Consider the following 57671-nt stretch of genomic DNA (forward strand, 5'->3'; position numbering starts at 1 on the left):
ATGAAATTTGAGACGTTGAATTATGCTATTCAGGATGTTCGGAAAGAAGCAAGACAAGCTGCTGCTATTGGTCTAGCGGTGTCCAACTTACGTTACTATGATATACCAGGATCTTTAAGTGTTTCATTTGGGAGTGGTTTATGGCGCAGTCAATCTGCACTTGCTCTTGGTGCTGGTTATACATCTGAAGATGGAAATATTCGCTCGAATGTATCTGTGACAAGTGCTGGAGGTCATTGGGGAATAGGCGCTGGAATTACTCTGAGGTTGAGATGATAATAGAAAAAATGGCTGTTATTGTAAAAACGAGAAGTATGTTAGTAAAGGTTCTGCTGTTTGCTCTTGCCTTAATAGGCAAGAGCGAAAGCTTTGCCAACGAGAATAATAATATTTATACAGTGCATCCACCGCACTTATCGATACCTAAGGGAGAACCTGGCGAAACACGTCGAATTATTATGCAATTTTATGATTGGACTTTGATTTGTGACGAAAAACAAAAGCTTAAACATAAGCAAGGTATATGTAATGTGACACAGACGGTTCATGATCAAGAAGGAAATACCATTTTTAGTTGGTCTCTTGTTTCTACGACAAGTGGTCAAGCAGTGATGCTTTTTCGAACATTGCCAAATTCTGATATAAATGTTCCGATTCAAATGTTTGTAAAAGATGTTAAAAAACCTGTTCTTATTAATTATACGCAATGTAATGAAACGGTTTGTTTGGCACAATCACCTGTAGGGCCGGTTTTGACTAAACAAATAGAGCAGAACAATAAGGTACGTATTTCCTATAAAACTAAAGAAGGTAAGGTATTTTCTTTTACTGTACCATTTAAAGGGTTAAATGCGGCACTTAATTCTTTCCGTCCTTAGAATCCATCGAGTATTTTTAACAAGAGTCATTTTTCCATAAATTGTTGTATTATATTTTTGAGTGTAAATTATAAGGTCAGATAAGTAAGAAGTTTTATATAATATGATATCGAGGTGATTTATTGGAAAGAGTGAGAGTTTTATGAATATAAAGTCACAGTAAGTTCTTTATATGTAATAGAAAATCAAGTTAGTGTTTCCTATAATGCTTAAAGAGTGATTTCGTTAGTTATTAAAAGTAAAAAAGATTAGAAATACTCGATTTCTTCCTTACAATAATGAGTAGACTAAATTCTTTTTTTAAGCTTCAAATGGATTTTTAATGCGGTCTGATTAAGCATTAATATTTTTCAGATAAATTTTATAATTCTAGAGTTTTTTTGAACGATAGTTTTTATTGGTATTCACGAAATAACAGCTATTGTAATTGCATTTTGTAGTACTACGGAACTTTTATTCCAGCATAATCAAAGCCATTTCATTGCATATAACAAACGTGGTTTGTGTGTGGATAACGAAAAATTTTTTTTCTTATAAACCGTACTAATGTATAGGTTGTTGTAACCTTAAAAGTCAGCAAATAGTATGATAGTGTAGGTTTGTTACAATAGATGTGTGCTCCGTGTAAATGGTATCAAGAAAAGAGCATAATTTATAAAAATTGATGTGAACGTAAACGATTAATTTATAGTTTTAAGTTCATAAAGAGATGCATGATTTCACGGAAACAACCGAAAGATTATACAAAAATCTGAATGATGTTAGTGTAGAAAATTTTAATGATAGAAAAAGAAAGAATGATTTCTTGTATATATCATTTGATGCTGCATTATTGCTTTATTTAGGAATGAGCAGAAGAGTTTTCGCGTTTATTTATTGGGGGAACGCTCAAGGGATAAGGGACATGACCCCGTTAAATTATGGTTCAAAAGAGTTAAAGCGAGGAGAAATATACGATACCAAAGCAGATCAGTTGTATGATCAGTGCAGTAGTAATACAAATAATCTTTCTGCATTGTCACGAACAGAGGCATACTCTGTCCTTGTTGATATAAAGAGACAACAGAGAAAAAAACATTATGAACAGAAACAGGTTTTTGTTCAATCTGAGGCAGCTTTTGAGTTTCATAATCAGATAATGATAGGTGCTCAAAAAACAAAAAAACTCAAAGCACCTTTTCTTCGACGGTTCCATCCAGTAAAATCTCCACCTCTTTATGCGGCACTTGATCTCGGAACAAATAATTGTCGTCTTCTTATCGCATCTCCCAGTAAACCTGGATATTTTCGTGTTGTTGATGCTTTTTCTCGTATTGTACGATTGGGAGAAGGTTTAATAAATAACGGTTTTCTTAATACACAAGCTATGGATCGTGCGATTGAGGCATTAAAGATTTGTCATTTAAAGCTAAAACAAAGGCATATTAAGCGTTATCGCTTGATTGCAACGGAAGCTTGTCGTTCTGCAGAAAATGGTAGACATTTTATTCAGCGTGTTTTGGAGGAGACAGGACTTGAATTGGAAATTGTTGATCGGCGAACAGAGGCGCGTTTTGCTGTTACAGGGTGTAGTACACTTGTTGAACCAAATACTGACGCAATTGTGCTTTTTGATATTGGAGGAGGGTCATCAGAAATTGTGCTACTTGATGTTTCTCAAAAGCGTTCTTTTCGTTTAGCTAGACAAATTATCGCTTGGACTTCTCTTCCTGTTGGTGTTGTTACGCTTGCTGAACGTTTTGGAGGGAATGATATTAGCTTAGACGATTTTGAAAAAATGAAAAGCTATGTGCGAGGGTTATTAAATAATTTTTCAGATCGTCATAAATTAGGAGAGTTAGCACAAGGTTCGAAGTTTCATCTTTTGGGAACCTCTGGTACAGTTACGACTTTAGCAGGAATGTATCTTAATTTAGAGCGTTATGATAGGAAAAAAGTGGATGGCATTTGGATGAAGGATGCAGACATTACACTTATGACACAACGTCTATTATCATGGGATATAGAAAAACGTGTCATAAGTCCTTTTATTGGGCGCGAGAGAGCAGATTTAGTTTTAGCTGGTTGTGCAATTTTAGATGTTATTCGGGAAGTTTGGCCAAGTCAGCGTTTAAGAGTTGCTGATCGTGGATTAAGGGAAGGAATTTTGATAGAGCTAATGTTACGCGATGGGGTGTGGTGTCGTCGTAGAAAGAGCAGAGATTTCAAGCGTTAGAGAATTAAATATGGAGACAATGAATAACGATGAAAAAAACAACAAAAACACCGAGAGGTGGCTATGGAGGTTCAGGGTCACATGAATTATATCAGCGCGTAAAAAAGAAAGCAGGAACCATTAAAGCTTCATCACGACGATGGTTAGAGAGGCATCTGAATGATCCTTATGTCCATCAATCAAAAGTAGATGGTTATCGTTCACGTGCGGCTTATAAACTCATTGAAATTAATGAGCGCTATAGGTTTTTGAAAAAAGGTCAAAAGGTTATTGATCTAGGAGCAGCACCTGGGGGCTGGTGTCAGGTGGCTGAGCGTATAGTAGGGTCAAGTGATGAGGATCCTAGCGTTGTTGGTATTGATTATTTACATGTTGATCCATTACCTAGAGTTGCCATGTTGGAAATGGATTTTTTGCATACAGATGCACCGCAGAAATTAATTGAAACTTTAGGGACAAAACCGGATGTGGTTCTTTCTGATATGGCAGCGCCAACAACAGGTCATCGTCAGACGGATCATTTAAGAACGATTTATTTATGTGAAGTTGCGGCTGATTTTGCTCTTTCGGTTCTTAAGCCTGGGGGACATTTTTTAGCAAAGGCTTTTCAAGGAGGAGCAGAAAACACTCTTCTTACGATACTAAAACAGCATTTTAAAAAAGTCTATCATGTTAAACCACCCGCAAGCCGATCAGAATCAGTAGAGCTTTATCTTCTAGCACTTGAATTTAAGGGAAAAACAAAAATACAAGAATAGCGCCTTCTTTTAAGAAGACTTAACTTTACTTAACCTATTTAGATGTGATGATTTTTTTCTCAAAGAGTTATCGGCGATAGTGACAGTTTTTCTGTTATCAATGATGAAAAACTGGTAAAACTAATGTATTGCCTATAGAGGTAAAGAGATTGATTCCTCAGTGAGTGTTTCCAATGAAATTTCTTGATCAAGCTAAAGTTTATATTCGTTCTGGTAATGGAGGTTCTGGAGCAGTATCATTTCGTCGTGAAAAATTCATAGAATTTGGGGGACCTGATGGGGGGAATGGAGGACGGGGTGGTGATGTTTGGGCTCTTGTTGTTGATGGGCTTAACACGCTGATTGATTATCGCTACCAACAGCATTTTAAAGCAAAAACAGGGGGGCATGGCAAGGGGCGTAATATGACGGGTGAAAAGGGTAATGATGTCATCCTTAAAGTTCCGGTTGGGACGCAAATTTTTGAAGAAGATAATACAACGTTAATATGTGATTTAACGGAAGTGGGACAGCGCTATCGCCTTGCAAAAGGAGGGAATGGCGGTTTTGGCAATCTTCACTTTACAACATCGACAAATCGGGCACCGCGTCGTGCAAATCCAGGTTTGGCTGGAGAAGAGCGTGCAATATGGCTTCGTTTGAAGTTAATTGCTGATGCGGGGCTTGTTGGTTTACCAAATGCTGGAAAATCAACTTTTTTAGCTTCTGTAACGGCTGCAAAACCAAAAGTTGCAGATTATCCTTTTACCACTCTACATCCTCATCTTGGTGTTGTACGTATTGATGGTCGTGAATTTGTTTTGGCTGATATTCCAGGATTAATTGAAGGAGCGCATGAAGGTGTGGGAATTGGAGATCGTTTTTTAGGACATGTGGAACGTTGTCGCGTACTGCTTCATCTAATTTCTTCTCAAGAAGAAGATGTAGCAAAAGCATATCAAATTGTGCGTCATGAACTTGAGGCATATGGAAATAATCTAAGTGATAAAACTGAAATTGTTGCTTTAAGCCAGATAGATACTCTGACAATTGAAGAGCGTGAAGCTAAACGGGAAGCTTTGCAAAGAGCAGCGGATCAACCAGTTATGATGTTTTCTGCGGTTAGCCGCGAAGGTTTAGAAAATGTGCTGCGTGCTGGTGCACATATTATTGAAATGTCACGCAAAGAGGAGATCAGTGGGGATAGCAAGGTTGATTGAGATGGCTGTTGGATCGCAAAAACTTACACACTATAAACGTATTGTGGTCAAGATTGGATCTGCCCTTTTGGTTGATCCTCAGGCAGGTTTACGGGTTGAATGGCTTAAAAGCTTGATCAATGATGTTGTTGAATTACACAAAGGAGGCGTAGAGATATTATTGGTGTCTTCAGGTGCTATTGCTTTAGGAAGGACATTGCTACAGCTTCCTAAGGGGGCTTTGAAATTGGAAGAAAGCCAGGCATGTGCTGCTTTGGGGCAAATTGAGTTAGCAAAAACCTATGGTGATGCGCTTGCTCAACATGGGCTCAAAACAGGCCAAATTTTGCTCACTTTATTTGATACGGAGGAGCGAAGGCGTTATCTCAATGCACGTGCAACGATTGAGACGCTTTTATATTTGGGAGCTGTGCCTGTTATTAATGAGAATGATACTGTTGCAACAACTGAAATTCGTTATGGTGATAATGATCGTTTAGCTGCACGTGTGGCAACAATGGTGAGGGCAGATCTTTTAATACTTTTATCCGATATTGATGGTCTTTATACAAAGTCTCCCCATAGTGATCCTACGGCTGAATTTATACCTTTTGTTGCATCCATTACGCATGATATCGAAAAAATGGCAGATGTTGCTGCTTCAGAGTTTTCACGGGGAGGAATGAAGACTAAGCTTGAAGCCGGAAAAATAGCTAATGCTGCTGGAACGGCGATGATTATCACCTCAGGCAAGCGTATGAATCCTCTTGCTGCAATTGACAAAGGTGAACGCAAGAGTTTTTTTGCGGCAAGTAAGAAATCTGTCAATGCTTGGAAAACATGGATTTCTGGTCATTTAGATCCATCTGGTGTTTTGACGATTGATCAAGGAGCCATTAGGGCTCTTGAATCAGGAAAATCATTATTAGCTGCAGGGGTTATTGGCGTTGAGGGAAATTTCCAGCGTGGGGATACGGTTGCAATTGTTGGTACAGATGGAGTTGAGATTGCGCGTGGACTTGTAAGCTATGACAAAGATGAGGCTGTACGCATTATAGGACATAAAAGTGAAGAAATCGAAGCTATTCTTGGGTATGAGGCGCGCTCTGCTATGGTGCATCGTAATGATATGATTGTACGTTGCTTGACCAATACTGTTTAAAAAAGTTACTTTTGTTTTTATTGTTTTGGCAGAGTGGATGTTACGATGACTTTAGAAGAACAAATGAAAGATATGGGACAAAAAGCACGCTATGCCGCTGCAGCGTTAGCTGTTGCTTCTTCTGAGCAAAAGAACAATGCATTAGAAATGATCGCTTTAAGTCTAGAGGCTCAGTCAGATGAAATTTTACGGGCGAATTGTCAAGATTTAGAGAATGCTGCTCAGAATAATTTGAAAGCTGCAATGATTGATCGGCTAAAATTAGATGATTTGCGTTTACGTGCAATGATAGACAGTGTTCGCCAAGTTGCTCGTTTATCTGATCCTGTTGGACAAGTGATGGATGAATGGACGCGTCCAAATGGGCTTCATATAAGTCGTGTACGAACACCTCTTGGTGTGATTGGCATTATTTATGAAAGTCGTCCCAATGTTACAGTTGATGCGAGTTCTTTGTGCTTAAAAGCAGGTAATGCTGCGATTTTGCGCGGTGGTTCGGATAGCTTTCATTCTTCTCATGCTCTTCATTTAGCTTTGGTACAAGGTTTAGAGCGCTCTGGTTTACCCAAAGATGCTATCCAAATGGTTGGAACGACAGATCGTGCTGCCGTTGGGGAAATGCTCAAAGGATTGGATGGAGCGATTGATGTGATCGTACCACGTGGTGGAAAGAGCCTTGTTGCCCGCGTTCAGTCTGATGCACGTGTTCCAATTTTTGCTCATTTGGAGGGACTTTGTCATATTTATATTGATAAATCGGCAGATTTAGATATGGCACGCAATATTGTTTTAAATGCAAAGCTGCGGCGGACAGGGATATGCGGTGCTGTTGAGACAGTTCTCATTGACGGCCAAGCATTAAAAAAATTTCTTCCTGTTTTAACTGCTTTACAGGAAAAGGGGTGTGAAATTCGTGCCACAGAAGATATTGTTTTTCTTATGCCAGATGTCAAATTAGCTTCTGAAGAAGATTGGTCGCATGAATATCTTGATGCTATTCTTTCTGTTAAAACGGTTGAGGGTGTTGAGGGAGCCATTTCTCATATCAAGCGTTATTCATCAGGACATACGGAATCGATTATTGCTGAGGATTTGGAAGTGGTGAAGAATTTTTTTAATCATTTAGATTCAGCTATTTTATTACACAATGCATCTACACAATTTGCTGATGGAGGTGAATTTGGTTTTGGAATGGAAATTGGTATCGCAACAGGAAAAATGCATGCACGTGGTCCCATAGGTGTTGGACAGCTAACATCATTTCAATATCACGTTAAAGGAAATGGTCAGGTTAGAGCTTGAGAACACCATTTTTTCCATGGAAAAATTGTATGCCACATGTTGAAAGATCTAATGTTGTGGGTCTTTTTGGTGGTTCCTTTAATCCACCGCATGCGGGGCATCTTCTTGTTGCAAAAATTGCCATTCGGCGTTTGCATCTTGATCAGTTATGGTGGATGATCACTCCAGGAAATCCTTTAAAGGATTGTACACAGTTGCCCTCTTTAGAGGAGAGAATGCAATTAAGTTTTAAACTTATTGACCATCCAAAAATTCGCTTAACAGGTTTTGAACAGGCTATAGGGAGCAAAGTATCAGTAGATACGATTTTTCATATTCTTACCCATTACAGTGGCGTAAATTTTGTATGGATTATGGGGGCAGATAGTTTTGCGACGATACATCAATGGTATCGATGGCATGATATCGTCTCTATGCTTCCTATTGCGATTATTGATCGTCCTTTAGGCAATCGGTCAGCACTTTCTTCTCCTATGGCACATATTTATCGCCGTTTTCGTTTGGATGAGAGAGAAAGTAAGCGATTACCTTTTATCAAGCCACCAGTTTGGACTTATTTGCATGGACCTTTATCTTTTCAATCTTCAACAAACCTTCGTTTGAAGAAGAATGATTTTTCTTGAACATTTCATAAGATTCTGCTTCTCTTTAGAGAAGTCTCTTTTTTAGATTCCACAACGATAAGAAAGGATATTGATCTGAAAAACGTTGCACACAAACACTCTTACGATATTATGCCTTCAAAAGAAAAAAAAGTTTTTTCTGTTAGTGAGAGTCTTGAAGTTATTCTCAAGAGTTTAGAAGATACAAAAGCAGAAGATATTGTTGCTATTGATATTCGAGGGAAGTCATCTTTGGCTGATTATATGGTCATAGCTTCAGCAAATTCGCAGCGTCATGTATCGTCTGTTGCTGATCATTTATTACATACTTGGAAAGATAGTGGGCAGGGGCTTGCGCGTGTAGAAGGGCTTGCTGGAGGTGACTGGGTATTGATTGATACAGGTGATATTATCACTCATCTTTTTCGTCCAGAAACTCGTCTTTTTTATAATTTAGAAAAAATATGGATGACACCGGATTTAAACGATACGGCTTTGCTTCTCTTCGGAGATCATTAAAATGCAAATTTCTATTTTTGCGGTTGGTCGTATGAAAAGTGGGGCGGAGCAAAAATTAGTTCAGCATTATTTGGATCGTTTTTCTAAAATTTCTGGAGATGTAGGCTTTCATTTAAAAAAGTTACAAGAGATACCAGAAAGTCGTGCTCACACAGTTTGTCAACGTATGGAGGAAGAGGGGAGAAAACTTATTGCATTTTTACCTGAAAAATGTCGATTAATTGTGTTAGATGAGCGTGGAGAATCGATTTCGTCAATTTCTTTTTCTGAAAAATTGAGGTGTTATCGTGATGAGGGCATTCGAGATGTCGTCATTGCTTTGGGAGGACCTGATGGGCATAATGAACAAATAAAGAAGCGTGCTGATTTTCTTTTATCTTTTGGTTTGATGACGTGGCCACATCAAATTGCACGTATTCTTCTTACAGAACAACTTTACCGCGCTGTAACAATTGAAAATAATCATCCGTATCATCGTTTTTAATATTTTTGTGCAATTTTTAGCACTTATTTATATGTTTATTAATATTGTTTTAGCTGACACCATTTAAAGCATCTCTAATGTATACGATGAGGTGTCATGGTTTTTGCAAATGAAAAAGCTTCTTCATAGAAAGATGCTATATTTATATGAGGAGTGCGTCATATTTGTCATTCTGCTCTTGAGTATGTTTTTTTGCTTTTCTGTATCGCGTGCGGAAGATACAATGAGGAGTACGGAAGTACATAAAGAATTGGGAGAAATTCGCCAAAATATTTCACTTTCGCGTGAGCGTGTTGCTTTTCTTATGCATCAAGTTGAGCATTTAAAAAAAGATCAACGTGTTTTGAGTGATGCACTCATAAAAGCGGCTAAAGAAGAACGTATAGTAGCAGATGATATTGCTAAAAGGGAAGAAAAGCTTAAAAAAATGATAGAAAAGCGGGTACAAGTCTATCAAAGTTTAAAAAATCGTCGTGCTGAATTTGCGGAAGTTCTTGCAATTTTGGAGCGTATGGGATTGAATCCGCCTCCTGCTCTTATGATACAGCCAGAGGACGCGTTGGCTTCTATACGTAGTTCTGTTTTATTAGGTACTGTTATTCCTCAGATGCAGGAGAAAACACGAGATTTAACAGAAAAACTCAAGGAGTTGACCAATTTGAGTAATTCCATTACTACGGAATATAAGGCATTAAAGACAAAACTGCAAAATCAAGCAGAGCAGCGAAAACGTCTAGAGCTTTTATTAGACCAAAAAAACAAACTACAAAAAAAATCAGAAAAAGAACTTACAGAACAGCAACAAAAAAATATTGCTCTTGCTAAAAAAGCGCAGTCTTTGGAAGAATTGATTTTAGAGCTCGATCGTCAGTCAAAACTTAACTCTGATGCATCAGTACAGGTACGGAAAAGTTTGCAATTGTTAGAACAGTCCAATTTTGAAAGCCGAAAAGGTTCTTTACTTTTTCCTGTTTCAGGAAAAAGAATACATCACTCTAACAAAAGTTCGCAGATTACGCGCTTTGGTGAAACGATAGAAACAGAGGCAGGAGCTGTTGTTATATCACCTGTGGATGCTTTTGTTGCTTTTGCAGGGCCATTTCGTTCTTATGGACAGTTAATCATTCTCAATGTTGGAAATGGTTATCATATCATTCTTACTGGAATGTCGAGAATTAATGTAAAACAGGGGCAATTTGTTCTTTCAGGTGAGCCTCTGGGTATAATGGAGATGCAATTTATTTCAAACAGTGTTGCATTGGATATAGGAAAAACTTCTCCAATGCTTTACATTGAGTTTAGAAAGCAGGGAAAACCTGTAAATCCAACTCCTTGGTGGCAGACTGAAAAAATAAGAAGGAGCCAAAATGATTCGTAAAGTTATTCTTTTGGTCGCTGGGGTATTGCTCGGCGCCTGTTCAATGATTATGGTGCAGTCTGTTGCTGCGAATAATGAAGATAATGCATATAAAAAGCTAGCTATATTTGGCGATGTTTTTGAGCGTGTGCGTATGCAATACGTTACAGTTCCAGATGATAAAAAGCTTATTGAAAATGCTATCAATGGCATGCTCACATCACTGGACCCTCATTCATCTTATTTGAATGCTGAAGAAGCCAAGGATATGCGGGATTCTACGAAAGGAGAGTTCGGAGGTCTTGGTATTGAGGTCACTATGGAAAAAAACTTAATTAAAGTTGTTTCACCAATGGATGATACTCCCGCTTCAAAAGCAGGTATTCTAGCAGGAGACCTTATTTCAAAAATTGATGATGTACAAACGAATGGTCAAACATTGAATGAAGCTGTTAATAAGATGCGAGGTGCTCCTGGAACGCCAATTACCTTAACAATTATTCGTTCTGGCGTTGATAAGCCATTTGAAGTGAAGATTATTCGTGATATTATCAAAGTAAAAGCGGTGAAATATCGGGTTGAGGGTGATATTGGATATTTAAGAGTTATCCAGTTTTCTGAGCAGACATTGAATAATCTTCTGGCGGCAATTAAAGATATCCAATCTAAAATTCCTGAAGATAAGCTAAAAGGTTACGTCCTTGATTTGCGGCTTAATCCGGGTGGGCTTTTAGATCAAGCTGTTAATGTTTCGAGTGCTTTTCTCAATAAAGGTGAAATTGTGTCGACTCGTGGGCGCAAAAAGAGTGATGTGACAAGATTTGATGCGAAGCCAGGTGATGTCATCAATGGAAAACCGCTCATTGTCCTTATTAATGGTGGTTCGGCAAGTGCTTCTGAAATTGTTGCGGGTGCATTACAAGATCATCGTCGTGCAACAATTTTAGGGACGCAGTCTTTTGGTAAAGGATCTGTTCAAACAATTATTCCTTTGGGTGAAAATGGGGCTTTACGCTTAACAACAGCACTTTATTACACGCCATCTGGCACTTCTATTCAAGGAACAGGGATCACGCCTGATATTATTGTAGAGCAACCACTCCCTGAAAAATATAAGGGTTATGATGTAAAAGTTGGTGAGTCTGCATTAAAAGGACATATCAAAGGAAAACGAGAGAGTAATAAAGGATCTGGTTCAGCTGCTTTTGTTCCCAAAGACCCTAAAGATGATATCCAGTTGAATGAGGCTTATAAATTGTTACGAGGTGAAATGGCAAATGCAGCATTTCCGCCAGATCCCAATAAGGATGTGTTAAAGTGAGAATTGATATCTATAGCTTGCGATTTTGAGGAATATTAAATGGATGCAGGTATTAATTTGAAGGTTCTTCCATATCGCAAATGTGTTGGGATTGTTATCTTTAATCATGACGGTAAAGTGTGGGTTGGGCGTCGTTTAATGATGCCCATTCATGCAGATATTGAAATATCTCATCGTTGGCAGCTTCCTCAAGGAGGGATTGATGAAGATGAAAAACCATTAGATGCAGCATATCGTGAACTTTATGAAGAAACGGGTATTCGATCTGTGAAGTTGATTAAAGAAGCACAAAATTGGTTCCATTATGATTTTCCACAAGAACTTATTGGGTGCACATTAACAAATAAATATCGTGGGCAAATACAAAAATGGTTTGCTTTCCAGTTTACAGGAAAGCTTTCTGAAATTGCGATTAATCCGCCACCAGATGGCAATAAAGCGGAATTCGATCAATGGAAATGGATTGATCTAGAAACCCTTCCGTTGATTGCTGTTTCTTTTAAAAAGCACGTTTATACGAAAGTTGTCAGCGAATTTCGAGGTAGCCTTAGACCATTATAAAAGCTATATGATTACGAGAAAGCTTTTTTTATTAAGATGCTTTATATTATAATAAATAATAAACATGTTTCTCTTTTATGTAAAGAACAGGAATATAAAATGAAAAAGTTATTTAATTTACTTATAGTTTTTACTCTCTTGAGTATTTCATCTGTTGCATTTGCAACAAGTTCAAAACCTCCTGCATCAAAAGATGCGGCAGCGACATTGCCAAATGGAGCTTCTTCTTTGACTGAAACCTACGGTTTGTGGACTATTAACTGTGGTATACAAGAAGGGAAAAGAATTTGTTTTATGCACCGTCAAGAAGTGAATGAGCAGGGGCGTGTTGTTGTGGCTATGGGCCTTACTCTCGATGCTGAGGGTGTTGTATCTGGTAATTTAACAGTTCCTTTTGGCATTTTGGTTTCTAAGCCTGTTCGTTTACAAGTTGATGAGGGAAAAGCTGTTATCGAAACCGGTATCCGGACTTGTGTACCAGCAGGTTGTGTGGTTCCTGTCGTTTTTGACAAAAATCACGTAGCAGCTTTACGTTCTGGAAAACAGTTAAAGTTGGCGATGACAATTGCTGCTGCAGGTGAACCAGCTTTGAATGATTTATTTGTTCAGCTAGATGGTTTTAGCAGTGCTCTTAATCGTTTGACTGCTTTGCAGAAATAATTTTAAAACTAAAAGCGGCCTTTAAAAGGCCGTTTTTAGTTTGTTTGTTTTTTATATATTAATAATTAAGACGATGAGATTTAAGATTAATCCTATAAGGGATATTCAGATTTTTTGCCGTTTCTTCTATTGTATGTTCTATTTTTAATTTTGATATTTGTTTTCTAACTGCATCGTCATTAAATAGAGAGATGAAGAATTTAGATATCTGGTTTTTATTCAAGAAAAAAGAGTATTGAAATATAAAACCATTTTTTGATACACAGACCTGCTTTAATGAAGGTTTTCTATACGCTCTTCTGTTTCCTTGATTGAAAGGGATGACGCATGATTTATGCATTGCTTCGAACGATTGATTTGATTTTTGAGATTTATATTGATATTTTAATCGCTAGTGTCATTTTTTCTTGGCTTTATGTCTTTAATATCATAAATTCACGCAATCGCTTTGTTGTTTTGATAGGAAGCTTTCTAGATCGTCTTACAAATCCCGTTCTAAGCCGTATCCGGAAAATTTTACCAAATTTGGGAACGATTGATATTTCACCTATTGTAGTGTTCATTATTATATATTTTATTCGTACTTTTATGTGGCGCGTTTACGCAAACATGTATGTATAGAAATATTACTTGAGGCGAATACATGTTTTATCAAGTTGATAAAAATAACTTGATTTTGTTTGTATATCTCATTCCAAAATCGTCTGTTGACAAAATAATAGGGATTGAATGTAGGGATGGTGAGAAACAATATCTGGTTATACGCCTTCGTGCTGTTCCTGAAGATGGAAAAGCGAATAAAGCTCTCATTAAATTTCTTGCCAAGCAATGGAGAATACCATCTTCTTCTATTTCTCTAAAAAACGGTGCAATATCTCGCTACAAACAACTTTACTTTTCAACACATTTAGAAGAGCTAAAGCAGATATGGCAATCCTTTAGAGATTGCATCTCGTAGAAAAAATAAAGAATAAAGCCTATTTTTAAATAGGCTTTATTTTATTAAAATCGTTATATTTTTTTATTGCGCTCAACAGCTTGCTTAATTAATTCATGCGCAAAGTTTTTATCACGCCATCCTTCAATTTTAGCCCATTTTCCAGGTTCCAGATCTTTGTAATGCTTGAAGAAATGTTCAATTTGTTTGAGTGTAATCTCGGGTAGATCTGTATAGTCATGAATATTGATATAGCGTTTTGTTAATTTTGTAGTGGGAATGGCAATAATTTTTTCATCTTTACCACCATCATCTTCCATCATTAGAGCTCCGATGGGGCGAACATTGATAACACAACCAGGCATAAGTGGACGGGTATTACAGATAAGGACATCAATAGGATCACCATCATCTGAAAGCGTATGAGGGACAAAACCGTAATTTCCAGGATAAACCATTGATGTATGAAGAAAACGGTCAACAAATAATGCACCAGACTTTTTATCCATCTCATATTTTATTGGTTGCCCACCAAGGGAGACTTCCACAATAACGTTAATATCTTCTGGTGGATTTTTGCCTACGGGTATTTCCTTAATATTCATAGAGACATCCTTTCTGGAATATAGTGAGGCTCAATACAATTAAATATTTTACCAAAGAGATTATGAAATTAACTTGAAATTGATGCACGTGTTTTTTCAAAACGTTTACGTTCATTAGGATCAAGATAGAGTTTGCGGAGACGAATATTTTTAGGGGTTACCTCCACAAGTTCATCATCTTGTATCCACGATAAGGCACGTTCTAATGTCATTTTAATGGGAGGCGTTAACTTTACGGCCTCATCTTTTCCAGAAGCGCGCATATTGGTAAGTTTTTTCCCTTTTAAGACATTGACTTCTAAGTCATTATCTCGTGAGTGGATGCCAATAATCATACCTTGATAGACTTTCACACCCGCATCGATGATCATAGGACCACGATCTTCAAGATTAAAAAGAGCATAAGCGACAGATTCACCGTTGTCATTTGAAATCATAACACCATTAACACGACCAGCAATGTCTCCTTTATAAGGTTCATAAGCATGGAAAAGGCGATTCATAATTGCTGTACCACGTGTGTCCGTTAAAAGTTCAGATTGATAACCAATGAGTCCTCGGGTTGGTGCATAAAAGACAAGGCGGACACGATTACCTCCAGAAGGACGTAATTCCACCATTTCGCCTTTACGTTCAGACATTTTTTGTACAACAGTACCGGAATATTCTTCATCAACATCGATAACAACTTCTTCGATTGGCTCAAGAGTTATTCCATTTTCATCTTTTTGCATAACAACACGTGGGCGTGAAACACTAAGTTCAAATCCTTCACGGCGCATATTTTCAATGAGAACTGCAAGCTGTAATTCTCCTCGTCCTGAAACGTAGAAAGAATCTTTATCGGCTGATTCTTCAATTTTAAGAGCGACATTGCCTTCTGCTTCTTTTAACAATCGGTCACGAATGACACGGCTTGTTACTTTATCGCCTTCAGTTCCAGCAAGGGGACTATCGTTGACGAGAAAACTCATAGTAACAGTAGGAGGATCAATTGGTTGGGCAGTAAGGGGTTCATTGACAGTAGGATCACAGAAAGTATCAGCTACGGTACCTTTTTGTAGACCTGCAATCGCAACAATATCACCAGCACTTCCTTCTTCAATAGGTTGCCGTTCTAAGCCACGAAACGCTAAAATTTTTGAAATACGCCCAGTTTCTAAAAGTTTTCCATCTTGTCCAAGAACTTTGACATTTTGATTGGGTTTTAGACAGCCAGAATGAATCCGCCCTGTAATAATTCGTCCCAAAAACGGATCCGCTTCAAGAATAGTTCCAATCATGCGAAACGGTCCTTCTGCTACACTAGGAGAAGGGACATGCTGCGTCACAAGATCAAATAAAGGACCTAATCCATGATCTTTTGGTCCTTCAGGGGCTTCAGCCATCCATCCATCGCGTCCAGATCCATAAAGAATAGGAAAATCAAGCTGTTCATCGGTTGCATCAAGAGCAGCGAAAAGGTCAAAAACCTCATTAATGACTTCATCAACGCGTGCATCCGGTCGGTCAATTTTATTAATAGCAACAATAGGGCGCAATCCTACTTTCAATGCTTTGCCAACAACAAATTTTGTTTGTGGCATTGGTCCTTCAGCAGCATCAACAAGTACAATGGCTCCATCAACCATATTTAGAATGCGTTCAACTTCTCCACCAAAGTCGGCGTGTCCAGGTGTATCAACAATATTAATTCGAGTATCTTTCCAAACAACAGATGTCACTTTCGCTAGGATTGTAATTCCGCGTTCTTTCTCAATATCGTTTGAATCCATCATACGTTCGCTTGTACGCTGATTATCACGGAAGTTTCCTGATTGCTTGAGAAGTCCGTCTACAAGCGTTGTTTTCCCATGGTCAACGTGGGCAATGATGGCAATGTTACGCAATTGCATAAATTTTCTTCTTTTCGTTTAATGAAATTTCATTTGAGGCAAAGTCTTTACATTCTTTGCCTGACTATTAAAAAACCTTTTACATGTTTTTTTATAGTTTTGGAAGATGGAGGCAATATTTTTATGACAAAACTATTTATCCAAGTCTTTAAGGCTCTATTAAGCTTCAATTGCTGGAGCTTCGTAAAAGGATTTTTATAGTGCGTATGTTCTATTCTCGAGCTAAGAATTATCCAAAAAATCACCGTCAACTTGATTTCTATCAATATGACACAAGGAGTTTATATGAGCTCTTGTAAGAGTAAGTAAGTATAAAGGTAGCCATATTATTGTTGTTGTTTTGCAAAGAGATTAATAAAAATCCGGAATATCTCTCAATCCATAGCCAATTTATTGACAACTGTACAACATTCTTATTCTAAATAAAGCTTTTTCTTATTCTATAACTTGTCAATCAAAATCCAGATCTAATGCAACCGTGTATTTGAGGTAAATATTGAGATGATTAAGAATTTTATAAGAAGTTCTAGCTTTTGTATGCCAGATTGGGGCAAGAGTTATATCTGTTTGATTTATTTATGAACCCGGAATACAGTCTTATTTAGAAAGAATATGAAGGCATCCAAAGAAAATTTCCATCTTTGCCGTTAATCCAATTTATGCTTTCAAAGGCATCTAAAGTAATATCTTTTAAACCATGGAGATAGTGCTTTGCCCCTCACACTTTTGTTAATCGTATTCTCTAATAGGAGCATGCTTTTCATGCCAAACAGAACACTTTAAACAGAATATACTTGTTGTTGCATATTCATGTACTTAAGAGAGATTGCTTAACGTATACTACATCCATTCCATGATAGGCTCATAAATGATATAATATACGCGAATAGTATACTACTAACGCCTTTGTGAAAAAATATAAAACTGTTGAGCATTATCATTATCATTCTTTCTCAGCTGTCAATATTGCGCCAGTTTTTGCTACGAGAAAGAAGATATAAGAAGTATTTTATTTTTTTCTTGAATAGTTTTTAGCCATACACCGATCTCGTTTGTGACTGGCAAGAAGATGACTTTAATCGATTTAATATGAGAAGCTTTATGATGAGGTAAATTTACGTTATTCGGAGCTGTTATTCAAAAAAAATAATAAATTATCTATGGAGCGGTGCGCTAGAAAATAAATAATAAAGCTTATTCTCTTATGGAAAGAATCTTAGGTTACATGACAAGATCTTTCCATAAGTAAGAGTTTTTACTTTACATGTTTAAAGAAGAGTTCCTGACAAAATGAGGGAAGCTACAGAAAAATAGATTATAATGCCCATGACATCTACTAAAGTTGCCACAAAAGGAGCAGAAGCACTTGCTGGATCAAATTTTAAACCTTTAAGAATAAAAGGCAACATAGATCCAGAAAGAGAACCAAAGGTAACGATTCCAACTAAAGCTGTACCCACTGTTGTCGAAATAGCAATCCAATGTTGTCCATAGTCGTAGATACCCAGTTTTTGCCAAAGAGCAATGCGCGTAACACCAATAATTCCTAGTAAGAGACCAAGGGATAGTCCTGTTGGAATTTCACGAATGATCACTTTCCACCAGTCTTTCAACGTGAGTTCACGTAAAGCCAATGCACGGATAATAAGGGATGTAGCTTGTGAGCCGGAATTTCCTCCTGAGCTCATAATGAGAGGTATGAACAGTGTAAGAATAATCGCTTTTTCGAGTTCTGTTTCGAAATGTTGCATAGCGCTTGCTGTCAGCATTTCACCGATAAAGAGTAAAGCGAGCCATCCGCCACGTTTTTTCATCATTTCAGGAAACTTAATTTGCATATAGGGCTTATTAAGCGCTTCCATACCCCCAAATTTATAGGCATCTTCATTCATCTCATCGACCATAGTATCAAGCACGTCATCAACGGTTACAATGCCAATGACATGGTTACTTTCATCAACTACAGGCACAGAGAGAAGATCATGGCGCTGGAAAAGGCGTGCGATATCTTCATGATGTGTGAAGGGCGATATTGTAATGGGCGAGTCATGGGTAGGGACATTAAGAATTAGTTCATCAGGTGAGGCAAGAATAAGGTTACGCAGGGAAACAGCTTTTAGAAGAGTACCTGTTTTAGGGTCAATTACATAGCTGGTATAAACTGTTTCACGTGTTCGCTCGACCTCACGGATGTGATCCAAAGTTTTTTGTATGGTCCAGTTTGAAGGAACGGCTATAAATTCTGTTGTCATCAGTGCCCCTGCTGTATGGTCAGGATAACTGGTGAGTTTTTTAAGTTCAGCGCGCGTTAAGGGGTTAAGCAAGGCATAAAGTCGTGTGCGGGTTTCTTTATCCATTTCTTGAAAGACGTCTGCAGCAGCATCGGCAGACATGCCATCAAGAATTTCAACAGCACGATTTATAGGGAGAAGTTCTAGGATGGCAGCAGGTTGCTCAAGCTCTGGTTTATCAAAAAGTTCGATAACATAATCAAGAGGCAGAAGACTAAGAATAGTTACACGTTCCATGCTATCGAGGTCATTTATGATATCAATAGAGTCTGCAAAATGCTGGTTCTTTAACTTTTCAGCAAGAGCTTCAGGAGAAAAATTTTTGAAGTCGAAGGCCGTTTTGATTTCAGTCATGATAAAGTACCTCCTGAAGAGTTGGAGAGTTATAAATCTAGATAATAGATGAGATAAAAACAAAAGTTTATGGAAGATTTAAAAAAAACTCCCCAGCTATATTCCCAATTGTTAATATTTGAAGTAAAGTCAAGGGTGAATTATAAGTTATAAACAAGTTTCTGAATCACTAAAACGAGAATACAGCTTAATTTGAGGATAATATAAAAGCGTAAATGTAAAAATCAGTTCTGATTTTTACCATCATTTCTTTAATGCAGTTTTGTGATTTTCAAAAGAATCTACAGCAATATTTTGTAAAGAGTGGAGATTATGCCTTTCTCCAAGTGTTTTTGTTAATATGCAATTCTATTGTGATGTGTGAGCGAATAATCTTTATTGCTTCAATATAATATGGTTTAAAATGAAAGAACTTTGCGATTTTCAGGTTTTTTATTCAATAGCGTTTTGAAAGGTAGTTTTGAAACTCACGAGATAGTTTTAGTATGTTATCAATTTGTGTCGTAAAGATAATTGTTACAGTTTAAATTTATAATGGAGACATAAAGTATTATGGCAAAAGAAGCAGTGCTGGAGTGGAAGGGATTTTCATGTCTTCCTGATTTTTCTTCTATAAGTGATGAAGATTTTAAACCCGCTTTTGAACAGGCTCTTCAAGAAGCCGAAGAAGAACTAGAGGCGATTGCGATGGTGCAAGAACCACCAACGCTTGAGAATTTTTTACAGCCTTTTGAGCTTTGCGGCAAAGCGCTTGATCGTGTCTGTTCAATATTTTTCTTACGCACCAGTGCTCATACGAATGTATTAATTCAACAGCTAGAGCAAGAGTTCGTTGTAAAACTTTCTCGTTATTCTTCAAAAATGATGATGGATGCGCGGATATTTGCGAAAATAGATATGCTTTATAAACAGTCGCAGCTGGGCATATTTGAGAGTGAAACAACACGTGTTCTTGAATTATGGTGGAAAAAGTTTGTTTGTCATGGGGCAAAACTCGATGAAAAAGCTAAGAAACGGCTTTTGGAAATTAATGAAAGACTTGCTTTTTTAAATGCTACTTTTGGACAAAATGTCTTAAATGATGAAGCTGAATGGATTCTATTTTTAAAACAAACAGACTTATCTGGTTTACCGCAAGATCTCATTGCTTCAATGAAGGAAATTGCGTGTGAAAGAGGCAATGAAGAAGCGTATGCATTAACACTAGCACGTTCGATTGTTGAACCTTTTTTAAAATTCTCTGATCGTCGTGATTTGCGTGAGGTTGCATTCCAAGCTTGGGCTAAACGTGGTGAAAATAATAACAAGAATGATAATAAAACAATTATTGTAGAGATTGTTGCGCTTCGAGATGAGCAGGCTAAATTATTGGGATATAAATCTTTCGCAGATTTGAAGCTCGATAATACTATGGCTAAAAGTGTTGATTCCGTTATGGATTTGCTTATGCCTGTATGGGAGCGCGCAAGAGCGAAAGCTTCTACTGAGCAAATTGACTTACAAAATTTTGCCAACAATCAGGGCTGCAATGAATCTTTAGCTGCTTGGGATTGGCGTTATTATGCTGAAAAACTTCGTACTGAAAAACTTTCTTTCGATAGCGCGGAGATTAAATATTATTTTCAGCTTGATCGTATGATTAAAGCGGCTTTTAGGGTAGCAGAAAAACTCTTTGGCATTACATTTGAAGAAAAAAACGCTGTTACACTTTGGCATCCTGATGCACGTTTGTGGGAAGTAAAAAAGTCTGATGGAAGTCTACTTGGGCATTTTATTGGTGATTATTTTGCGCGTTCTTCAAAACGCTCCGGTGCGTGGATGAGTAGTTTGCAATCACAACATAAATTGGATGGCGGACAAAAGCCTATTATCTACAATGTTTGTAATTTTGCTAAACCGCCCAAAGGAGAAGTTGCTCTTTTATCACTTGATGATGCACGTACGCTTTTCCACGAATTTGGACATGCATTGCATGGTTTGCTTTCTGATGTCACATGGCCATCTGTGTCGGGAACATCTGTTGCACGTGATTTTGTTGAGCTACCTTCTCAACTTTACGAACATTGGTTAACCGTGCCAGAGATATTAAAATCTTATGCTATACATACAAAAACAGGCCATCCTATGCCACAAGAGTTGATAGATAAAGTTTTAGTAGCACAGACATTTAATGCAGGATTTTCTGCCGTTGAATTTATCTCATCAGCTTTAGTGGATATGGCTTTTCATCAAGGCGAAACAGTCACTGATCCAACAGTGTTTGAACGCCAAGAATTAGAAAAGCTGCAAATGCCTGACACAATTATTATGCGTCATCGTCCCCCACATTTTATGCATGTGTTTGCAGGGGATGGTTATGCATCTGGTTACTATTCTTATATGTGGTCGGAAGTTCTTGATGCAGATGCTTTTCAGGCTTTTGAAGAAACGGGAGATGTTTTTAATTCAGAGCTCGCTGATCTTTTAAAGCGTTGTATTTACTCCGCTGGAGGAAGTCGTGATCCAGAGGAGCTTTATAAAGCTTTTCGGGGACGGATGCCTTTACCAGAGGCAATGATTAACAAACGTGGACTATAAGATATAACGGTATGGTTAACACCATGCCGTTTTCATATTATTCGAAAGGTGCAGTTGCGAGTTATGTAAATTTCCTCTTCATTATAGCTCTGTAAACAGAGTTTTTTATCTTATTCGCTTTTTGTTTATAGAGGAAAACAGATTTTGTATTTTAAATAGACATTATGGGAAAGAAAAATCATCAGCTCGATCTTTTTGATGCCCATTTGGTGGAAACCATGATTTTTTTATAAAACTTGACTTTCTTTTGCCTAAAAGGTGAGTGTTTTGTTGTGCCATATCATCGAGGCTCATTGGAAGCTGACGCATAATTTTACTCCGCTCTTGATTCTCTGATTCTTGTATAAGTTTTTGAATAGCTTGATCGGTTGAGTAAGGATTTCCATGAGAAAAGGCATAAAAATTTAAAATATTTTTCAATGGCTTTTCTAAATAAGAGGCAAGTTTTTTCTTTCCTTCAGGGGTGAAATGCATGCCATTATTGGTGCGTAATTTGGTTATTTTCCCATTAATATCATAGCCTGAAAAAGAAAAATTTCCTGTCTCATCACTAAAGCCGCTCCAGATATCGAGAAAATACCCTCCTGCTGTTTCTGTTTCTTGTTGATAGAGCGCATTAAAATTTTTTATTTTTTGTGTCAAAAGATCATTTTCAAAAGAAGGTTGACCTATCCATATCCATGGTTTTCCAGAGGCATGAAGACTTTCAGCAATTTCGATAATTCTTTGTTTGTAGATGCGCATCCATTCTGACTGATCTGTGTTAATCATGTTATGAGAGTCTGTGATGGGTTGATTATCATTTGCACCGATCATCATGATAATAACATCGGGATTATTTTGATCAATGAGTTTAGAAATATTGCCTTGCCAAGAATAATAATCCGTTCGAACTAAGCCGGAAGCTGGTATTGTGTTGTTCATGATAACGATATCGCTATTATTTATAAAAGACTTCTTAAGTGCATCGGCAACAGCAGAAGCTGCAAAATCCCCTATGACAAGAATGCGCTTTGCATTCTCATTTTTCAGCTTTTGTATGTTTTTTTGTGTTACGATCTTTTTTTGCGGCTTGTCTATTTTTTGTTCTATAATTTGCGGTGGCTGCTGTGTCTGTTTGTTTTGTTGTGACAACCATTTGAAGAAGTTCGTTGCTTTACTTGGGGATGGCTGTAAGATCCCCACAATAGAAAGTGAAAACAGCAATAATGTCAAGTATATCAGGCGAAAAGAAGACAAAAATTTAGTCTCCCTTATTGTTTGCGAAGGAGAAAAAGCACTTGAGATGATGGATATCCATTTGCTTTTAGACCGTGACGCAGTTGAAAAGCTTTAATTGCTTTGCGAGAAGCTGTTCCGATTTTTCCATCAACATTCCCTTTATAATAGCCCAGTGCACTTAAGCGAGATTGTAGTTCTTTACATTCCTGGAAAGTAAGAGGTTGAAAAGGTCTTTGCCAATCATTTACCAATCCAGGATGTCCAGCAATGCGATCAGCAAGAAGGCCAACAGCAAACGCATAACGATCTGCATTATTATAATGTTTCAGAACAAAGAAATTTTTTGTGACTAAAAATATAGGTCCTTTTGCTCCATCTGGATATTTTAATATTGCTTGTTCAGCTGATGTAGGAAGAGGGTGCCCATTTGCGTGTTTTACACCTAATTTTTTCCATTGTTCAAAGGAATACCAGCCTTCAGGAAGGTTTTTCCCCTGCGGCACTTTTACCTCTACTCCCCAAATAAGATTAGGTTGCCAGCCATTTTTGTGGAGAAGGTTAGCAGCAGTAGCCAGAGCATCTGGAACAGAGTTCCAGATATCACGCCGTCCATCTTGGTCCATATCAACTGCATAGGCGAGATAACTGCTTGGAATAAATTGTGTATGCCCCAATGCACCGGCCCAAGATCCAGTGAGTTGAGAGCGTTTAATTTCGCCACTTTGTAGAATTTTCATAGCAGCAATCAGCTGTGTATATGCATATTTTGCACGTTTTTTATCAGCATAGGCTAAAGTTGCAAGAGAGCGAATGGTATCACGCATTACACTTTTATTGGCTAAAACCTTCCCATAGTTGCTTTCCATTGACCAAATAGCAAGCAGAATATTGCGATCAACACCAAAACGTTTTTCAATTTGAAGAAGCCATTTGTTCCATTTTTGAGTTTGGCGCCGTCCTTCCTCAATTGCAATATCATGGACACGATTATCGAAATAGTTCCATGAAGGAGCAACAAATTCCGGTTGGTATGCGGCGCTTTTTAGAACTTCTGGATCAATGGAATTAACACCTTTAAACGCCATATGAAACGTAGAGGGGGTAATATTGTGAGCAATAGCTATTTTTTTAAATTCTTTAATCCAGTGTTTAAATCCGCTATCAGCATATGAAAGGGATATAAAAAACATAAAAAAAGCAGAAAAAATAACGGCAGAGACAGTGAAAAGAGTTCTCCAAGTTATTGACTTCTCTAAAAAGAGAGTCTTCAATTCTGTTTTTTGCATTTTGAAATCCCCATTAATATTCAATTCATTAGATGTGCAATAACTTTATTTTGTATTTAGTTTAATCGATAATATGATCAAGAAGAGGAAAAAACTGAATAAATAATACGTTTTAATCCTTTCAATAAATTCTCAGACTCTTTTTACATTTTTATTATCCATTATAATGATAATCAAAACAATAAGATATCTTTTTTACCATTTCGTAAAAACATATGATAAATAAAACAAAAAAGTTATATGAATTCATTGAGGAGGGTGAGTGTGCGTAAAATCCGGAAAGCAGTATTCCCAGTAGCAGGTCTTGGGACGCGTTTCCTTCCTGCGACAAAAACGATTCCTAAAGAAATGCTAACAGTTGTTGATAAACCTGTTATTCAATATGTTGTGGATGAGGCGAGGGAAGCTGGTATTGAGCATTTTATTTTTGTGACTGGACGTAACAAAGCAGTCATTGAGGATTATTTTGATGCGCAAGTTGAATTATACACGACACTTGCTGAATGTGGAAAGAAAGAAGATCTTGCACACTTATACCGTTTACAGCCATTACCAGGGTCAACTTCTTTCACTCGGCAACAGCAACCTTTGGGATTAGGGCATGCTCTTTGGTGTGCGCGTGAATTAGTTGCAGGGGAACCTTTTGCTTTATTATTACCCGATATGTTGATACAGGCGAAAAAGGGCTGTCTTTCTGAAATGATGAGCCTTTATGAAAAGGTGGGTGGGGGAAATATTATAGCAGTTCAGGAATGCGATCCTAGAGAAACACATAAATATGGTATTGTTGGGAAAGGCAAACAGATTGCAAATGGTTTTGAAATCACAAAAATGGTAGAGAAACCAGTACAAGGAACGGCACCATCAAATTTGTACATCAATGGACGTTATATTTTGCAGCCAGAAATTTTTAATATTCTTTCTACTCAAGAACGGGGAACAGGAAATGAAATTCAATTAACAGATGCTATGATACGGCTTTCAAATGAGCAAGATTTTTGGGGTTTGCAAGTAAAAGGGCGCACTTTTGATTGCGGTTCTAAAGCTGGTTTTATTGAAGCCAACGTTGCATTTTCTTTGGCACGCGCTGATATGCACAGCCACGTTTCTGCCTCATTGAAAAATTTACTGGAAACCATTAATGTTGAAAAATAATATAGATCTCTCACTTAATTTTATTGATCGAATTTGATTATGATAATACCGTCTCCTCATATGGCTTTGCAGGGTGCTGTTGTATCAGCGCTTAAAACACTTGCCAGTGAAAAGCAGGGGCTTGAAGCCCTTGAAAAAGCTCTTCTGGAAAGTCTTTCTTCTTCTTTTGAAGCGGCTGTTCAAACTATTAGAAATGCTCGTGGACATGTGGTCATTACTGGTCTTGGAAAAAGTGGTCATATAGGGACAAAAATTGCAGCAACCTTAGCCTCAACTGGAACACCTGCCTTTTTTGTTCACGCTGCAGAAGCCAATCATGGTGATCTTGGTATGATTGGATCTGATGATGTTATTCTTGCTTTATCATGGTCTGGTGAAACTCAAGAGTTAAGTGGTATTATGAGTTATGCGGCGCGTTTTCGTATTCCCCTTATTGCGATGACATCAAGTAAGCACTCTGTGTTAGGACGACAAGCTGATATTGTGCTATTATTACCAAAGATAGAAGAGGCTTGCCCCCATGGTTTAGCCCCTACAACTTCAACAATTATGCAATTGGCAATGGGAGATGCATTAGCGGTTTCTCTTTTAGAAATGCGTGGTTTTACCGCAACGGATTTCAAAATATATCATCCTGGTGGTTCTCTTGGTGCAAGCCTTAAATACGTGTGTGATATTATGCATGAGGGTGATAATATTCCTTTGGTAATGCAGGGAACATCTATGACTGAAGCGATGAATGTTTTGGTGGAAAAACATTTTGGTTGTGTTGGTGTTGTGAATCAAGAAGGTGAACTAATCGGAATTGTAACTGATGGCGACCTTGCACGTAACATTCATTTTAATTTATCAAAATTTAATGTTGACGAGGTGATGACCAAAGCTCCTAAAGTTGTAAAGCCAAATACACTTGTTGGTGCAGCAACAGCTTTTATTAATGATCATCAGATTGGTGCATTTTTCGTGGTTGAAGATAAAAAACCGATAGGAATTGTCCATTTTCATGATCTTTTGCGCATTGGCGCTGCTTAGATTAAGCTTCCTTATCAAATAAAATGTTATTTTAGGTTGAAATAGATTGCAGGATACAAAGTTACAATTTTATTGTAGGTGGCTTTACTGATATTTTGTGGAAGAAAATGATTATTTTACGCATTTCATAATGTTTAGAAAATTCTCAGGGTAAAGATTATACCAGCCTCTTTGCGTATTTTAGAGAGGATTTTCTATCAGGAGGAGAACGGATCGCCTCCTGCTTAATGTGTGTGCTCCCTCTGTTCTTAAGAGAGATTTCCCTTGTACTTTGTTTAAGATTTCCGCTTAAGGAAAAACTGTGCTCCTGTATGTGAGGTGCAGAGAAGTTGTGTGGCGTCATATGACATTGTACAATTGACTCTAGAAATTGTTCCACGGAGAATAGAGCGTATTTCAATTTCTATATTTTGGGCATTGAGATAATTATATGCCCCTTCTGATAGTTTTTCTTCTGTATCTGCTGCACGCGTTTCAAAAACACCATTGTGGAAAGAAGAAATAATACCATTCTCATCAACCCATTTCCCATCAATTCCAGTTGGCATATTTGAATTATAATATTGCGAAAATTTACAGGCACTTAACAGCAAGGCGGTGATTGTAAGACATAAAATATGAAAGGTATGTTTCATTTATTGCACTCTATTTAGATTATTTTCTCTCGAGTTTCTATAACATTATTAAATTACCCCATGAGTCAATATGAAAAATTTAATGAAAATCAATGAAAAAGCAAAAAAATGGAAAAAAATGCCTTAATGTTGTATTTAATTGATAGCTTGATGAAGTTTGTAAGTGAAACACAAGAGGTGAAATATTTCTTATGGTTTACAACAATTTTGATATTAAGCTGCTGAGTAGTCTCAAAGGAGATTATTGACATTATGGTTGGTCCCATTCTTGTTGCGAGTGAAGATTATGGAAGACGTATAGAACTTTCTGCTATGCTGAGAGGTTTTGGTTATCGTGTCATTGAAGCAGAAAATGGTCTCCGTACGATTGATCTTTTACACAGGCGTAAAAACATTGTGCTTGCACTCCTTGATGTCGTTATGAGTGATTTGAGTGTGAGCGATTTGATTAAAATGATTAGAGTTGCTGGTGTTTCTGTTCCTATTGTCGTTATAGCACAACAAGAGAATCAGCATTTACTCCAGAAAGCTTTAACAGCTGGAGCTATTGATTATTGGATCCATCCAGTAACATTATTACGCGTAAGAGTTACTTTGGATATTCTTGCTCTTATTTCTGCCTTGGAGCATGAGGTTCGAGATATTCGGCGAAAAAAAGAGAATCATTTACGGTTTTCTGATCTTTGCGTAAAAAGTAGAGCTATGCAGATAGTGTTAGAACAATCGAGACAAGCAGCAACTTCTTTACAGAATCTTTTGATAGAGGGGGAAGCTGGAACAGGACGTGAGACATTAGCTCGGATTATTCATCATGAGGGATTATTTTCGGAGGGTGTTTTTGTTCGCTTTCAATGTTCAGCCATCGTTGATCCAGAAGAAGAAAATCAGCAGTGGTTTAAAGAATTCCTACCATTGGTTTCTTCTCTTGAAAAAGGGACACTTTGCCTTTGTGATATTGATCGACTTGAGCCCATACAGCAAAAACGGTTTGCTCATTACCTTAAAGAGAGGGAAAGGGATACAAAAGGAGGATTTTTCCCTTTTCGGATCATTGCTATTTCAACATCGCGTTTAAAGGACTTGGTTAATGAGAACTTTTTTTTGCATAGTTTGTTTGAACAATTTTCTCACTTGTCTATTAGCGTCCCTGCTTTACGAGAATTAAGGGATGATTTTCCAGAGATTACACAACGTTTGATTGATCGCATTATCACAGAAACAGGGCGATCACATGTCCATGGTTTAGCAGGCTCTGCTCTTTCCTTGCTTATGCAGTATGATTGGCCTGGCAATAGAAATGAGCTTGAAACCTTTTTATTTCGTGCGATTTTACTCAGTGAAGGACCGTTATTAACTGTTCGAGATTTTCCGCAATTAATGGGAAATTCATTAATGAATGTTCCCAATATCATTGAGGGTAATATACAAGAAGATAATGAACAAGAATCGATAAAATTTTTGAATACTGATGGGCATGTGCGTACTTTTGCAGAGATGGAACATGATATTATAGAGAAAGCGATTAAACATTATAAAGGACATATGAGTGAGATTGCGCGCCGCCTTCATATTGGTCGCTCTACACTTTATAGAAAAATGGAAGAATTGAGAGCAATAAGAAATCAAGAACGAAAGTAAAATTCATAACAAATTTCTCTTCATGACAAGCATGAGTTTCAAAAAAATAGAGTGGATTTTGATAAAGTTCGTGGGGGAAGCTTAAGAAAACAATTATTTATTGTAAAATTTATCTATAGAGGATGATTTTGTAGATTTAAATCAAATATAAATTTTATGTGATTATTTTAATCGTTTGTTTCAATTTATACAATTTTAGTTAAGTTTACATTTATTAAAACAGAGAAGCATTTTTAAAAACTTTTAAATACTACCGCTAAAATTTTTGTATCATCAATATTAAATTTATACTCTCTTAAGCAAGAAGTGGCATTTTATCTGCTATACGATTAAGATAAAGTGATTAGTGTTATCGTTTGCATTACTGATGATGTGATAGTTTAAAATAGAAAGTTTATCCTCTTTGACTCTTTTACAGATTGTTATTGGTTTTGTCCTCTTTTTTTTTATTGCATCTATGTTGGCAATCTACACCTATGGGCGTTTTGTGAAAAATGCTAGGGGGCAGTGTTCTTATGCGTTACCTATTCAGAAAGATGAAACTAAGCTTGATCGTATCGTCAGTCAATTAGCTGAGGAAGAAAATGGATTGGGGATTGATAAAGATGCCCTTTCCCTCATTATCAGCAATTTGGATGCGTTTTGTGTTCGTGCAATAGGAGCTGCAGAGGCTGGGCGTAGCCTTGATCTGATGTATTATATTTGGGACGATGATTTAACGGGGCGCCTATTATTAAGTGAAATAGTTGAGGCAGCAGATCGGGGTGTTCGGGTACGGCTTCTTTTGGATGATATTAATGCTCAGGCACGTGATCCAGCTTATATTGCGCTAGATAAACATCCTCATATTGAGGTGAGAATGTTTAATCCAGGGCGATCTCGTAAAGGTGGTTTACGCCGTGGTTTAGAAATTATATTACGGGCAATTACCGTAACACGTAGAATGCATAATAAAGCTTTTATTGTTGATGGCAGGGTCGCTTTTGTAGGAGGACGTAATCTTGCAGATTCTTATTTTGATGCTGGTAAAGAATCCCATTTTCGAGATTTAGATTTGATGTTAATCGGTCCCTCTGTTAAAAAGGTAGAAAGTATCTTTGATGATTTTTGGAATAGTGCTGTTGTTTTGCCAATTCATACTTTGGTTGTTCCTAAAAGCGCAAGTGATCTTAGCTATTGGAAAGATAAATTACGAAAGTTTCGTGATTCCAAGGTTGCAAAAGTTTATTTAGATTATGTCAAAGAGCACATTAACTTTAATTGTTTTATCCAAACAGGAAAGCGGTTATTTTTAGCAGACAAAGTTGTTGTTCTTTCTGACCCTCCAGAAAAAGCATTGCGTAAAAAAGCAAGCAATTGGCTTATGAAGGCACTTTCAAAGGTTATTGGAAATGCCCAAAAAACGGTTCAGATTACGTCACCTTATTTTGTTCCTGGTAAGGTTGGCACGCAGAATTTTAGTAATTTGGTTTCAAAGGGTGTTGATGTCAAAATTCTGACAAATTCTTTAGCAGCTACTGATGTAGCATTAGTGCATGGTGGTTATGTACCGTATCGTAAGGCATTGTTGAAAAGTGGTGTTAATCTTTATGAATTAAAAGCGGAAGGCAATACTCATGGGTTACGATTGTTTCGATCGAGTAAGGCAAGTTTACATGCCAAAGCTTTTTTAATTGATCGTAAAACAGCTTTTATTGGATCTTTAAATTTTGATCCAAGATCAGCATCATTAAATACAGAAATGGGCATTCTTTTTGAATGTGCTCCCATTACAGCAAGATTAGATTTGTTGTTTTCTGAAGAAACCACAGGGGAAATGAGCTATCATCTGCGTCTTGGTGATAATAATCGTATTTATTGGGATTTTATTGAAAATGAAAAAAAATATAGCATTGACTATGATCCAGAAAGCAATTTTTGGCGTCGCGCATTTGCAAAAATAATAAGTTGGTTACCTATTGAATCACAATTGTAAATTTTTATAAACCACACTTAAAAAAATATTTTATTTTTCTTTTCATTTTGTTTGTAGCATGGCATAATTTTTTGCCAATCTACCATGTATGAGAACCGCAGTTGTATTTTAAAGCTCCTTGCGGTGTTTTATTATAAAAGGAATTTTGCTATGGCAAAGATTGTTGAAACGGGGACAGGTGCATTGGCACTGACTTTTGATGATGTACTTTTACAACCCGGTCATTCTCTTGTTATGCCTAGTCAAGTGGATCTCAGTACGCGCATTGCAGCGGATATTAAGCTCAATTTGCCATTGCTTTCTGCGGCAATGGATACGGTAACAGAATCGCGTTTGGCTATTGCGATGGCTCAAGCTGGTGGTCTTGGGGTTATTCATCGTAATATGTCTCCTGCAGAGCAGGCAGAAGAGGTCCGCCAAGTAAAAAAGTTTGAATCTGGTATGGTTGTTAATCCAGTCACCATTGGACCAGATGCAACACTTGAAGAAGCAAAATCTTTGATGCGCTCTCATGGTATTTCCGGTATTCCGGTTGTTGAAAATGGTGCTAAAGGTGAAACTGCTGGACGGCTTGTTGGCATTTTGACAAATAGGGATGTGCGTTTTGCATCGGATCCCAAACAAAAAATTTATGAATTAATGACGCATGAAAATTTAATCACAGTGCGTGAAAATGTTCAACTCAATGAAGCAAAGTATCTTTTACACCATCATCGTATTGAAAAATTATTAGTTGTGGATGAACAGAATCGTTGTGTCGGACTGATAACAGTTAAGGATATTGAAAAAGCAAAATTAAATCCAAACGCTGCCAAAGATTCGCAAGGTCGCTTGCGTGTTGCAGCTGCAAGTAGTGTAGGGGACGATGGGTTTGAGCGGGCTGAACGATTAATTGATGCAGGTGTTGATATTCTAGTGATTGATACTGCACATGGACATTCTCAGCGTGTATTAGACACAGTTGAGCGTATTAAAAAAATGACGTTTTCTCCAGCCATTATTGCTGGTAATGTCGCAACTCCGCAAGCAACACAGGCTTTGATTGACAGTGGTGCGGATGCTATAAAAGTTGGTATTGGTCCTGGTTCTATTTGCACAACGCGAATTGTTGCAGGTGTTGGTGTTCCTCAGCTTGCAGCCATTATGAGTGCGGCAGAAATTGCTGATAAGGCCGGTATTCCCGTTATTGCTGATGGGGGGATAAAAGCTTCGGGTGATTTTGCTAAAGCCTTAGCAGGTGGGGCTTGTGCTGCTATGATTGGCTCTCTTTTAGCGGGTACAGAAGAAAGCCCTGGTGAAGTTTATCTATATCAAGGACGATCCTTTAAAGCTTATCGCGGCATGGGATCTGTTGGTGCTATGGCACGAGGATCGGCAGATCGCTATTTTCAAGATGATGTTCGTGATGAACTTAAGTTGGTTCCTGAGGGTGTAGAGGGGCAGGTGGCTTATAAAGGTCCTATAGCATCAGTTCTACATCAGCTTGCTGGTGGACTTCGTGCTTCGATGGGGTATGTTGGAGCAAAAGATCTTGTAGAGTTTCGTGAAAAAGCAACGTTTGTACGTATTACGAATGCGGGACTCCATGAAAGTCATACGCATGATGTTTCTATCACACGAGAGAGTCCAAATTATCGTGGGCCAGTTTAAAGATATAAGATCCTAATGTCATATTGCATAAATATAAAATCTTCCGAGAATAAGAAAGAGAGACTGCGCTTTTTTCTGTTTGTAATTTGGTGTAATAATCCCAAAAAGGAAAGAATTAGAGGTCAAAACTCTAATTCTTTCTGTTAAGACTATATGAAATAAGTTATATAAAATTAGAATTAACTTTTTGTTGTCTTCCGTCCAGTCTTTGACGCACGTTGGCGAGTGTTTGTCTGATCACTTTGGATGGATTTCTTTCCGTTGTTTGAGGGCATTGTATTATGACGGCTTTTAGACGAAGTTGTTTTTCCATTATTATAAGTCATTATTTTCTCCTTTTAAATTGTCTGGCAGTTGCCATTAGAGTAAAAACGGTCATGCCAAATAGTGGTTCCAAGCATTTTCTAAAAAGTTAATTTTTTGTTGAACGTAAGATGAAATTGTTTAATTTTATGAGAAGACTTTTTCTATTTTTTCAGCAGGATAGCCGTACAAAGATGGGAGATATTTGATTTTTTCGTAATGCATGGCGGAAATAAGTTCTTTATGGATGGCTACGTATCTTTTAGCATAAGAGGTAGAAGGATAAAAAGCGAATGGGCAGAAGATGAAAGGAAAAATCTAGATACTCTAAATTGGATTTTATAAAAAAGTATGATCAGATCATTTTAATATTGAATGTAAATTTTTTATGGCTTTGAGAAGGTTCCATTGGCAAGAAGACGATAATATTATTTTTTTAGATGATTTAAAATTTTATTATTTTAATGGGAGAAATGAATGCGATTAGGTGGGCGTTTGCAAGCAGCAATAGATGTTCTCAAAGAGATAGAAATGAAGCATCGCCCAGTAGGAGCAGCTTTAAAGGATTGGGGGCTTTCTCATCGCTTTGCTGGAGCAGGTGATCGCGCAGCTATTGGTACAATCGTTTATGATGTTTTAAGACGACGTTATTCTTTACAATGGCGTATGGAGAGTGATGATATCCGAGATATCGTTTTTGGTGCCTTATTAGATTATGGAAAAATGACGCTGGAGCAAATTGACGGTGAGTTGGCAGAAGATCGGTTTGCACCACAGTTATTAGGGGCTAAGCAGCGTAAATCGTGGCAAGGTCAGCAATTAGTGGATGCTCCAGACTATATTCGTGGTGATATTCCACAATGGTGTCAAGCGCATCTGCGTCCTTTATTTGGTGATAATTGGATCACTGAAGCGGCTGCGTTAGCAACGCGTCCTTCTTTAGATCTACGGGTAAATAACCTAAAGGCAACACCAGAAAAGGTGCTGAAAGAATTAGCAAAAACCAAACTTAAATCTTTTCCATGGTTTGGGCAAGCTTTAAGAATTGCACCGATTGAAAAGTTTAATCGTCATCCCAATGTTCAAGTGGAACAAGCTTTTCAAAAAGGACACTTTGAAATACAGGATTTAGGATCTCAAATTGTTGCTCACCTTGTGGACGCGCAAGAGAGCATGCAGGTATTAGATTATTGTGCAGGTGCTGGGGGCAAAACATTAGCTTTAGCTTCCGATATGAACAATCGTGGACAAATTTATGCTTATGATTCCGATAAAGCGCGCTTAGCTCCTATTTTTGATCGTCTTCGACGCGCTGGTGTTCGTAATGTACAAACACGAGCACAAAAAGAAGAATTGAAGCCATTAATAGGCCAGATGGATAGAGTTCTACTAGATGCACCATGTAGTGGGACAGGAATATGGCGTCGTCGTCCAGATGCGAAATGGCGTTTAACATTAGAACAGGTGAAACAACGCCAAACAGAACAGAGGGCTATTTTGAATGAAGCGATAGCTTATCTTAAGCCAAATGGGCGCCTAATCTATATTACCTGTTCTCTTTTTACAGATGAAAATGAGGAACAAATTTCCCATTTCCTTCAACAACATTCTCATTTTTCTCCAATAGATATGCCAGCGCTTTGGCAGAAACATTTTAGTTTTTCTCCTGTGCAACCAGTTTTTTCAAATTATGGACTTACTTTGTCGCCAGCCACAACACAAACAGATGGGTTCTTTTTATCTGTGTTGCAAAAAAAACATTGATCCATATTTTTGCACTTTTTATCATAAACTTTACGAGAATAATCTTTTTCTTAAGAAAACAGGCTTGTGAAAAGAGAAAGATTAAATCATAACTCTCATGAGTTTTCTTTTACAATTGTTGATTGGTTTTCTATGAGCATATCACATCCAGACACTGTTCTTATTATTGACTTTGGTTCACAAGTTACACAACTTATTGCACGACGGGTACGAGCAATGGGGGTATATTGTGAAATTGCTCCTTTTCAATTGGCTTTAGAAGTTGTGCGCCGCATAAATCCTAAAGCTATTATTTTATCAGGGAGTCCTTATTCCGTTATTGATGAGGGCTCTCCGCGTGCTCCAATGGAAATTTTTGAGGCGGGTATTCCGATTCTGGGTATTTGCTATGGTGAACAAGTCATGTGTGTTCAGCTTGGAGGAAAGGTTGAAGTTGGGCATGAGCGTGAATTTGGGCGTGCTTTTTTGGAAGTGCAAGAAGAGAGTGCCCTTTTTGATGGAGTGTGGAAAAAAGGTTCTCGTTATCAAGTATGGATGAGCCATGGTGACCGTGTGGCAGCTTTACCAGAAGGTTTTCGTGTCATAGGAACCTCAAAAGGAGCTCCCTATGCGGCTATTGCGGATGAAAAAAGACATTTTTATGCGGTACAGTTTCATCCTGAAGTTATCCATACACCGAATGGTACAAAACTTTTGCAAAATTTTGTTCATAAGATCTCTGCTATTACAGGCAATTGGTCAATGGCTTCTTATCGTGAGCAGGCAATTGCTACAATACGACAAAAAGTTGGGAAAAGTCGTGTGATTTGTGGTCTTTCAGGGGGAGTGGATTCATCTGTTGTAGCGGTACTCCTTCATGAAGCCATAGGAGATCAACTGACATGTATTTTGGTAGACCATGGGCTGATGCGCAAGAATGAAGCTGAAGAAGTTCTCACGCTCTTTCGTGATCATTATAATATAGAGCTTATTCACGTTAATGCTGCTGATGTGTTTCTTAATGCTTTAAAAGGTGAGACAGATCCAGAAAAAAAACGCAAAACAATTGGTCGCCTTTTTATTGAAGTTTTTGAAGAAGAAACGAAAAAAATAGGAGGTGCAGAGTTTTTAGCACAAGGAACACTTTATCCAGATGTTATTGAGAGTGTGTCTGCTATTGGTGAGACGGTAACCATTAAAAGCCATCATAATGTGGGTGGGCTACCAGAACAGATGAAGATGAAACTTGTAGAACCGTTACGTGAGCTCTTTAAGGATGAGGTTCGCTCGCTAGGACGAGAGTTAGGGCTACCGGAGCAGTTTATTGGTCGCCATCCTTTTCCAGGTCCCGGCCTTGCAATTCGGTGTCCAGGTGCTGTAACACGTGAAAAATTAGAAATTTTACGCGAAGCAGATGCTATTTATCTTGAGGAAATCCGTAAGGCCGGTCTTTATGATGAAATTTGGCAAGCTTTTGCTGTTCTTCTTCCAGTTCAAACTGTTGGTGTTATGGGGGATGATCGCACTTATGAATTTGTTTGTGCTCTTCGCGCTGTCACATCTGTAGATGGAATGACCGCTGATTTTTATCCCTATGATATGGCATTTTTAAGTAAGACAGCAGCACGTATTATTAACGAAGTTAGAGGGATTAATCGTGTTGTATATGATGTAACCTCAAAGCCTCCTGGTACTATTGAATGGGAATAATTGAAATGAAGAATAAGCCTTTATCTGACAATCTGTACGTCAATATCGTTTAAAATTGAGAAGTGTGGGATTTTGCATGTCTGAGAAAAAAATTGTTGCACACCGTGGAGGAGCTCATCTTTATCCTGAAAATACCCTTTCAGCATTTAATAATGCTATAGCGTTAGGTGTTGATGAAGTTGAATGCGACGTTCATTTGCTGAAAAGCGGTGAAGTGGTTGTCTTTCACGATTTCCGTTTAGACCAATTGGTTGAGAAAAAGGGGTATATTCACGACATTGATAATGAAACACGCAAACAACTCTGCGTGAAAGGAAGCCAAGAAGCACCTCCCTTATTAGAAGAAGTGCTTGATCTTTTAGCACCAACGAATGTTGCGTTGCATCTTGAAATCAAAACATGTGGTGAAGTGGAGCGTGAAACAATATTATCCCAAAAAGCGCTTGCACTAATAAAAAGCCGAAATTTATTAGAACGGGTTTCTGCAATTAGTTTTGATCCTTTTATCCTTCGTCCTTTTATTGAAGCAGGAATACCATCTGGTCCATGTGTTGATAATTTTGAAGGTGATATGTACCGTCATTTTTCTGAATGGGAGCAATTAGGTTATTCTGATCTAAGTTTAGATGGCTCCATTGTTTCACAGAACTTTATTGAATCAGCTCTTGAGGCTGGTTTTACTGTAGGGGTATGGACAATTAATGGAAAAGCTCGGTTATCACATTGGCTTGATATGCCTGTACATTACATTACGACAGATCAACCTGATCTCGCATTGCAATTGCGTGCACAAAGGTAAAAAACACATCAACACAAAAGGAACTATATATTTTCATAAAGCTAGCGTAATAAAAGAATAAAAATTATCTAATATATAACAATAATACATTGATTTATAATGATAATTAATGGTTTATTCATGTGAATAATAGACCTTAATACATAAGATTTTCTTATTTCAAATCTTTTTACAATGAATCAATTCAAATCATTCGTTTGCACATTACAAGCAGGGTTGGTGTGTGGATAAAAAATGATTGAGAAAAGAATAAAAATATTCATTGAACGTATTTTAAATGCAAGATTTGTTGAAGCATTAGGGTCTCACATGATGATGTCGTTTTGCACTTTTATGAAGTGTAAAAGTGATGGTATACAAAAAGTCTTATATACTTTAGTGGAGAGGCTTTATGGCTTATATTATAGGAGCTATCACGAAATGTAGATGTATTGAAAGATTTTTTAACAGCATGGAAATTGGTCATACATTGTCATTTTGTTTTGCGTGAGGGGCGTGATCTTGTTACAGGGCAAGAGACTATTAAGCGCTCAAAATGATTTTTAATTTTAAGAAAAGTTTTATTTGTCTCTTCGTTAATACATAAGAATGCTTATAAAAGAAAATGAATAAATTTAAACAAATTCATTTGACCTTTTGGTGGTTCCTGTTTAAATGAGAGAATATGTTTCTGAAATAAAACTGTCATAGCATGTTCATGTGTAATACTATAAATTTAGGGGTAGTTTGTATTCCATCACTTCAGAAAGGGTGAACCATGAGTCGTTTTTATCTTTCCATAGCGGCCACGGTTGCTATCATAATGTCCACAGCGGGAATAACAGCAAGTTTTGCGCAGACAAAAATCAGCTTTTGGCATTCTATGAGTGGTGAATTAGGAAAGCAAACTGAAAGTCTCATTAACGATTTTAATGCAAGTCAATCTGAGTATAAAGTTGTTTCTTCATATCGCGGTGAATATGAAGAGGGGTTGATTTCACTTATTGCAGCATTTCGTGGAAAGAAACAGCCAGTACTTGCCCAAATTTATGACGTTGGTACTGGAACTATGATGGCTGCAAAAGGCGCAATCTACCCATTTTATCAACTTATGGCTGATACAAAACAAGAATTTGATCCTACAGATTATTTCCCTGCTATTAGTGGTTATTACTCCGATGAACAGGGGCGTATGGTTTCTATGCCATTCAATATTTCAACACCCATCCTTTATTATAACAAAGATATCTTTAAAAAAGCAGGGCTTGATCCAGAACAGCCTCCTAAAACGTGGCAAGATATAGAAAACTTTTCCAAAAAAATTCTTGAGACTAAAGCAGCAACTTGTGGTTTTACAATGGCTTATGCCGCTCAATGGATTGGTATAGAAAATTTTTCAGCGTTGCATAATGTTCCGTTTGGAACAAAGGAAAATGGCTTTAAAGGACTTGATTCAGAACTTACATTTAATGGACCTTTACAAGTGCGTATGTGGACTGACCTGAAAAAGTGGTCTGATCAAGGTATTTTCCGCTATGGTGGTCCAGCAGGTGCATTAGATTCAACACCAATGTTTATGGCACAAAATTGTGCAATTTTTATGCAATCTTCAGGATCACATGCTGGAATTGTTTCTGAAGCTCAGTTTAATGTGGGGGTTGGTATGCTACCGTACTATAAGGATACAGAAGGAGCACCACAAAATTCAGTTATTGGGGGAGCTTCTATTTGGGCGTTTAAGGGCCATACCCCAAAGGAATATGCAGGGGCAGCCGCTTTTCTTAAATTTCTTTCGAAAACAGAAAATCAAGCAAAATGGCATCAGGAGACAGGTTATCTTCCAACCACAAAAACGACTTATGAATTGAGTAAAAAACAGCATTTCTATGAAAAAACGCCAGGTGCGGATATAGCTATCAAACAGATTAATCTTAATCCACCAACAGTTAACTCAAAAGGGATAAGATTTGGTAATTTACCACAAATCCGTGCCATTCTTGATCAAGAGTTGGAAGCTGTTCTTAGTGGTTCAAAAACGCCGAAAGATGGTTTAGATGAGACCGTTGAACGTGGAAATAAACTCTTGCGTGAATTTGAAAGATCTAATCATTAATTTCGTTTTATTGTTAAACATTAAAGACTCAACAAAAACAGTTGAGTCCTTTTTGTTTACCTTTTTAAAGTCTCTACATTTAAAGAGCCCTACGAATGCAAGAAAAACATGCATATTTTAAAAATAATCTACTTTCTTATGGACTGCTTTTTCCTCAGCTTTTTGTGACTTTTTTGTTTTTCTTTTGGCCTGCTGCTCAAGCAATAAAATCATCTTTTGAGCGTGAAGACCCTTTTGGCTTTACAACAACCTTTATTGGTTTTGAGAATTATCTAACCGTTCTTTCTGATCCTACTTATCGGCAATCGCTTCTTACAACCGCAGTATTTTCCATCTCAGTTACTGTCGCTTCAATGACAATATCACTTCTCTTAGCTGTCTGTGTTGATCGTGTCATCCGTGCAAAAAAGGCTTATACAATGCTTTTGCTTTGGCCCTATGCTGTTGCTCCAGTATTGGCAGGTATATTATGGCTGTTTATCTTTCATCCCACTATCGGAATTATGCCTTTTCTTCTCGAGAAAATAGGAGTGCTATGGAATTATCGTATTAATGGCACTCAAGCAATGATTCTTATTGTCATTGCGGCTAGTTGGAAACAAATTTCTTACAATTTTCTCTTTTTTCTTACAGGTCTTCAGTCTGTTCCGCGTTCTCAAATAGAAGCAGCCGCCATTGATGGTGCTGGTCCTTTTAAACGATTTTGGACAGTGGTCTTCCCGCAAATTTCACCAACGACGTTTTTCCTTCTTATTGTCAATGTCAATTATGTTATGTTTGATACTTTTGGTATTATTGATAATACAACTTCTGGAGGTCCTGCGCGTGCAACGAGCATCCTCGTCTATAAAGTATATGACGATGGCTTTAGAAATCAAATAATCGGTGCATCAGCAGCACAATCAACAATATTGATGTTGATGGTTATTGTCTTAACGTTTATCCAGTTTCGCTGGATTGAGCGCCGTGTACAATATTAGGAAACAAATTATGGTTGAAAATCGCCCTGTTTTGAAATTTCTAACCCATATTACTCTCATTGTTGGTATTATCATTATTTGCTTTCCAGTTTATGTTGCTATCATTGCATCAACTCATAGTTCAGCAGCATTTAACTCAGGAACACTCCCTCTTTTGCCTGGGAAATACGCTCTGGAAAATTATAAAACAATCTTTGGTGATGGCCTTGCACGGCTAGGTTTGCCCAACCTCTGGCCACTCTTAATGAATTCATTCATTATGGCTCTTGGGATTAGTATTGGAAAAATTATTATTTCACTTTTGTCTGCTTATGCAATTATTTACATGCGCTTTCCCTTCCGAAAAACTGCTTTTGTTCTTATTTTTGTTACATTGATGCTCCCTGTCGAAGTTCGTATTCTTCCAACCTATGAGATTGTTGCAAAATTGGGGATGGTTAACACCTATAGTGGAATGATTATTCCACTTATTGCATCTGCAACCGCTACATTTTTATTTCGCCAGTTTTTTTTGACTGTTCCAGATGAACTCTTAGAGGCGGCACGTGTTGATGGTGCAGGTCCAGTTAAATTTTTTAAGGATATCCTTCTTCCTCTTAGTAAAAGCAATATCGCTGCTTTATTTATCATTATGTTCATTTATGGATGGATACAATATCTCTGGCCTCTTATCATCACAACGGATCAAAATCATCAAACGATCCTTATTATTTTAAAACAGCTTATTGTCGAATCACTTCAACATGATCCTCAATGGAATATACTCATGGCAGTATCGGTTGTTGCCATGGTTCCCCCTGTTCTTGTTGTTATCTTCATGCAGCGGCTTTTTATCAAAGGCCTTATTGAAACGGAGAAGTAATTGTGGCCATAATCCAGTTATCAAATATAAAAAAACAGTATGACAACGGCATTCTGGTCATTGATGATTTAAACTTAACTGTTGCCGATAAAGAACTTCTTGTTCTTGTCGGTCCTTCAGGGTGCGGAAAATCGACCTTATTACGTATTATAGCAGGACTTGAACAAGTTACCTCAGGTGAATTATGCATTGATAACGAATGTATCAATGATCGTGAACCAGCTGATCGTGATATCGCTATGGTTTTTCAAAATTATGCCCTTTATCCCCATATGACAGTTCGTGGAAATTTAGAATATGGTCTTAAAAATCGTAAAACCCCTAAAGAAGAAATTAAAAAACGTATCGCACATGCTGCAAAGCTTTTGGAGATAGAACCATTTCTTGATCGTAAACCACGACAATTATCAGGAGGACAACGCCAGCGTGTTGCAATGGGGCGTGTGATTGTACGTCAACCCCGTGTTTTTCTCTTTGATGAACCTCTTTCAAATCTTGATGCAAAATTACGGGCACAAATGTGTATTGAGATAAAAACACTACAACGTTCATTAGGAACAACGAGCCTCTATGTTACCCATGATCAACTAGAAGCTATGACATTAGCTGATAGAATAGTCGTTTTGAATAAAGGAGCTATCGAGCAAATTGGAACACCAATGGAAATTTACGATACTCCAGCAACAACATTTGTTGCTGATTTTATTGGTTCTCCTCCTATGAATTTTCTTGATCGCCATGTCTTAGAACAACATTTAGGGCATTCATTTACTTATGGCGAAGAAACTGATCTTTTAGCATTCAGACCTGAAATAATCTTATTGGGCGAACATCCAGATAAAGGACCAGTCTTTCACACAAAAATTGAGCTTATCAAGCCTATTGGAACAGGTTGCCATGTTTTAACGCGTTGGAATGGTATCATCTTTACGATTGAAATAAAAGAACGCTTGACACACGACTATGGTCAAAAACTAAGTTTCACAGTTGCTCATCAGAATTTTCATACTTTTAATAAAAACACAGGAAAGCGCACAAATAATAAGTAAGCATTAATTGATGTGACACGACTCTCTTTTATGCTGCGTCATGATAATGTTGCTTTTTGACTTTCTCGATTACATTTACAAAATCAGGTTGTAACCGGCGGGATTAAAAACAAAATTTTAATAGTTTTGGTAATGATCCATTGTCCCATGGCGCTGAGAATGTCAAAACATTTATATGAAAAAATTTTGCGGTTTCACGGTCTGTAAGAAGAATATTATTTTCAAACATCATTTTCATTATAAAAAACAACATATTATCATATGTTTCTTGATGTAATAATTTATGTATCTTATAAAAAGTAAATGAGAGAAATAGAGAGAAAAATGCGTCACAGATAAGGGAGGATGCACCCCATATCTTAGCTTTGATCCCTAACATAAGAAGTCTATTTGATCCACAAAATACGACGCTGTTCTAAATAGTCTGTACGAGAATAGGCGCATTCTATTTTACCGCTGACCATATGATCTAAAATGGTTTCAGAGCTCCTATAAGAAGCATTTGTTTTTTCTACCAATCACATAAATTAGAGAGAAACCTATGCGCGCATGCTACAAGTTTATTTTTTCTCATGTAAATCACTATGCAATTCTCAGCGAGGGTATCTGATAAGTTGCAAAAAAATCACTGAGATATAGAAGGCGTGCTTGTTTTAGAATTTTCATGACTGTTAACGATAAAAGCAGATGAAACACATCTGTAACATCTCATCGATCTTTCTATAGTCTTGAGTTAAAAATTGCCTATAGATCATCCTAAAACAGATCTTTATGAATATAACATAAGGGATTGGTGCGAACACCTATAAGAATCAGCAGAGACAAAGACAGTTATATTATTGTTTTGCAAAGCATTTTATAAAATCTGGTATATTTTTTCAATATATTGCCAGTCTATTAATGGTTTTATGATATTACTTTCTTATAAAGCGCGTGCTTTTTTGTTGCTTATAAATCAACCTAAACTTTATACAGCAGTATGTTTGAGACAAATATGAAGACGGTTCGGTGCTGTATTCAGTTTTTGTATGTCAGAGTGGAATAAGCTTGCCTTCTTATGTAATTTCTAAAATGAGGAGACAGCTTAATTTAGGGAGAATATGAAAGCATCAAGATAAAAAATAGTTTCTATCCTTAGCCTCATCTTTTAATTTAGTATTGCGATTTTCAAAAAAAATCTGAGCCAATGTCTCTTACATAATGGAGATTACGCATTGCTGAACACATTTTTTTATTATGTTCTTTGAATAGAATTGCACCTCTCATACAAAACAGAATACCTAAACAGAAGGCTATTGGGTTGCCAATTCACGCACTTGTTTTAAAAAATATCTTGCAAGGTTGTTCCAACTATTTTTTCACGCAGTCTTTTATGAGTGGTATAACATAAAATCCACAGTGTATCGCCATCTTTATGCTTATAAAAGTGCAAGCTGGGGACATCATCATACTCTCTTTCAGTCTCCAACATTGCAACAATTATTGTGTTGAGACTCTTTAGAAGAGGCATTTTTTCTTCAAGTGGTTTTTATTCATACGCTAATCCCACTTGCATGTTATAAATGGGGTTGGATAGATAAAAATATTTTAAGAAAGAGACACCAAATGCTTCTTATGAATCGTTTCAAGTGTCGAGAGTTATTGTAAAAGAATCATTGAAAAGTAGAGTGCTACTGCTAATGATTTGGGCACCATGAGGTAATAAATCCACTTACTTTATCTATCTTAGAATCTATTGAATATAAATTTCTCTGTAAAAGTCACTTTATTTCATATCAATGTTATCAATTATAGATGTTGGGCATCATTAGTAATATAATCATAGACTTATGATTATATGAACTCTTTTTTATCTCTTTTGTAGAAGATCTTAATGTTTTGTGATGGCATCAATGATGGTATTCACATTATGTTCCATCATATCGAGATAAGTTGCTGCTGGACCATTTTTGTTTGACAATGCATCAGAATAAAGTGTTCCACCAATTGTTAAGCCTGTTTCTTTTGCAATCTGTTTTATGAGACGGGGATTAGAGATATTTTCAACGAATAGTGCAGCTGCTTTATTCGCTTTAATTTGTTTGATAAGTTTAGCAACATCGGCTGCGGATGCTTCAGCTTCTGTTGAAGCACTTTGAGGGGCAAGGATAGTAAAACCATATTCCTTGGCAAAATAGCCAAAGGCGTCATGAGATGTGATAATGATACGTTTATCTTTAGGAATAGTAGCAATTTTTGTTTTCAGGGTATCTTGTGCTATTTTAAGTTTTTGAATGTAGGTTTCGGCATTTTTTTTGTAGCTGGTGCAGGATTGTGGATCGATTTTACAAAAAGCAGCAGCGATATTCTTCACATAGATTTTGACATTGGGAATGGTTTGCCAAGCGTGTGGATCAATAACGCTGTGGTGGTGATGGGCATTATGTTCTTGATTTTTCATTTTGAGGGAGGGAATGTTAGCGCTAACTTCGACAAGAAGTGCTTTTGTACCACTTGCTGTAATGAGGCGATCAATAAATCCTTCTAAATGAAGCCCGTTGATGAAAATAATTTGAGCATTTCTAAGAGCTTGAGCATCATGGGGGGTAGGTTCATAAGTGTGGGTATTCGCATTGGGACCTACAAAAGTGGTCATAGAGATATGGTTGTCTCCTACATTTTTGACGAGATCTGCGAGAATAGAAAAGCTCGCAACAACTTTGATTTTATTGTGTGCAGAAGCAGAAAATGGAGAAAGGGCAAGCAATAAAGCTCCAAGAAGAGCAAATTTTTGAGCAAACTTAGGCACATTTTTTTCCTTAAAGTGAGGAGGTATAAAAGAGGTGGGGAAACCATGTTACAATAAAGCCACGTGGACTTATCAAACAGGAAACAAGATAAATAAATCCTGCGGCAATGATGATAGCAGGGCCGGAGGGAAGTGAAAGATGAAAAGAAAGCAGAAGACCACATACGCTAGAAATGATTCCAAAAAGAGTGGAAAGCGCGCAAATAGGGCCTAGCCGTGAAAACCAAAAACGGGCTGTAATGGCTGGAATCATCATAATGCCAACGGAGAGTAATGTTCCTAGTGATTGAAAGCCTCCAACCAGATTCAACACCACAAGTCCAAGCAATGAAATATGAATATATTTACTCAATGGAGAGAGTGATTTAAAAAAGAGGGGGTCAAAGCTTTCTAAAACGAGTGCACGCCAAAAAATACAAAGGCTGCATAGTGTAATCAGCATTATAGTAGCGATTAACCAAAGGGCTTGTGCATCAAGTGCAAGAACCGATCCGAATAAGAGATGAAGCAGCTCAATTGTTGAGTCTTTCAGTGAGATAATAATGACACCTGCCGCGAGTGCAATAAGATAAAAGACGGTCATGGATGCATCTTCTTTCTGAAAGCTGTTTCGTGAAATCAAAATGGTTGCTAAAGCAACAATAAGACCAGCGAAGATGCCACCAAGTGTCATAGATATGAGGGAAAAACCACAAATCAGAAAAGCAGTTGCAACACCAGGAAGAATGGCATGAGAGATAGCATCTCCTGTCAAGCTCATTCCACGGAGCATCAAAAACACACCAACAGGACAAGCGCTAATAGACAGGAAAATAGAACCGATAAGGGCGTTTTGCATAAATTGGAAATCAACAAAGGGGGCAAGAAAAAATGCATACACGTCTTATAACCTAAGAAAGAGAGGATCATTGATGGGAAGATTTTGTTTTTGTGCGCTAACAGGGAAAGAATTGGATGAGAGAGGTGGCATAACGTGATGAATGGTGTTGTTTAAAAACTGTGTTGTTTCTCCATAAAAGGCGTTTTGTTGATCAATTTGAATCATTTGGGGGAAAAATTCTTGCACGATGAGAGGGTTATGGAGTGCGGTGAGAATTGTGCGTCCTTGCTGTTGCCAGTATGTGATCAGTGCAAGAAGGTCTTTTTGGGTACTATGATCTACACCATTGAAAGGTTCATCAAGCAAAATAATATTGGCATCTTGCACAATGATACGTGCAAAAAGAGCGCGTTGTAATTGCCCGCCTGATAATGTTTCAAGTGAACGGGGTGCGAGTTCTGTAAGCCCAACCATTTTAAGCGCATTTTGAATCTTAGAATCATAAGGGCGTTGATTTTTCCATAATCCACAAAAAGACCACAGTCCTGTTTTTACAAGCGTTTTCACATCAATTGGAAATGTTTGATCTATATCACATTGCTGAGCAAGATAAGCAATGCGACTTTTTTTTTGTTTTATAATTTTTCCCTTAAGAGGTTTAATCAATCCGGCGATGGCTTTTAGCAGTGTCGATTTTCCAGCGCCATTATCACCTGTTATTGCGACCAATGAACCAGCTTTTAACTTTGCTGAAAAGTTCTTTATTGCTATTCTATTCCTATAGCCTAATGTTGTCTTATTGAAGAGCAGATCCATATTTTTTACCATCGTTGCTTATTATTTTGGAAACTATGTAATAATATAACGTTTGTCAACAAAATGTTATATTATTACATAGTTTTGAGTACTGAAAATTTTAGTGGGAAGATCGTGGAAAATTAAAAATAATAATTGAATTCACCTTGACGAAAGAGAGAGAGTATATACTATATATAGTATCAAAATGATTGGTGATTCTAAATAAGCACAAGAGAGGGTGTTAGTGTGTTTCGTTTGGTATCTAAGTTATTTCCATTATTGTAAAGAGTTTATTGACCAAGGGTATAGCAGTATTTTTGCTGAAGGATCTCTTTTGGAAGGATTCCCTTTCATTTTTGTAATTGATTTTTGCCGTAAAAGAGTAAAACAGAGCTCTTGGAAAACGGTAGTTTAGAACGTTAGTTTTTTAGACAGCAGGAGGGAATTGTAATGCAAGCAAAAGATTGTTTTATAACTAGGGGACTTTGCCATTTAAGTTGTAGAATAATCTCTTATTCTCATCATAGTCTTTGAAGTTATTTGATGAGGAATTCTGTTATATTCAGGAAGCTGTGTACTATTTGAAAAATAACCACATGCTTTGCGTACAATTTCTATTTTTTGTTATTCTTGAGTACCTATAAAATTATTAGATTGACCTTTGAGGGTTGATTGTTTGGAATTGTGAAAGTTGAAGAAAATGTCGATCACTATTTATAGTAAACCATCTTGTGTCCAATGTGATGCTACACGCCGCGCTTTTGATGCAAAAGGCATTCATTATCGTGTTGTTGATATTTCCTGTGATGAACAAGCATACAGTTTTGTTCAATCTCTGGGGTATCGTCAGGTTCCTGTCGTTGTTTGTGGTGAAAATCATTGGTCTGGTTTTAGACCAGATATGATTAGTGGTCTTTGTGCTTAATGGGGCTTATTGTTTATTATTCGAGTGCAACGGGTAATACACAGCATTTTGTCTCGCAGCTTGGTCAACGACTCTTCAAAATTGATAAAAGAAAGCCTTCTGCATTGGTTGGTGAACCTTATGTACTGGTTGTTCCTACATATGCAGATGGTGAAGGAAGAGGGGCAGTGCCGAAAGCCGTTGTCCAGTTTCTTAATGAAGCTGAGAACCGAAAATTAATTTGTGGTGTTATTGGCGGTGGGAATCGTAATTTTGGTCGCTATTATAATTTAGCAAGTAAAATTATTGCTGAAAAGTGTTGTGTACCTTGCCTTTATCGTTTTGAGCTGCGTGGAACTGATGAAGACGTTATTTATGTAAAAAAGGGATTGGAAATATTTTGGAAACAATTGGTATAGGACAATCGCAGAAATCGGATCAGATTACTGATTATCATGCGCTGAATGCAATGCTTAATCTTTATGATGAAAATGGTCATATTCAATTTGATATGGATCGGCTTGCCGCACGGCAATATTTTCTTCAGCATGTTAATCAAAATACAGTTTTTTTTCATAATCTGAAGGAAAAAATAGATTACTTAATAGAAGAAGGTTATTATGAAAAAGCTTTATTTGAGCTTTATGATTTTTCTTTTATTAAAAAACTTTTTAAACGTGCTTATGCATTTAAGTTTCGTTTTCCTACCTTTTTAGGCGCATTTAAGTATTATACCAGCTATACACTGAAGACTTTTGATGGGAAACGTTATCTTGAACGTTATGAAGATCGCGTCTGTCTTGTAGCTTTATATTTGGCACAAGGGAATAAAGCTCTTGCTGAAAATTTTGTGGATGAAATTATTACAGGACGTTTTCAACCGGCAACACCGACATTTTTAAATGCTGGGAAAAAACAACGAGGTGAATTGGTTTCGTGTTTTTTGCTACGTGTTGAAGATAATATGGAATCGATAGGTCGTGCGGTTAATTCGGCTTTGCAGCTTTCAAAACGTGGTGGAGGTGTGGCGCTTTGTTTAACGAATTTGCGGGAAGCAGGGGCACCAATTAAGCAAATAGAAAATCAGTCCTCAGGTGTTTTACCGGTGATGAAACTCTTGGAAGATTCTTTTTCTTATGCCAATCAGCTTGGGGCACGACAGGGGGCTGGAGCTGTTTATTTGCATGCTCATCATTTAGATATTATGAAATTTTTGGATACAAAGCGTGAAAATGCTGATGAAAAAGTTAGAATTAAAACGCTTTCGCTTGGTGTCGTTATTCCTGATATTACTTTTGAGCTTGCACGGAATAATGAGGATATGTATCTCTTCTCATCGTATGATATCGAGCGTGTGACAGGTAAGCCTTTTAGCGATATTTCTTTAACGGAGCATTATCGTTCTTTTGTTGATAATGCAAAGATTCGTAAAAAGAAAATAAGTGCACGCGTTTTTTTCCAGACATTAGCGGAAATTCAATTTGAGTCCGGTTATCCCTATATTTTATTTGAGGATACTGCTAATCGATCGAATCCGATAGCTGGGCGCATAAGTATGAGCAATTTATGTTCAGAAATTTTGCAGGTGAGTGAGGCGAGTGAACTGGAGACAGATTTAACTTATCGCACGATTGGAAGTGATATATCCTGTAATCTTGGATCCATGAATATTGCCAAAGCAATGGAAAGTCCTGATTTTGGACAGACCGTGGAATCTGCTGTTCGTGCTCTTACTGCTGTTTCGGATATGAGCAATATTGCCTGTGTGCCTTCCATTGCGAAAGGCAATGCTGAAAGTCATGCGATTGGTTTGGGACAAATGAATTTGCATGGGTTTCTAGCGCGTGAGCAGATCTATTATGGGTCTCCAGAAGCGATTGATTTTACCAATATCTATTTTTATATTGTGACATATCATGCCATACGGGCTTCCAATTTAATTGCGCACGAACGTCAAGAAATGTTTGCAGGGTTTGAAAAATCAGCTTATGCAGATGGAAGTTTTTTCGAAAAATATATTGAAAAAGAATGGAAACCGCAATTTGCGCTTGTGCAAGAGCTTTTTGCACGGAATAATATTGTTATCCCAGATCAAAAGGATTGGCAGGAACTCAAAAAATTAGTTATTGAGTATGGGCTTTATAACCGCAATTTGCAGGCAGTTCCACCTACGGGATCTATTTCCTATATTAATCATGCCACTTCTTCTATTCATCCAATTGCTTCAAAAATTGAAATTCGTAAAGAGGGAAAAATTGGACGCGTTTATTATCCCGCTCCTTATATGGATAATACGAATTTGAATTTTTACCAAGATGCTTATGAGATTGGCCCTGAAAAAATTATAGATACCTATGCTGCTGCAACACAGCATGTTGATCAAGGTCTTTCATTAACATTATTTTTTCCTGATACAGCGACCACACGTGATATTAACCGCGCACAAATTTATGCTTGGAAAAAGGGTATCAAGAGTATTTACTATGTACGGTTACGGCAAGTAGCATTAAGTGGAACGGAAGTTGATGGCTGTGTTTCTTGCAGTTTATAGGAGATCATCATATGACAAAGATTACAACCAAAAATCCTGTTGTGTGCGCTGTTAATTGGAATAGATTACATGATGAGAAGGATCTTGAAGTATGGAATCGCTTAACTGGGAATTTTTGGTTACCTGAGAAGGTTCCACTTTCCAATGACATTCCCTCATGGTCAAGCTTAACGGATGAAGAACGTAAATTGACAATTCGTGTTTTTACAGGACTAACGCTTTTAGATACAATTCAAAACACTGTAGGGGCCATTTCGCTTCTGGCTGATGCGATAACAGAGCATGAGGAGGCAGTTTTGACGAATATTGCCTTCATGGAAGCGGTTCATGCACGTTCTTATTCCTCTATTTTTTCAACCCTTTGTTCGACGGTAGAAGTTGATGACGCGTTTAGATGGTCAGAAGAAAATATTCATTTGCAGAAAAAGGCTAGATTAGTACTTGAGCGTTATGAAGCAAATGATCCACTTAAGAAAAAAATTGCTTCGACTTTGCTGGAAAGCTTTTTATTTTATTCTGGTTTTTATTTGCCCATGTATTGGGCCAGTCGCGCTAAGTTGACCAATACAGCAGACCTCATTCGACTAATCATTCGTGATGAAGCAGTCCATGGTTATTATATAGGTTATAAATTCCAATTGGGCTTTGCAAAGCTTGATGAAGCCAAAAGACAAGAAATTAAAGATTTTGCTTTTAACCTGCTCTTTGATCTTTATAACATTGAGTGCAAATATACTGAAGATCTTTATGATGCGCTTGGATTGACAGAAGATGTTAAAATTTTTCTTCATTATAATGCAAACAAGGCTTTAATGAATTTAGGTTTTGAAGCTCTTTTCCCCCCTGAGGTTTGTCGTGTTAATCCCGCTATTTTGGCAGCTTTATCACCAAACTCTGACGAAAATCACGACTTTTTTTCAGGGGCAGGTTCTTCTTATGTCATCGGCAAGGCGGTTGCTACCACGGATGATGATTGGGAATTTTAATGTTTGCATGCAAATAGAAGTGCGCGGGGTATTCCACTTAGATCTTTGCGCACTTCTAAACATTGAAAACCATTTTTTTCGAACAAATTGCAGACTTCATTTTCTTGAGAGAAACCAATTTCAACAGCGATATAGCCGTTTTCTTTTAAGTAGTTGGCTGCTTCATGGGCGAGTTTTCGATAAAAATCAAGTCCATCTTCTCCTCCTATCAGAGCGCGCAATGGGTCATGTAAGCGCACTTCTTTTGCAAGTTTTTTGATATCTTTTGCGGGAATATAAGGTGGATTGGAAACAATAAAATCAAAGCGATCTGCGACAGAATCAAACCAGTCGCTAAGAAGAGGTGTGAAGCGGTGTGCTACTTCAGCATTTTTTGCATTTTTTTTTGCTGTTCTAAGGGCATCTTCAGAAATATCGACTGCCACCGCATAGGATTGGGGAATTTGTTTAAGGAGTGCAATAGCAATGGCGCCACTTCCTGTTCCCATATCAAGGAATGTTGTTTTTCTCGAATTTTCGACCTGTTTTTGGAGAAAAGGGAGAACAAGATCTATCAGCGTTTCTGTATCAGGGCGAGGTTCTAACGTCTCTTGAGACAATGTAAAAGATATACCATAAAATTCTCGTGCTCCTATAATACGGTAAACGGGTTCGCCTGCAATACGCCGTTGTAAAGCTTGTTCTATTTGTATAATATGCTCAGAAGATAGATGCATATCTGGTTTAGAAATTCTTTCAGCAGCATTTATTCCTGTTATCCATTCAACGAGTATTTTCGCATCGAGATCGGCTTCAGCAATTCCTTTCGTGCGCAATTTTTCTTGCATTTGTTGGATGACATTCTTGAAAGAATATTTGCTCAATTATTATCCATTTCCATCAGCAGTGTTGTTTGATGATCTGAGATGAGTGCATGAAGAAGCTCATCAAGATCTCCCTCTAGAATGCGATCAAGCTTATACAAGGTTAGATTAATACGGTGATCCGTGACACGTCCTTGTGGAAAATTATAGGTACGAATACGTTCTGAGCGATCACCAGAACCAACTTGGCTTTTACGAGAAGCTGAACGTTCACTTTCCGCTTTTTGTCGTTCGATATCGAATAAGCGTGCCCGTAAAATTTGAAGGGCTCTTGCTCGGTTTTGATGTTGTGATTTTTCTGCTTGTACGACCATAATTCCTGTTGGAATATGCGTGATACGAACAGCTGAATCCGTTGTATTAACATGCTGTCCTCCTGCTCCGGATGCACGCATTGTGTCGATACGAATATCTTCAGGACGAATATCAATATCAATATCTTCAGCTTCTGGAAGCACAGCAACGGTAGCAGCAGATGTATGGATACGTCCACCTGTTTCTGTTTCAGGGATGCGTTGCACACGATGAACCCCTGATTCATATTTCAATTTAGAAAAGACACCTTTTCCTGAAATGGTAGCAATAATCTCTTTATATCCGCCAACTTCCCCCTCACTAAGTGAAATAACTTCTACTTTCCAATGGTGAGCATGGGCATAACGTTCATACATGCGGAAAAGATCACCGGAAAAAAGTGCTGCTTCTGATCCACCCGTTCCTGCACGAATTTCAACAATAGCGTTTTTTTCATCAGCAACATCTTTAGGCAAAAGCAGAATCTGGAGTTCTTTTTCAAATTGCTCTACTTTTTTATATAACGATGGTAGCTCTTCTTGGGCAAGATTACGCATCTCTATATCTGTTTGTTTATCGTTGATAATCGTTTCTAATTCTGTAATCTCTTCGTAAAGAGCATTTAATGCGCGTATAGAGGCAATAACGGGTTGTAGTTCTGCATATTCAGAAGCTAATTTGACATATGTTTCAGCATTTGGATTCGTCGTCATTTGGCTTTCAATTATTTCAAAGCGCTTTTCAAGCTGTCTCATACGATCTTGTGGCAAGGAAACCATGATAATATTGGCCTAATTTTTTATAATACAATTTTTTATAATATTTTGTTGCAATGATTTTTTGTTATAATATTGGCAATGAATTACCGTATAGCATCATACAAAGAGGGGTAATAAAGCAATTCTTTTTTTTTGCCAATGAAAACTATTATATTTTAAAGGTAAATTTTTATAAAATTTGATTTGCCTGAGGTCTTTTATCTAATGATATATGATCACTTTTTTAAGAGTTTTTTTTTCCGTAAAGTTCAAGGCGGTGATGAATAATATCATAGCCAAGAGATTTTGCAATTTCCTCTTGTAGCTTTTCAATAACATCAGAATGAAACTCGATGACTTGTCCTGTTTCTATATCAATGAGATGATCATGATGTTGCCCATCTGCTTGCTCAAAACGAGATGGACCACCACTAAAGCTATGGCGATGAATTGTTCCATTTCCTTCTAATATTTTCATGGTTCGATAAACAGTTGAGAGTGAAATATTCGAATCTATTTTGTTTGCACGCTGAAAAATTTCAAATGCATTGGGATGATCATTTGTATCAGTCAAAATATCAAGAATAACTCGTCGTTGACGTGTTACTCTTAAACCAGCGGTGCGCAATTCTTGCTCATAATTTCGCTTTTTATTCATTTGCATAATTTGCTTTTCAAATAAAGGCTCCATGACAGTGTTTGTATTTTTTCTCTGAACCGCAAGGACAACGCTCATTACGTCCAACTTTTCCCCATGTGGTTATATCGTTAGGGTCACGATCTTGTGGATTAACAAATCTATTTTCTTGTGATCGTGCCGATAAGGTGGGAGCATTTTCTTGACTTTGATCATTAAAGACAGAAGAAGCAGCATCAGTTTGCTCAGGTATGGTCGGTTCTGTGGGGTGTTGAATGATTTCAAAGCGCATAAGCTTAGAAGTGACAATTCGGCGCAAATTTCTCAACATACTTTGAAAGAGTTCAAATGATTCTGTCTTATATTCATTGAGCGGATCCCGCTGCGCATAACCACGAAAACCAACAACAGAACGCAAATGGTCTAAACTCACCAGATGTTCACGCCATAACGTGTCAATAGTTTCGAGCAATACTGCTTTGTGAAAATAAGCCATAACTTCTGGAGAATATCGTTCAGTACGCTCATTTTCAAGTTTTGTAACAGCATCTGATACACGCTCTAGAATTTGCTCCTCGGCAATTCCATCTTCTTTTGCCCATTCTTCCACTGGAAGCTCAAGATTAAAGAGTTGTTGAAGCTCTTCTTCAAGAGTTTTTGCATCCCATTTTTCAGAATATGTCCCTGATGGAATATAAGCCTCTACGAGATCCTCTACGACTTCATTGCGCATTTCAAGGATCATTTCTGATAAATCATCTGCGTTCATGACCTCCATACGCTGTTCAAAAATAACCTTGCGTTGATCATTCATGACATCATCATATTTTAGCAGATTTTTACGAATTTCAAAGTTTCGTGCTTCGACCTTTTTTTGTGCTTTTTCAAGGGCTTTATTAATCCATGGATGGATAATAGCTTCATTTTCTTTCAATCCAAGTTTTTGCAGCATACCATCCATACGGTTAGAGCCAAAGATACGCATAAGATCATCTTGAAGAGAGAGAAAGAATTTTGAGCGACCAGGATCGCCTTGGCGACCAGAACGTCCACGAAGCTGGTTATCAATACGACGGCTTTCATGACGTTCAGTAGCGATAACGTAAAGCCCTCCAGCCGCTAAAGCTTTTTCTTTAAGCTTCTGAACATCTTTTTTTATTTCTTCAATTTTAGCTGTCCGCTCTGGACCTTCGGGGATATCCTGTAACTCTTGTCGGATGCGCATTTCAACATTACCACCAAGCTGTATATCCGTACCGCGTCCTGCCATGTTGGTTGCAATGGTGAGAGCTCTAGGAACGCCTGCTTGCGCAATGATATATGCTTCTTGTTCGTGATAGCGAGCATTTAAGACTCTAAAATCGGTAATGCCTTCTTTTCGCAAACGCTCTGCCAATTGTTCTGACTTTTCAATAGAGGTTGTTCCAACAAGAATAGGCTGTTCTTTTTCGTGCGCTTGACGGATATCACGCACAATTGCCCGATATTTCTCTTCTGCTGTTCGATAAATCTCATCATCTTCATCAATACGTTGTATTGGCAAATTTGTAGGGATTTCGACAACGTCAAGACCATAAATATTTCTGAATTCTTCGGCTTCTGTTGTTGCAGTTCCAGTCATGCCAGATAATTTCCTATACATACGGAAGTAATTTTGGAAAGTGATGGAAGCAAGTGTCTGGTTTTCTGGTTGAATAGCAACATGCTCTTTAGCTTCTAACGCTTGATGAAGTCCTTCAGAATAACGCCGCCCAGGCATCATTCGCCCTGTAAATTCGTCAATAATAACGATTTCATCATTGCGAACAATGTAATCTTTATCGCGAGCAAACAGTTTATGAGCTTTTAGAGCATTATTGACATGATGAACGATAGCGACATTTTCTATGTCATAAAGACTCTCACCTTTAAGATGCCCAGCTTGTTCGAGCATTTTTTCAATTTTTTCAGTACCAACTTCGGTAAATGTCGTTGTTTTTTGTTTTTCGTCTATTTCATAGTCTTCTGGAGTTAAGGCAGGAATAAATGTATCAATAAGGTTATAGAAGTCAGTACGATCTTCTAGAGGACCAGAAATAATAAGGGGGGTACGGGCTTCATCAATAAGAATCGAATCAACTTCATCGACAATTGCATAATGATGTCCACGTTGGACCATTTGACTACGATCGAAGGCCATATTATCACGCAAATAATCAAAACCTAGTTCATTATTTGTGGCATAGGTGATGTCGCATGCATAGGCCTCTCGGCGGGCATCACTATCAAGATCATGAAGAATCACGCCTGTTGTAAGCCCTAGAAAACTAAAAATTTTTCCCATTGTTTCAGCATCACGACTGGCGAGATAATCGTTTACTGTCACAACATGAACGCCTTTACCTTCCAATGCATTGAGATAAATTGGTAGAGTTGCCATTAAGGTTTTACCTTCACCAGTACGCATTTCAGCTATGCCGCAATCGTGAAGGACCATTCCACCAATAAGTTGTACGTCAAAAGGACGCATGTCATAAACACGTTTTGCGGCTTCACGAACAGTCGCGAAAGCTTCTGGTAAGAGCAAATCAACACTTTCACCTTCACTAAGACGTTTACGAAAGGCATCTGTTTTTTGGCAAAGCTGCTCATCACTTAATTTTACGAATTGTTCTTCCAAAGCATTAATTTGTGCAACTTTTTGGCGGAGTGCTTTGAGATGTCGCTCATGAGCTGAACCAAAAAACTTACGGGCAAAAACACCTAAACTGACCATCTCTGGCCCTTTCTTTTAATTGTTGTCACTCTTGTTGGGAAATTCATATGCTCTCCCCATACTCTACATTTCCTTCAGGTTGTCTGATATCATTGGAGACATCATGAAATGCAGATGGTACCATTATACTTGCTGGTGTGCAATTTTTCACTCTAATTGTAAAGTAGAGATAAGAGGCTAAGCGCTTTATGTCAACTTTAAGTATGCTATTTAACTGATACAATACAAAGTAATTTAAGATACAATATGTCATTTTTCTCTATTATCATGTTTTTCATCTGCATTAGATAGGATTGGAGAAACTGAGATAAAAGGATGATTTTATACTTTTTTAAAATAAAATTACTAATTTATTTCTCTATGTTTAAAGATTAAAGTGTTATGGTAAAGAAAATTGGAATCTTGAACCTGCCTTCATTTTTAAGGAGTATATTTATGAAATTTAACTTTATCACGCTTTTTTTAGCATCAACTTTATTGGCAAGTACAAGTTTAGGGGTGAGTGCTCAAGAAGGTTTGAATTCATCGTCGAGTGATTTAAAGACTTTAGAGAAAGCTTCTGAAAAAGCCGTTTCTCCTTCTCATGTTATGGCGGTTATTGATGGGAAAAATATTACAGCAGGCCAATTGGATGATTTAGCGCTTGAAATAAATCCTAATTTAGCACGTTTTCCTGATGAACAACGCCGTATGATGGTTTTAAAAGCTTATTTAGATATGCAGGCACTCGCAAAAGCAGCAAGAAGCAAGGGTCTTGATAAGACAGAAGCTTACGATAAACGTATGGCAGTCATGCGTGACAATGTTCTTCAACAGCTTTATTTTAAACAGGAGATTGTTGATAAAATATCGGATACTGATTTGGAAGCTCTTTATAAGCAAGAAGTTGCTGCTTTACCTAAAGAGGATGAGGTTAAAGCGCGTCATATTTTGGTCAAAACGAGAAAAGAAGCAGAAGCTATCATTAAGCATTTAAATAAAGGCGAAAATTTTGAAGAGATTGCAAAGAAAAGTTCAACAGATGGTTCTGCTGCCGTTGGGGGTGATCTTGGTTATTTTAGCCATGGTCAAATGGTCAAGCCTTTTGAAGATGCCGCATTTGGTTTGAAAGTTGGCGAATACACAAAACAACCCGTTGAAAGTCCTTTTGGTTGGCATATTATTAAATTAGAAGATCGTCGTGTAAAACAACCGCCTGCATTTGATGATGTTAAAGAGATGTTGCGGACACAGCTAATAAAAAAGCGCTATCAAGAACTGATTGTTGATTTGCGTAGCAAGATAGATGTGAAATACCCTGATCCTAATGTTACCAAAATCATGGAATCGCTTCATCAAAATGGGACGCTACTTCCCGATGAGACATCAGATGAAGAAGATACGGAATAGCTAGGAAAAATAGATAGCCTCTTTAATAGATAATTTGCTAGGTTAGTTTTGTTCAAAAAGCCTAGCAGTTTTCTATGAGAGGTTATTGATCTGCAATCATTTCATTTTTTTATAGAAAGCATATTGTGGTTTTGAAAATCTCTCCTTTGTCGCCTCAAAAGATCCAAGAGCTTTCTCCATTATCTGGTGTACGGATAGCAACAGCTGAAGCTGGGATTAAATATAAAGATCGTACAGATCTTCTTTTCATCATATTCGATAAGCCAGTGAGTGTGGCCGGTGTTTTTACTCGTTCAAAATGTCCATCTGCCCCTGTAGAGCATTGTCGTGCATCGCTTCCTC

49 protein-coding genes and 1 pseudogene (1 of these 50 running past the window's edge) are annotated in these 57671 nt (G+C 37.5%); 35 read left to right on the top strand and 15 right to left on the bottom strand.

The features are described 5' to 3' along the window. From ACFILL_RS04670 to ACFILL_RS04745, 16 genes are all read left to right on the top strand, one after another. On the top strand, window positions 1-276 hold a 276-nt coding region (locus tag ACFILL_RS04670), incomplete at its 5' end, for a YadA-like family protein (RefSeq protein WP_375631103.1). After that, entirely contained in the window at window positions 273-878 is a 606-nt protein-coding gene (locus tag ACFILL_RS04675) for an invasion associated locus B family protein (RefSeq protein ID WP_273790643.1), read from the top strand. The genes ACFILL_RS04670 and ACFILL_RS04675, both read left to right, overlap by 4 nt. Before the next feature lie 904 nt (window positions 879-1782). After that, window positions 1783-3093 carry a Ppx/GppA phosphatase family protein gene (locus ACFILL_RS04680; RefSeq protein ID WP_375643371.1) on the top strand — a complete coding sequence of 437 codons (1311 nt, stop codon included), beginning with the start codon at window positions 1783-1785 and terminating at the stop codon, window positions 3091-3093. A 29-nt stretch (window positions 3094-3122) separates the two neighbouring features. Continuing rightward, the gene (locus ACFILL_RS04685) at window positions 3123-3851 is read left to right on the top strand and encodes an RlmE family RNA methyltransferase (RefSeq protein ID WP_273790641.1); all 729 of its coding nucleotides are present in this window, start codon (window positions 3123-3125) and stop codon (window positions 3849-3851) included. 173 nt (window positions 3852-4024) lie between these two features. Beyond that, window positions 4025-5050 (top strand): GTPase ObgE, encoded by a 1026-nt coding sequence (obgE, locus tag ACFILL_RS04690; RefSeq protein ID WP_273790640.1) that lies wholly within the window; start codon window positions 4025-4027, stop codon window positions 5048-5050. Window position 5051: 1 nt separating this feature from the next. Then, window positions 5052-6191, top strand: coding sequence for a glutamate 5-kinase (proB, locus tag ACFILL_RS04695; RefSeq protein WP_375631102.1), 1140 nt, complete (start codon window positions 5052-5054; stop codon window positions 6189-6191). Between the two features lie 45 nt (window positions 6192-6236). Then, the gene (locus tag ACFILL_RS04700) at window positions 6237-7493 is read left to right on the top strand and encodes a glutamate-5-semialdehyde dehydrogenase (protein ID WP_375631101.1); all 1257 of its coding nucleotides are present in this window, start codon (window positions 6237-6239) and stop codon (window positions 7491-7493) included. Between the two features lie 29 nt (window positions 7494-7522). Further along, window positions 7523-8116: a nicotinate-nucleotide adenylyltransferase gene (locus ACFILL_RS04705; protein ID WP_273790637.1), complete on the top strand. Its 594-nt coding sequence runs from the start codon at window positions 7523-7525 to the stop codon at window positions 8114-8116. Between the two features lie 111 nt (window positions 8117-8227). After that, window positions 8228-8614: a ribosome silencing factor gene (rsfS, locus tag ACFILL_RS04710; RefSeq protein WP_375643372.1), complete on the top strand. Its 387-nt coding sequence runs from the start codon at window positions 8228-8230 to the stop codon at window positions 8612-8614. A gap of 1 nt (window position 8615) precedes the next feature. Next, entirely contained in the window at window positions 8616-9098 is a 483-nt protein-coding gene (gene rlmH, locus ACFILL_RS04715) for a 23S rRNA (pseudouridine(1915)-N(3))-methyltransferase RlmH (protein ID WP_375643373.1), read from the top strand. Window positions 9099-9231: 133 nt separating this feature from the next. Further along, complete coding sequence (locus ACFILL_RS04720) at window positions 9232-10476, top strand: murein hydrolase activator EnvC (protein WP_273790650.1); 1245 nt, start codon at window positions 9232-9234, stop codon at window positions 10474-10476. Continuing rightward, complete coding sequence (locus tag ACFILL_RS04725) at window positions 10466-11776, top strand: S41 family peptidase (protein WP_375643375.1); 1311 nt, start codon at window positions 10466-10468, stop codon at window positions 11774-11776. Before ACFILL_RS04720 ends, ACFILL_RS04725 begins: the two co-directional genes overlap by 11 nt. Before the next feature lie 39 nt (window positions 11777-11815). Further along, window positions 11816-12337: an RNA pyrophosphohydrolase gene (locus ACFILL_RS04730; protein ID WP_273790633.1), complete on the top strand. Its 522-nt coding sequence runs from the start codon at window positions 11816-11818 to the stop codon at window positions 12335-12337. A gap of 99 nt (window positions 12338-12436) precedes the next feature. Beyond that, the gene (locus ACFILL_RS04735; RefSeq protein WP_273790632.1) at window positions 12437-12997 is read left to right on the top strand and encodes an invasion associated locus B family protein; all 561 of its coding nucleotides are present in this window, start codon (window positions 12437-12439) and stop codon (window positions 12995-12997) included. 327 nt (window positions 12998-13324) lie between these two features. Further along, window positions 13325-13618 carry a YggT family protein gene (locus tag ACFILL_RS04740; protein WP_273790631.1) on the top strand — a complete coding sequence of 98 codons (294 nt, stop codon included), beginning with the start codon at window positions 13325-13327 and terminating at the stop codon, window positions 13616-13618. Window positions 13619-13640: 22 nt separating this feature from the next. Further along, on the top strand, window positions 13641-13955 hold the full coding sequence (locus ACFILL_RS04745) for a DUF167 domain-containing protein (RefSeq protein ID WP_273790630.1): 315 nt from the start codon (window positions 13641-13643) through the stop codon (window positions 13953-13955). Window positions 13956-14008: 53 nt separating this feature from the next. Here the strand turns inward: ACFILL_RS04745 and ppa are convergent, their stop codons facing one another. The 3 genes from ppa to mgtE all read right to left on the bottom strand — a co-directional run bounded on the left by ppa (window position 14009) and on the right by mgtE (window position 19079). Next, window positions 14009-14539, bottom strand: coding sequence for an inorganic diphosphatase (gene ppa / locus ACFILL_RS04750; protein WP_273790629.1), 531 nt, complete (start codon window positions 14537-14539; stop codon window positions 14009-14011). A gap of 68 nt (window positions 14540-14607) precedes the next feature. Next, window positions 14608-16434, bottom strand: coding sequence for a translational GTPase TypA (gene typA / locus ACFILL_RS04755; RefSeq protein WP_273790628.1), 1827 nt, complete (start codon window positions 16432-16434; stop codon window positions 14608-14610). Window positions 16435-17702: 1268 nt separating this feature from the next. Next, window positions 17703-19079, bottom strand: a complete 1377-nt coding sequence (mgtE, locus tag ACFILL_RS04760; RefSeq protein WP_273790627.1) for a magnesium transporter — start codon at window positions 19077-19079, stop codon at window positions 17703-17705. 552 nt (window positions 19080-19631) lie between these two features. Here mgtE and ACFILL_RS04765 point away from each other — a divergent pair. After that, window positions 19632-21656 (top strand): M3 family metallopeptidase, encoded by a 2025-nt coding sequence (locus tag ACFILL_RS04765; RefSeq protein WP_375643377.1) that lies wholly within the window; start codon window positions 19632-19634, stop codon window positions 21654-21656. Window positions 21657-21818: 162 nt separating this feature from the next. Here the strand turns inward: ACFILL_RS04765 and ACFILL_RS04770 are convergent, their stop codons facing one another. Together ACFILL_RS04770 and ACFILL_RS04775 are read right to left on the bottom strand one after the other, a co-directional pair. Next, window positions 21819-22895, bottom strand: a complete 1077-nt coding sequence (locus tag ACFILL_RS04770; RefSeq protein ID WP_375643378.1) for an SGNH family hydrolase — start codon at window positions 22893-22895, stop codon at window positions 21819-21821. A gap of 14 nt (window positions 22896-22909) precedes the next feature. Continuing rightward, a complete protein-coding gene (locus tag ACFILL_RS04775) occupies window positions 22910-24163 on the bottom strand; it encodes a lytic murein transglycosylase (protein WP_375643380.1) in 1254 nt (417 codons plus the stop codon). Window positions 24164-24427: 264 nt separating this feature from the next. On the opposite strand from ACFILL_RS04775, the gene ACFILL_RS04780 reads away from it, so the two are divergent. Then, window positions 24428-25318 carry a UTP--glucose-1-phosphate uridylyltransferase gene (locus ACFILL_RS04780; RefSeq protein WP_375631096.1) on the top strand — a complete coding sequence of 297 codons (891 nt, stop codon included), beginning with the start codon at window positions 24428-24430 and terminating at the stop codon, window positions 25316-25318. A gap of 39 nt (window positions 25319-25357) precedes the next feature. Then, the gene (locus ACFILL_RS04785) at window positions 25358-26350 is read left to right on the top strand and encodes an SIS domain-containing protein (RefSeq protein WP_273790622.1); all 993 of its coding nucleotides are present in this window, start codon (window positions 25358-25360) and stop codon (window positions 26348-26350) included. A 275-nt stretch (window positions 26351-26625) separates the two neighbouring features. Here the strand turns inward: ACFILL_RS04785 and ACFILL_RS04790 are convergent, their stop codons facing one another. Beyond that, the gene (locus ACFILL_RS04790) at window positions 26626-26985 is read right to left on the bottom strand and encodes a hypothetical protein (protein WP_375631095.1); all 360 of its coding nucleotides are present in this window, start codon (window positions 26983-26985) and stop codon (window positions 26626-26628) included. Window positions 26986-27237: 252 nt separating this feature from the next. Here ACFILL_RS04790 and ACFILL_RS04795 point away from each other — a divergent pair, with 252 nt between their 5' ends. The 3 genes from ACFILL_RS04795 (at window position 27238) to guaB (ending at window position 32248) form a co-directional block, all read left to right on the top strand. Beyond that, window positions 27238-28623 carry a sigma-54-dependent transcriptional regulator gene (locus ACFILL_RS04795; protein WP_375631094.1) on the top strand — a complete coding sequence of 462 codons (1386 nt, stop codon included), beginning with the start codon at window positions 27238-27240 and terminating at the stop codon, window positions 28621-28623. A 403-nt stretch (window positions 28624-29026) separates the two neighbouring features. Beyond that, window positions 29027-30598: a phospholipase D family protein gene (locus tag ACFILL_RS04800; RefSeq protein WP_375631093.1), complete on the top strand. Its 1572-nt coding sequence runs from the start codon at window positions 29027-29029 to the stop codon at window positions 30596-30598. Between the two features lie 150 nt (window positions 30599-30748). Then, window positions 30749-32248 carry an IMP dehydrogenase gene (guaB, locus tag ACFILL_RS04805; protein WP_375643381.1) on the top strand — a complete coding sequence of 500 codons (1500 nt, stop codon included), beginning with the start codon at window positions 30749-30751 and terminating at the stop codon, window positions 32246-32248. 179 nt (window positions 32249-32427) lie between these two features. Here the strand turns inward: guaB and ACFILL_RS04810 are convergent, their stop codons facing one another. Continuing rightward, complete coding sequence (locus ACFILL_RS04810) at window positions 32428-32574, bottom strand: hypothetical protein (RefSeq protein WP_375631092.1); 147 nt, start codon at window positions 32572-32574, stop codon at window positions 32428-32430. Window positions 32575-33028: 454 nt separating this feature from the next. Here ACFILL_RS04810 and ACFILL_RS04815 point away from each other — a divergent pair, with 454 nt between their 5' ends. The 7 genes from ACFILL_RS04815 (at window position 33029) to ACFILL_RS04845 (ending at window position 41786) form a co-directional block, all read left to right on the top strand. Continuing rightward, the gene (locus ACFILL_RS04815; RefSeq protein ID WP_273790617.1) at window positions 33029-34315 is read left to right on the top strand and encodes an RsmB/NOP family class I SAM-dependent RNA methyltransferase; all 1287 of its coding nucleotides are present in this window, start codon (window positions 33029-33031) and stop codon (window positions 34313-34315) included. Between the two features lie 132 nt (window positions 34316-34447). Then, on the top strand, window positions 34448-36004 hold the full coding sequence (gene guaA / locus ACFILL_RS04820; RefSeq protein ID WP_375643383.1) for a glutamine-hydrolyzing GMP synthase: 1557 nt from the start codon (window positions 34448-34450) through the stop codon (window positions 36002-36004). 76 nt (window positions 36005-36080) lie between these two features. Further along, window positions 36081-36803 carry a glycerophosphodiester phosphodiesterase gene (locus ACFILL_RS04825; protein WP_375643384.1) on the top strand — a complete coding sequence of 241 codons (723 nt, stop codon included), beginning with the start codon at window positions 36081-36083 and terminating at the stop codon, window positions 36801-36803. A 757-nt stretch (window positions 36804-37560) separates the two neighbouring features. Next, window positions 37561-38895: a sn-glycerol-3-phosphate ABC transporter substrate-binding protein UgpB gene (ugpB, locus tag ACFILL_RS04830; RefSeq protein WP_375631091.1), complete on the top strand. Its 1335-nt coding sequence runs from the start codon at window positions 37561-37563 to the stop codon at window positions 38893-38895. 95 nt (window positions 38896-38990) lie between these two features. After that, the gene (gene ugpA, locus ACFILL_RS04835) at window positions 38991-39875 is read left to right on the top strand and encodes a sn-glycerol-3-phosphate ABC transporter permease UgpA (protein ID WP_375643385.1); all 885 of its coding nucleotides are present in this window, start codon (window positions 38991-38993) and stop codon (window positions 39873-39875) included. A 10-nt stretch (window positions 39876-39885) separates the two neighbouring features. Beyond that, the gene (gene ugpE, locus ACFILL_RS04840) at window positions 39886-40737 is read left to right on the top strand and encodes a sn-glycerol-3-phosphate ABC transporter permease UgpE (RefSeq protein WP_375637593.1); all 852 of its coding nucleotides are present in this window, start codon (window positions 39886-39888) and stop codon (window positions 40735-40737) included. A gap of 2 nt (window positions 40738-40739) precedes the next feature. Continuing rightward, a complete protein-coding gene (locus ACFILL_RS04845; RefSeq protein ID WP_375637594.1) occupies window positions 40740-41786 on the top strand; it encodes a sn-glycerol-3-phosphate import ATP-binding protein UgpC in 1047 nt (348 codons plus the stop codon). Between the two features lie 28 nt (window positions 41787-41814). Here the strand turns inward: ACFILL_RS04845 and ACFILL_RS04850 are convergent. The 4 genes and pseudogenes from ACFILL_RS04850 to ACFILL_RS04865 form a co-directional block, all read right to left on the bottom strand. Beyond that, window positions 41815-42015: pseudogene (locus ACFILL_RS04850) on the bottom strand (DNA-binding protein). Between the two features lie 1641 nt (window positions 42016-43656). Further along, complete coding sequence (locus ACFILL_RS04855; RefSeq protein WP_375631087.1) at window positions 43657-44574, bottom strand: metal ABC transporter solute-binding protein, Zn/Mn family; 918 nt, start codon at window positions 44572-44574, stop codon at window positions 43657-43659. Window positions 44575-44584: 10 nt separating this feature from the next. Continuing rightward, complete coding sequence (locus ACFILL_RS04860) at window positions 44585-45454, bottom strand: metal ABC transporter permease (RefSeq protein WP_375631086.1); 870 nt, start codon at window positions 45452-45454, stop codon at window positions 44585-44587. A gap of 3 nt (window positions 45455-45457) precedes the next feature. Further along, a complete protein-coding gene (locus ACFILL_RS04865) occupies window positions 45458-46210 on the bottom strand; it encodes an ABC transporter ATP-binding protein (RefSeq protein WP_273790609.1) in 753 nt (250 codons plus the stop codon). Window positions 46211-46892: 682 nt separating this feature from the next. Between ACFILL_RS04865 and nrdH the strand changes: the two genes are divergently transcribed. The 4 genes from nrdH to nrdF are packed head-to-tail and all read left to right on the top strand — an operon-like array spanning window position 46893 to window position 50633. Then, window positions 46893-47117 (top strand): glutaredoxin-like protein NrdH, encoded by a 225-nt coding sequence (nrdH, locus tag ACFILL_RS04870; protein ID WP_005774163.1) that lies wholly within the window; start codon window positions 46893-46895, stop codon window positions 47115-47117. Continuing rightward, window positions 47117-47515 (top strand): class Ib ribonucleoside-diphosphate reductase assembly flavoprotein NrdI, encoded by a 399-nt coding sequence (nrdI, locus tag ACFILL_RS04875; protein ID WP_273790607.1) that lies wholly within the window; start codon window positions 47117-47119, stop codon window positions 47513-47515. The genes nrdH and nrdI overlap by 1 nt, the downstream gene beginning before the upstream one ends. After that, complete coding sequence (nrdE, locus tag ACFILL_RS04880) at window positions 47497-49647, top strand: class 1b ribonucleoside-diphosphate reductase subunit alpha (protein ID WP_273790606.1); 2151 nt, start codon at window positions 47497-47499, stop codon at window positions 49645-49647. The genes nrdI and nrdE overlap by 19 nt, the downstream gene beginning before the upstream one ends. Before the next feature lie 11 nt (window positions 49648-49658). Then, entirely contained in the window at window positions 49659-50633 is a 975-nt protein-coding gene (gene nrdF / locus ACFILL_RS04885; RefSeq protein WP_273722534.1) for a class 1b ribonucleoside-diphosphate reductase subunit beta, read from the top strand. Here nrdF and prmC read toward each other — a convergent pair. The 4 genes from prmC to secA form a co-directional block, all read right to left on the bottom strand. Next, complete coding sequence (gene prmC, locus ACFILL_RS04890) at window positions 50630-51496, bottom strand: peptide chain release factor N(5)-glutamine methyltransferase (protein WP_273790605.1); 867 nt, start codon at window positions 51494-51496, stop codon at window positions 50630-50632. The two genes, nrdF and prmC, sit on opposite strands and share 4 nt — an antisense overlap. Continuing rightward, window positions 51493-52569, bottom strand: coding sequence for a peptide chain release factor 1 (gene prfA / locus ACFILL_RS04895; RefSeq protein ID WP_375631085.1), 1077 nt, complete (start codon window positions 52567-52569; stop codon window positions 51493-51495). Before prfA ends, prmC begins: the two co-directional genes overlap by 4 nt. A gap of 223 nt (window positions 52570-52792) precedes the next feature. Beyond that, a complete protein-coding gene (locus ACFILL_RS04900; RefSeq protein WP_273790603.1) occupies window positions 52793-53284 on the bottom strand; it encodes a Fur family transcriptional regulator in 492 nt (163 codons plus the stop codon). Next, a complete protein-coding gene (secA, locus tag ACFILL_RS04905) occupies window positions 53223-55940 on the bottom strand; it encodes a preprotein translocase subunit SecA (protein WP_375631084.1) in 2718 nt (905 codons plus the stop codon). The genes ACFILL_RS04900 and secA overlap by 62 nt, the downstream gene beginning before the upstream one ends. Before the next feature lie 435 nt (window positions 55941-56375). Here secA and ACFILL_RS04910 point away from each other — a divergent pair, with 435 nt between their 5' ends. Both ACFILL_RS04910 and argJ read left to right on the top strand, forming a co-directional pair. Further along, window positions 56376-57329 (top strand): peptidylprolyl isomerase, encoded by a 954-nt coding sequence (locus tag ACFILL_RS04910; protein WP_273790601.1) that lies wholly within the window; start codon window positions 56376-56378, stop codon window positions 57327-57329. A gap of 125 nt (window positions 57330-57454) precedes the next feature. Continuing rightward, window positions 57455-57671 carry the beginning of a bifunctional glutamate N-acetyltransferase/amino-acid acetyltransferase ArgJ gene (argJ, locus tag ACFILL_RS04915; protein ID WP_375643386.1) on the top strand. 1016 nt of this gene lie beyond the right edge of the window, so only the first 217 of its 1233 coding nucleotides appear in the window; it begins with the start codon at window positions 57455-57457; its stop codon lies beyond the right edge, outside the window.

It is taken from the genome of Bartonella sp. AP20NXHL (assembly GCF_042196165.1).
Lineage (GTDB): Bacteria > Pseudomonadota > Alphaproteobacteria > Rhizobiales > Rhizobiaceae > Bartonella.

Coding starts and splice junctions, on each gene's coding strand:
- ACFILL_RS04680 (WP_375643371.1), top strand. CDS start 1,783: ATGACCCCGTTAAATTATGGTTCAAAAGAGTTAAAGCGAGGAGAAATA.
- ACFILL_RS04730 (WP_273790633.1), top strand. CDS start 11,816: ATGGATGCAGGTATTAATTTGAAGGTTCTTCCATATCGCAAATGTGTT.
- guaA (WP_375643383.1), top strand. CDS start 34,448: ATGAGCATATCACATCCAGACACTGTTCTTATTATTGACTTTGGTTCA.
- ACFILL_RS04810 (WP_375631092.1), bottom strand. CDS start 32,574: ATGACTTATAATAATGGAAAAACAACTTCGTCTAAAAGCCGTCATAAT.
- ACFILL_RS04825 (WP_375643384.1), top strand. CDS start 36,081: ATGTCTGAGAAAAAAATTGTTGCACACCGTGGAGGAGCTCATCTTTAT.
- guaB (WP_375643381.1), top strand. CDS start 30,749: ATGGCAAAGATTGTTGAAACGGGGACAGGTGCATTGGCACTGACTTTT.
- ugpB (WP_375631091.1), top strand. CDS start 37,561: ATGAGTCGTTTTTATCTTTCCATAGCGGCCACGGTTGCTATCATAATG.
- ACFILL_RS04745 (WP_273790630.1), top strand. CDS start 13,641: ATGTTTTATCAAGTTGATAAAAATAACTTGATTTTGTTTGTATATCTC.
- ACFILL_RS04900 (WP_273790603.1), bottom strand. CDS start 53,284: ATGAGCGTTGTCCTTGCGGTTCAGAGAAAAAATACAAACACTGTCATG.
- ACFILL_RS04685 (WP_273790641.1), top strand. CDS start 3,123: ATGAAAAAAACAACAAAAACACCGAGAGGTGGCTATGGAGGTTCAGGG.
- nrdI (WP_273790607.1), top strand. CDS start 47,117: ATGGGGCTTATTGTTTATTATTCGAGTGCAACGGGTAATACACAGCAT.
- ACFILL_RS04910 (WP_273790601.1), top strand. CDS start 56,376: ATGAAATTTAACTTTATCACGCTTTTTTTAGCATCAACTTTATTGGCA.
- mgtE (WP_273790627.1), bottom strand. CDS start 19,079: ATGACTGAAATCAAAACGGCCTTCGACTTCAAAAATTTTTCTCCTGAA.
- prfA (WP_375631085.1), bottom strand. CDS start 52,569: ATGGTTTCCTTGCCACAAGATCGTATGAGACAGCTTGAAAAGCGCTTT.
- ACFILL_RS04790 (WP_375631095.1), bottom strand. CDS start 26,985: ATGAAACATACCTTTCATATTTTATGTCTTACAATCACCGCCTTGCTG.
- ACFILL_RS04700 (WP_375631101.1), top strand. CDS start 6,237: ATGACTTTAGAAGAACAAATGAAAGATATGGGACAAAAAGCACGCTAT.
- obgE (WP_273790640.1), top strand. CDS start 4,025: ATGAAATTTCTTGATCAAGCTAAAGTTTATATTCGTTCTGGTAATGGA.
- ACFILL_RS04765 (WP_375643377.1), top strand. CDS start 19,632: ATGGCAAAAGAAGCAGTGCTGGAGTGGAAGGGATTTTCATGTCTTCCT.
- secA (WP_375631084.1), bottom strand. CDS start 55,940: ATGGTCAGTTTAGGTGTTTTTGCCCGTAAGTTTTTTGGTTCAGCTCAT.
- ACFILL_RS04785 (WP_273790622.1), top strand. CDS start 25,358: ATGATAATACCGTCTCCTCATATGGCTTTGCAGGGTGCTGTTGTATCA.
- typA (WP_273790628.1), bottom strand. CDS start 16,434: ATGCAATTGCGTAACATTGCCATCATTGCCCACGTTGACCATGGGAAA.
- ACFILL_RS04775 (WP_375643380.1), bottom strand. CDS start 24,163: ATGCAAAAAACAGAATTGAAGACTCTCTTTTTAGAGAAGTCAATAACT.
- ppa (WP_273790629.1), bottom strand. CDS start 14,539: ATGAATATTAAGGAAATACCCGTAGGCAAAAATCCACCAGAAGATATT.
- nrdH (WP_005774163.1), top strand. CDS start 46,893: ATGTCGATCACTATTTATAGTAAACCATCTTGTGTCCAATGTGATGCT.
- ACFILL_RS04865 (WP_273790609.1), bottom strand. CDS start 46,210: ATGGATCTGCTCTTCAATAAGACAACATTAGGCTATAGGAATAGAATA.
- nrdF (WP_273722534.1), top strand. CDS start 49,659: ATGACAAAGATTACAACCAAAAATCCTGTTGTGTGCGCTGTTAATTGG.
- ACFILL_RS04735 (WP_273790632.1), top strand. CDS start 12,437: ATGAAAAAGTTATTTAATTTACTTATAGTTTTTACTCTCTTGAGTATT.
- ACFILL_RS04795 (WP_375631094.1), top strand. CDS start 27,238: ATGGTTGGTCCCATTCTTGTTGCGAGTGAAGATTATGGAAGACGTATA.
- ACFILL_RS04815 (WP_273790617.1), top strand. CDS start 33,029: ATGCGATTAGGTGGGCGTTTGCAAGCAGCAATAGATGTTCTCAAAGAG.
- ACFILL_RS04705 (WP_273790637.1), top strand. CDS start 7,523: ATGCCACATGTTGAAAGATCTAATGTTGTGGGTCTTTTTGGTGGTTCC.
- proB (WP_375631102.1), top strand. CDS start 5,052: ATGGCTGTTGGATCGCAAAAACTTACACACTATAAACGTATTGTGGTC.
- ACFILL_RS04720 (WP_273790650.1), top strand. CDS start 9,232: ATGCTATATTTATATGAGGAGTGCGTCATATTTGTCATTCTGCTCTTG.
- ACFILL_RS04725 (WP_375643375.1), top strand. CDS start 10,466: ATGATTCGTAAAGTTATTCTTTTGGTCGCTGGGGTATTGCTCGGCGCC.
- rlmH (WP_375643373.1), top strand. CDS start 8,616: ATGCAAATTTCTATTTTTGCGGTTGGTCGTATGAAAAGTGGGGCGGAG.
- ugpE (WP_375637593.1), top strand. CDS start 39,886: ATGGTTGAAAATCGCCCTGTTTTGAAATTTCTAACCCATATTACTCTC.
- ugpA (WP_375643385.1), top strand. CDS start 38,991: ATGCAAGAAAAACATGCATATTTTAAAAATAATCTACTTTCTTATGGA.
- ACFILL_RS04675 (WP_273790643.1), top strand. CDS start 273: ATGATAATAGAAAAAATGGCTGTTATTGTAAAAACGAGAAGTATGTTA.
- ACFILL_RS04740 (WP_273790631.1), top strand. CDS start 13,325: ATGATTTATGCATTGCTTCGAACGATTGATTTGATTTTTGAGATTTAT.
- rsfS (WP_375643372.1), top strand. CDS start 8,228: ATGCCTTCAAAAGAAAAAAAAGTTTTTTCTGTTAGTGAGAGTCTTGAA.